The 55,723-nt window shown below is 62.6% G+C and carries 59 protein-coding genes (1 of these 59 cut by a window edge); 25 read left to right on the plus strand and 34 right to left on the minus strand.

Features of this window, described 5'->3' with window-relative positions:
- Window positions 1–181 precede the first annotated feature (181 nt).
- The 6 genes from capA to N5095_RS02530 all read right to left on the minus strand — a co-directional run bounded on the left by capA (window position 182) and on the right by N5095_RS02530 (window position 8,599).
- Window positions 182–2,239 carry a caprolactamase subunit alpha gene (gene capA / locus N5095_RS02505; protein ID WP_267620716.1) on the minus strand — a complete coding sequence of 686 codons (2,058 nt, stop codon included), beginning with the start codon at window positions 2,237–2,239 and terminating at the stop codon, window positions 182–184.
- Window positions 2,239–4,029: a caprolactamase subunit beta gene (gene capB, locus N5095_RS02510; RefSeq protein ID WP_267620718.1), complete on the minus strand. Its 1,791-nt coding sequence runs from the start codon at window positions 4,027–4,029 to the stop codon at window positions 2,239–2,241. Before capB ends, capA begins: the two co-directional genes overlap by 1 nt.
- Before the next feature lie 100 nt (window positions 4,030–4,129).
- Entirely contained in the window at window positions 4,130–4,891 is a 762-nt protein-coding gene (locus N5095_RS02515; RefSeq protein ID WP_267620720.1) for an aspartate/glutamate racemase family protein, read from the minus strand.
- Window positions 4,892–4,989: 98 nt separating this feature from the next.
- Window positions 4,990–5,550, minus strand: coding sequence for a MaoC family dehydratase (locus N5095_RS02520; RefSeq protein WP_267620722.1), 561 nt, complete (start codon window positions 5,548–5,550; stop codon window positions 4,990–4,992).
- A gap of 109 nt (window positions 5,551–5,659) precedes the next feature.
- Window positions 5,660–7,174, minus strand: a complete 1,515-nt coding sequence (locus tag N5095_RS02525; RefSeq protein WP_267620724.1) for an acetyl-CoA hydrolase/transferase C-terminal domain-containing protein — start codon at window positions 7,172–7,174, stop codon at window positions 5,660–5,662.
- A gap of 231 nt (window positions 7,175–7,405) precedes the next feature.
- Window positions 7,406–8,599, minus strand: a complete 1,194-nt coding sequence (locus N5095_RS02530) for an acyl-CoA dehydrogenase family protein (protein ID WP_267620726.1) — start codon at window positions 8,597–8,599, stop codon at window positions 7,406–7,408.
- 355 nt (window positions 8,600–8,954) lie between these two features.
- Between N5095_RS02530 and N5095_RS02535 the strand changes: the two genes are divergently transcribed.
- On the plus strand, window positions 8,955–9,731 hold the full coding sequence (locus N5095_RS02535) for an IclR family transcriptional regulator (RefSeq protein ID WP_267620728.1): 777 nt from the start codon (window positions 8,955–8,957) through the stop codon (window positions 9,729–9,731).
- A 625-nt stretch (window positions 9,732–10,356) separates the two neighbouring features.
- Here the strand turns inward: N5095_RS02535 and N5095_RS02540 are convergent.
- From N5095_RS02540 to N5095_RS22465, 5 genes are all read right to left on the minus strand, one after another.
- On the minus strand, window positions 10,357–11,583 hold the full coding sequence (locus tag N5095_RS02540) for a CaiB/BaiF CoA transferase family protein (protein WP_267620730.1): 1,227 nt from the start codon (window positions 11,581–11,583) through the stop codon (window positions 10,357–10,359).
- Between the two features lie 781 nt (window positions 11,584–12,364).
- On the minus strand, window positions 12,365–13,030 hold the full coding sequence (locus tag N5095_RS02545) for a cytochrome c biogenesis CcdA family protein (RefSeq protein ID WP_267620732.1): 666 nt from the start codon (window positions 13,028–13,030) through the stop codon (window positions 12,365–12,367).
- On the minus strand, window positions 13,027–13,575 hold the full coding sequence (locus N5095_RS02550) for a TlpA family protein disulfide reductase (RefSeq protein ID WP_267620734.1): 549 nt from the start codon (window positions 13,573–13,575) through the stop codon (window positions 13,027–13,029). The genes N5095_RS02545 and N5095_RS02550 overlap by 4 nt, the downstream gene beginning before the upstream one ends.
- Window positions 13,572–14,258 (minus strand): SCO family protein, encoded by a 687-nt coding sequence (locus tag N5095_RS02555; RefSeq protein ID WP_267620736.1) that lies wholly within the window; start codon window positions 14,256–14,258, stop codon window positions 13,572–13,574. The genes N5095_RS02550 and N5095_RS02555 overlap by 4 nt, the downstream gene beginning before the upstream one ends.
- A gap of 348 nt (window positions 14,259–14,606) precedes the next feature.
- Window positions 14,607–15,047 (minus strand): hypothetical protein, encoded by a 441-nt coding sequence (locus N5095_RS22465; protein WP_390202492.1) that lies wholly within the window; start codon window positions 15,045–15,047, stop codon window positions 14,607–14,609.
- A gap of 167 nt (window positions 15,048–15,214) precedes the next feature.
- Between N5095_RS22465 and N5095_RS02560 the strand changes: the two genes are divergently transcribed.
- The 4 genes from N5095_RS02560 to N5095_RS02570 all read left to right on the plus strand — a co-directional run bounded on the left by N5095_RS02560 (window position 15,215) and on the right by N5095_RS02570 (window position 18,275).
- Window positions 15,215–15,574, plus strand: a complete 360-nt coding sequence (locus N5095_RS02560) for an ArsR/SmtB family transcription factor (RefSeq protein ID WP_267620738.1) — start codon at window positions 15,215–15,217, stop codon at window positions 15,572–15,574.
- Window positions 15,571–15,858, plus strand: a complete 288-nt coding sequence (locus tag N5095_RS22470; protein WP_390202494.1) for a DUF7521 family protein — start codon at window positions 15,571–15,573, stop codon at window positions 15,856–15,858. Before N5095_RS02560 ends, N5095_RS22470 begins: the two co-directional genes overlap by 4 nt.
- A 95-nt stretch (window positions 15,859–15,953) precedes the next feature.
- Window positions 15,954–17,636 (plus strand): transposase, encoded by a 1,683-nt coding sequence (locus tag N5095_RS02565; RefSeq protein WP_390202496.1) that lies wholly within the window; start codon window positions 15,954–15,956, stop codon window positions 17,634–17,636.
- 339 nt (window positions 17,637–17,975) lie between these two features.
- Entirely contained in the window at window positions 17,976–18,275 is a 300-nt protein-coding gene (locus N5095_RS02570; RefSeq protein WP_267620740.1) for a hypothetical protein, read from the plus strand.
- A 130-nt stretch (window positions 18,276–18,405) separates the two neighbouring features.
- On the opposite strand, the gene N5095_RS02575 is transcribed toward N5095_RS02570, so the two are convergent.
- Both N5095_RS02575 and N5095_RS22475 read right to left on the minus strand, forming a co-directional pair.
- Window positions 18,406–18,576 (minus strand): hypothetical protein, encoded by a 171-nt coding sequence (locus tag N5095_RS02575; protein WP_267620742.1) that lies wholly within the window; start codon window positions 18,574–18,576, stop codon window positions 18,406–18,408.
- A gap of 90 nt (window positions 18,577–18,666) precedes the next feature.
- Window positions 18,667–19,011, minus strand: a complete 345-nt coding sequence (locus tag N5095_RS22475) for a DUF7718 family protein (protein ID WP_425499007.1) — start codon at window positions 19,009–19,011, stop codon at window positions 18,667–18,669.
- A 203-nt stretch (window positions 19,012–19,214) separates the two neighbouring features.
- Between N5095_RS22475 and N5095_RS02580 the strand changes: the two genes are divergently transcribed.
- Window positions 19,215–19,592, plus strand: coding sequence for an HVO_A0114 family putative DNA-binding protein (locus N5095_RS02580; protein WP_267620744.1), 378 nt, complete (start codon window positions 19,215–19,217; stop codon window positions 19,590–19,592).
- Between the two features lie 128 nt (window positions 19,593–19,720).
- On the opposite strand, the gene N5095_RS02585 is transcribed toward N5095_RS02580, so the two are convergent.
- Window positions 19,721–20,059, minus strand: a complete 339-nt coding sequence (locus N5095_RS02585) for a winged helix-turn-helix domain-containing protein (protein ID WP_267620746.1) — start codon at window positions 20,057–20,059, stop codon at window positions 19,721–19,723.
- 170 nt (window positions 20,060–20,229) lie between these two features.
- Here N5095_RS02585 and N5095_RS02590 point away from each other — a divergent pair, with 170 nt between their 5' ends.
- Together N5095_RS02590 and N5095_RS02595 are read left to right on the plus strand one after the other, a co-directional pair.
- Complete coding sequence (locus N5095_RS02590; RefSeq protein ID WP_267620748.1) at window positions 20,230–20,766, plus strand: hypothetical protein; 537 nt, start codon at window positions 20,230–20,232, stop codon at window positions 20,764–20,766.
- Between the two features lie 78 nt (window positions 20,767–20,844).
- Window positions 20,845–21,582 (plus strand): Cdc6/Cdc18 family protein, encoded by a 738-nt coding sequence (locus N5095_RS02595; RefSeq protein ID WP_267620750.1) that lies wholly within the window; start codon window positions 20,845–20,847, stop codon window positions 21,580–21,582.
- 29 nt (window positions 21,583–21,611) lie between these two features.
- Here N5095_RS02595 and N5095_RS02600 read toward each other — a convergent pair whose 3' ends face one another.
- Window positions 21,612–22,208: a DUF8170 family protein gene (locus tag N5095_RS02600; protein ID WP_267620752.1), complete on the minus strand. Its 597-nt coding sequence runs from the start codon at window positions 22,206–22,208 to the stop codon at window positions 21,612–21,614.
- 126 nt (window positions 22,209–22,334) lie between these two features.
- Between N5095_RS02600 and N5095_RS02605 the strand changes: the two genes are divergently transcribed.
- Window positions 22,335–22,769, plus strand: coding sequence for a helix-turn-helix domain-containing protein (locus N5095_RS02605; RefSeq protein WP_390202545.1), 435 nt, complete (start codon window positions 22,335–22,337; stop codon window positions 22,767–22,769).
- Between the two features lie 291 nt (window positions 22,770–23,060).
- Window positions 23,061–23,636, plus strand: coding sequence for a HEAT repeat domain-containing protein (locus N5095_RS02610; RefSeq protein ID WP_390202500.1), 576 nt, complete (start codon window positions 23,061–23,063; stop codon window positions 23,634–23,636).
- Window positions 23,637–24,644: 1,008 nt separating this feature from the next.
- On the opposite strand, the gene N5095_RS02615 is transcribed toward N5095_RS02610, so the two are convergent.
- A complete protein-coding gene (locus N5095_RS02615; RefSeq protein ID WP_267621073.1) occupies window positions 24,645–25,601 on the minus strand; it encodes a nucleoside recognition protein in 957 nt (318 codons plus the stop codon).
- A gap of 133 nt (window positions 25,602–25,734) precedes the next feature.
- Complete coding sequence (locus N5095_RS02620) at window positions 25,735–26,178, minus strand: acyl-CoA thioesterase (protein ID WP_267620756.1); 444 nt, start codon at window positions 26,176–26,178, stop codon at window positions 25,735–25,737.
- A gap of 626 nt (window positions 26,179–26,804) precedes the next feature.
- On the opposite strand from N5095_RS02620, the gene N5095_RS02625 reads away from it, so the two are divergent.
- Complete coding sequence (locus N5095_RS02625) at window positions 26,805–28,046, plus strand: MFS transporter (RefSeq protein ID WP_267620758.1); 1,242 nt, start codon at window positions 26,805–26,807, stop codon at window positions 28,044–28,046.
- 323 nt (window positions 28,047–28,369) lie between these two features.
- Here N5095_RS02625 and N5095_RS02630 read toward each other — a convergent pair whose 3' ends face one another.
- The 3 genes from N5095_RS02630 to N5095_RS02640 form a co-directional block, all read right to left on the minus strand.
- Window positions 28,370–29,872, minus strand: coding sequence for an FAD-binding protein (locus tag N5095_RS02630; protein WP_417372352.1), 1,503 nt, complete (start codon window positions 29,870–29,872; stop codon window positions 28,370–28,372).
- A 225-nt stretch (window positions 29,873–30,097) separates the two neighbouring features.
- The gene (locus tag N5095_RS02635; protein ID WP_267620762.1) at window positions 30,098–30,646 is read right to left on the minus strand and encodes a hypothetical protein; all 549 of its coding nucleotides are present in this window, start codon (window positions 30,644–30,646) and stop codon (window positions 30,098–30,100) included.
- A gap of 2 nt (window positions 30,647–30,648) precedes the next feature.
- Window positions 30,649–31,449, minus strand: coding sequence for a DsbA family protein (locus N5095_RS02640; RefSeq protein ID WP_267620764.1), 801 nt, complete (start codon window positions 31,447–31,449; stop codon window positions 30,649–30,651).
- Between the two features lie 99 nt (window positions 31,450–31,548).
- Here N5095_RS02640 and N5095_RS02645 point away from each other — a divergent pair, with 99 nt between their 5' ends.
- Entirely contained in the window at window positions 31,549–31,905 is a 357-nt protein-coding gene (locus N5095_RS02645; protein ID WP_267620765.1) for a helix-turn-helix domain-containing protein, read from the plus strand.
- Window positions 31,902–32,165 (plus strand): DUF7521 family protein, encoded by a 264-nt coding sequence (locus tag N5095_RS02650; protein WP_267620767.1) that lies wholly within the window; start codon window positions 31,902–31,904, stop codon window positions 32,163–32,165. The genes N5095_RS02645 and N5095_RS02650 overlap by 4 nt, the downstream gene beginning before the upstream one ends.
- Before the next feature lie 148 nt (window positions 32,166–32,313).
- Here the strand turns inward: N5095_RS02650 and N5095_RS02655 are convergent, their stop codons facing one another.
- The 4 genes from N5095_RS02655 to N5095_RS02670 form a co-directional block, all read right to left on the minus strand.
- Window positions 32,314–32,979, minus strand: coding sequence for a DUF2270 domain-containing protein (locus N5095_RS02655; protein WP_267621076.1), 666 nt, complete (start codon window positions 32,977–32,979; stop codon window positions 32,314–32,316).
- A 184-nt stretch (window positions 32,980–33,163) separates the two neighbouring features.
- The gene (locus N5095_RS02660) at window positions 33,164–33,550 is read right to left on the minus strand and encodes a DUF302 domain-containing protein (RefSeq protein ID WP_267620768.1); all 387 of its coding nucleotides are present in this window, start codon (window positions 33,548–33,550) and stop codon (window positions 33,164–33,166) included.
- 46 nt (window positions 33,551–33,596) lie between these two features.
- Window positions 33,597–34,205 (minus strand): DsrE/DsrF/DrsH-like family protein, encoded by a 609-nt coding sequence (locus N5095_RS02665; RefSeq protein WP_267620770.1) that lies wholly within the window; start codon window positions 34,203–34,205, stop codon window positions 33,597–33,599.
- A 2-nt stretch (window positions 34,206–34,207) separates the two neighbouring features.
- Window positions 34,208–34,453 carry a sulfurtransferase TusA family protein gene (locus tag N5095_RS02670; RefSeq protein WP_267620772.1) on the minus strand — a complete coding sequence of 82 codons (246 nt, stop codon included), beginning with the start codon at window positions 34,451–34,453 and terminating at the stop codon, window positions 34,208–34,210.
- 233 nt (window positions 34,454–34,686) lie between these two features.
- Here N5095_RS02670 and N5095_RS02675 point away from each other — a divergent pair, with 233 nt between their 5' ends.
- From N5095_RS02675 to N5095_RS02705, 7 genes are all read left to right on the plus strand, one after another.
- On the plus strand, window positions 34,687–35,871 hold the full coding sequence (locus N5095_RS02675) for an MBL fold metallo-hydrolase (protein WP_267620774.1): 1,185 nt from the start codon (window positions 34,687–34,689) through the stop codon (window positions 35,869–35,871).
- A 24-nt stretch (window positions 35,872–35,895) separates the two neighbouring features.
- A complete protein-coding gene (locus N5095_RS02680; protein WP_390202505.1) occupies window positions 35,896–36,393 on the plus strand; it encodes a YeeE/YedE family protein in 498 nt (165 codons plus the stop codon).
- Entirely contained in the window at window positions 36,390–36,863 is a 474-nt protein-coding gene (locus N5095_RS02685; protein ID WP_267620776.1) for a YeeE/YedE family protein, read from the plus strand. Before N5095_RS02680 ends, N5095_RS02685 begins: the two co-directional genes overlap by 4 nt.
- Window positions 36,864–36,957: 94 nt before the next feature.
- Window positions 36,958–37,107, plus strand: a complete 150-nt coding sequence (locus tag N5095_RS02690) for a DUF7512 family protein (protein ID WP_425499011.1) — start codon at window positions 36,958–36,960, stop codon at window positions 37,105–37,107.
- A gap of 2 nt (window positions 37,108–37,109) precedes the next feature.
- Window positions 37,110–38,108 carry a sulfite exporter TauE/SafE family protein gene (locus N5095_RS02695; protein WP_267620778.1) on the plus strand — a complete coding sequence of 333 codons (999 nt, stop codon included), beginning with the start codon at window positions 37,110–37,112 and terminating at the stop codon, window positions 38,106–38,108.
- 301 nt (window positions 38,109–38,409) lie between these two features.
- Entirely contained in the window at window positions 38,410–39,531 is a 1,122-nt protein-coding gene (locus N5095_RS02700; RefSeq protein WP_267620780.1) for an MBL fold metallo-hydrolase, read from the plus strand.
- 21 nt (window positions 39,532–39,552) lie between these two features.
- Window positions 39,553–40,836, plus strand: coding sequence for an MFS transporter (locus N5095_RS02705; protein ID WP_267620782.1), 1,284 nt, complete (start codon window positions 39,553–39,555; stop codon window positions 40,834–40,836).
- A 101-nt stretch (window positions 40,837–40,937) separates the two neighbouring features.
- Here the strand turns inward: N5095_RS02705 and N5095_RS02710 are convergent, their stop codons facing one another.
- Window positions 40,938–41,516 carry a GNAT family N-acetyltransferase gene (locus N5095_RS02710; protein ID WP_267620784.1) on the minus strand — a complete coding sequence of 193 codons (579 nt, stop codon included), beginning with the start codon at window positions 41,514–41,516 and terminating at the stop codon, window positions 40,938–40,940.
- Entirely contained in the window at window positions 41,516–42,049 is a 534-nt protein-coding gene (locus N5095_RS02715; protein ID WP_267620786.1) for a GNAT family N-acetyltransferase, read from the minus strand. The genes N5095_RS02710 and N5095_RS02715 overlap by 1 nt, the downstream gene beginning before the upstream one ends.
- 174 nt (window positions 42,050–42,223) lie before the next feature.
- Here N5095_RS02715 and N5095_RS02720 point away from each other — a divergent pair, with 174 nt between their 5' ends.
- Both N5095_RS02720 and N5095_RS02725 read left to right on the plus strand, forming a co-directional pair.
- Complete coding sequence (locus N5095_RS02720) at window positions 42,224–42,397, plus strand: hypothetical protein (protein ID WP_267620788.1); 174 nt, start codon at window positions 42,224–42,226, stop codon at window positions 42,395–42,397.
- Window positions 42,398–42,598: 201 nt separating this feature from the next.
- Complete coding sequence (locus tag N5095_RS02725; RefSeq protein WP_267620790.1) at window positions 42,599–43,252, plus strand: ribonuclease HI family protein; 654 nt, start codon at window positions 42,599–42,601, stop codon at window positions 43,250–43,252.
- A 66-nt stretch (window positions 43,253–43,318) separates the two neighbouring features.
- Here N5095_RS02725 and N5095_RS02730 read toward each other — a convergent pair whose 3' ends face one another.
- Together N5095_RS02730 and N5095_RS02735 are read right to left on the minus strand one after the other, a co-directional pair.
- Window positions 43,319–44,614, minus strand: a complete 1,296-nt coding sequence (locus N5095_RS02730; RefSeq protein WP_267620792.1) for an O-acetylhomoserine aminocarboxypropyltransferase/cysteine synthase family protein — start codon at window positions 44,612–44,614, stop codon at window positions 43,319–43,321.
- Window positions 44,615–44,882: 268 nt separating this feature from the next.
- The gene (locus N5095_RS02735; RefSeq protein WP_267620794.1) at window positions 44,883–45,725 is read right to left on the minus strand and encodes an RNA ligase family protein; all 843 of its coding nucleotides are present in this window, start codon (window positions 45,723–45,725) and stop codon (window positions 44,883–44,885) included.
- A 249-nt stretch (window positions 45,726–45,974) separates the two neighbouring features.
- Here N5095_RS02735 and N5095_RS02740 point away from each other — a divergent pair, with 249 nt between their 5' ends.
- Complete coding sequence (locus N5095_RS02740; protein ID WP_267620796.1) at window positions 45,975–46,127, plus strand: hypothetical protein; 153 nt, start codon at window positions 45,975–45,977, stop codon at window positions 46,125–46,127.
- A 238-nt stretch (window positions 46,128–46,365) separates the two neighbouring features.
- On the plus strand, window positions 46,366–47,217 hold the full coding sequence (locus tag N5095_RS02745) for an eIF2B alpha/beta/delta subunit family protein (RefSeq protein ID WP_267620798.1): 852 nt from the start codon (window positions 46,366–46,368) through the stop codon (window positions 47,215–47,217).
- Window positions 47,218–47,323: 106 nt separating this feature from the next.
- Here N5095_RS02745 and N5095_RS02750 read toward each other — a convergent pair whose 3' ends face one another.
- Both N5095_RS02750 and N5095_RS02755 read right to left on the minus strand, forming a co-directional pair.
- A complete protein-coding gene (locus tag N5095_RS02750) occupies window positions 47,324–47,539 on the minus strand; it encodes a hypothetical protein (protein ID WP_267620800.1) in 216 nt (71 codons plus the stop codon).
- Window positions 47,540–48,721: 1,182 nt separating this feature from the next.
- Complete coding sequence (locus tag N5095_RS02755) at window positions 48,722–49,546, minus strand: class I fructose-bisphosphate aldolase (protein WP_267620802.1); 825 nt, start codon at window positions 49,544–49,546, stop codon at window positions 48,722–48,724.
- An 800-nt stretch (window positions 49,547–50,346) separates the two neighbouring features.
- Here N5095_RS02755 and N5095_RS22325 point away from each other — a divergent pair.
- Window positions 50,347–51,477, plus strand: a complete 1,131-nt coding sequence (locus tag N5095_RS22325; protein WP_464368993.1) for a PfkB family carbohydrate kinase — start codon at window positions 50,347–50,349, stop codon at window positions 51,475–51,477.
- A gap of 409 nt (window positions 51,478–51,886) precedes the next feature.
- Here the strand turns inward: N5095_RS22325 and N5095_RS02765 are convergent, their stop codons facing one another.
- The 4 genes from N5095_RS02765 to N5095_RS02780 form a co-directional block, all read right to left on the minus strand.
- Entirely contained in the window at window positions 51,887–53,035 is a 1,149-nt protein-coding gene (locus tag N5095_RS02765; RefSeq protein ID WP_267620806.1) for an ABC transporter ATP-binding protein, read from the minus strand.
- A 127-nt stretch (window positions 53,036–53,162) separates the two neighbouring features.
- Window positions 53,163–54,038 carry a carbohydrate ABC transporter permease gene (locus N5095_RS02770; RefSeq protein ID WP_267620811.1) on the minus strand — a complete coding sequence of 292 codons (876 nt, stop codon included), beginning with the start codon at window positions 54,036–54,038 and terminating at the stop codon, window positions 53,163–53,165.
- On the minus strand, window positions 54,038–54,970 hold the full coding sequence (locus N5095_RS02775) for a carbohydrate ABC transporter permease (RefSeq protein ID WP_267620813.1): 933 nt from the start codon (window positions 54,968–54,970) through the stop codon (window positions 54,038–54,040). The genes N5095_RS02770 and N5095_RS02775 overlap by 1 nt, the downstream gene beginning before the upstream one ends.
- Before the next feature lie 12 nt (window positions 54,971–54,982).
- Window positions 54,983–55,723 carry the 3' portion of a substrate-binding domain-containing protein gene (locus tag N5095_RS02780; RefSeq protein ID WP_267620815.1) on the minus strand. It continues 696 nt past the right edge of the window, so the window shows 741 of its 1,437 coding nt (coding positions 697–1,437); its start codon lies beyond the right edge, outside the window; its stop codon occupies window positions 54,983–54,985.

The following is a 55,723-nucleotide window of genomic DNA, read 5'->3' on the forward strand; positions in this document are numbered from 1 at the left end:
TGACGGCCGGGTATCGGCTGGCTCGACGTCGGAGATGGCGGAACGGCCACCTTCCGAGCCGTCTCATGTCGCGTGCATCGACTCGGTCAGCTCCGACCGTGACGAGCGCGAGGACCACGACGACGGTGGCAGGAGCCGCTACCGAGCCGATGGTGCCAAAAAACAGCGACCGCGAATCGGACTACCTCGTCAGTTCGTACACGCCCGAGTCGTCGAGGCGGGCGCTCCAGCCGGGATTGACGACGATGGTCGTCGTATCCTCCTCGACGACTGCGGGCCCCTCAACGTCGACGTCGACCGGGATGGCGCTCCCGTCGTACACCGGCGTCTCGACGAAGCCGTCGGTCTCCTCGAAGTAGGCCTCGCGAGTCGCCACCCGCGCCGTCTCGGCGTCGTCGCCGGTCGGCAGCCCACCCGAGATATCCGGCGGGTCCACTCGACCGATGGCGACGCTCTCGACGTTGATCAGGTCGACCCCCGTCTCGGGTTCAGCGTAGGTGTACAGTTCCTCGTGGCGCTCGTCGAACGCCTCGCGGAGTTCGGAGAGCCACTCGTCGGTTATCTCCGTCGCCGGCCGCGTCACCTCACACTCCTTGATCTGGTTGCGGTAGCGCATCTCGAAGACGCGCTGGAGACTGATATCCGCCTCGTCGATGCCCTCGGCGCGGAGCTGCCCGACCCCTTCCGCTTCCAGCTCGGCGAAGCGGGCCTCGAGGTCCGCGGGGTCGATGGCCTCGACCGGCGAGGGGTAGGAGGCCAGGCGGTTGTGCTTGTAGTTCGAGACGACCTCGCCGTACGCACACAACACGCTCGAGGTCTTCGGGACGAGCACGCGGCCGATGCCCAGTTCGTCGGCGAGGCCGGTCGCGTGGGCGGGACCGGCGCCGCCGCCGACCACCATCGCGAAGTCACGGGGGTCGTGGCCCTTCTCGATGCTCACCTGCCGGATACCGTCGACCATGTTCTTGTTGACGATTTCGAGGATGCCGGCGGCGGCCGACTCGACGTCGAGCTGGGAGTCGGCGGCGACGTGTCCCTCGATGGCTCGCCGAGAGGCGTCCGCGTCTATCTTCATGCGTCCGCCCAGTAGCTCCTCCTGGTTGAGGTAGCCGAGGACGACGAGCGCGTCCGTCGTCGTCGGCTTGGTCCCGCCGCGGTCGTAGCAGGCGGGGCCGGGGTCCGCGCCCGCACTCTCGGGGCCGACGGTGAGCACACCCCGGTCGAGCGACGCCACGGAGCCGCCACCGGCGCCGATGGTCTCGACCTGGAGCATGGGGAGCCCCATCCGGTAGCGCATCAGGTCGAAGTCCTTCCGTATCTCGGTGGAGCCGTCCTTCGTGAGGCTCACGTCGAAGCTCGTCCCGCCCATGTCCACCGTGATGACGTCCTCGGAGCCGAACTTCGCGCCGAGGTGGCGACCCGCCGCCGGGCCGCCCGCGGGGCCGGAGTTGATGGCGTACGCCGGGCGCTCCCGGAGCCCCTCGCTGCTCGTGATGCCGCCGTTGGCCTGGATGTAGCGGGTCTGACCCTCGAACCCGTTCTCCTGTAAGTACCCCTCGACGCGCTCGACGTATCGGTCGAGGGTCGGCTTCACGTACGCGTTGACGACCGTCGTGCTCGTCCGGGTGTACTCGCGCACTTGGGGCAGGACGTCGACCGAGAACGACGTGTGGACGCCCGGAAGCTCCTCGGCGAGTATCTCGCGGACGCGCTCCTCGTGACTCGGATTCTCGAAGGACCAGACGAGCGAGACGGCGACGGCGTCGACGTCGGCCTCGCGGAGACGCTCGACGGCGTCGTACACGTCCGCCTCGTCCAGCGGAGCGTGCTCGCTCCCGTCCGAGAGTACGCGCCCGCCGACCGGCACCCGGAGGTGGCGAGGCACGAGCATCTCCGCCATCGGGTAGGTCATGTCGTAGCGGTGGCCGTCCTCCTTGTGGCCCAGCCTGATTTCGAGGGAGTCCTCGTGGCCCTCGGTGCAGAGTAACCCGACCTTCGCGCCGGTGTGTTCGATGAGCGCGTTCGTCGCCACCGTCGTCCCGTGGATGACGATGTCGATGTCGGCGAGCAGTCCCGGTACGTCCGTGTCGAGGTCGTCTGCGACGAGCGCCAGTCCGTCCTTCACGGCCTGCGCCGGGTCGTCCGGCGTCGATGGTGTCTTGTACACCGATACGTCGCCGTCGCCGGCCAGCACGAAGTCGGTGAACGTGCCACCGCTGTCGATGCCGAGGCGGTACATCAGCGCTCACCTCCCGGAACCGGGCCACTCTCCTCCGGGCTCTCGTTCCCCCGGCCCGCTCGCAGTCGTTCGGTCTCCGCCTCGTCGACGCTCCCGTCTTCCCGCACGGCGACCCCGTACTCCTCTCTTGCGCCCTCGTGCGTGACGATGCCCTGTTTCACGTCCTCGGCGACGGCCTCGACGGGCCGGGTCGTTGGGTCACCGACGCCCCCGCCACCGGGGTTGTAGTTCCGCGCGCGCTCGCCGGGGGCGACGGTGAGGATGGCGTTCTCGCGGTACTCCTCGACCTCGCCGTCCTCGCCTTCGTGTTCGACGCGGCCGAGTTTGGGTTCGCGCAGGGTATTGTAGGCGCCGAGTGCGTTCGGCGTCTCCGTCTTCCGGGCCTCACCCCACATGATGACCTGCATCTCGTGGTCGCGCGGTTCGACCTCCCAGATGGTGCCACACCCGCCGCGCTGTCTACCTGCCCCGCCGCTGTCCGGGCGCAGTGAGTAGCGGTGGAGGACGATGGGGTACATGTGCTCCATAATCTCCACGTCCCCGCTGGAGAGGGCACCGAAACAGCAGAGCGGGCCACGGGAGTGCCAGCCGTCCATGTCGTGGGCGGCGCCGGCCCCGCTGATGATGGAGGCGAGGACCATCGTCGTGTAGGGGGTCCCGCGCTCGGGGTTCTCCCCCGCGATGTTCACGCCGCTCGTGTGTCCCCACGAGGCCACGGCGCGTTCGGGAACCGCCTCTTCGAGCGCCGTCCGTACGGCGTCGGTGATGGTCTCGCTGGGCGTCGTCGTACAGTTGACGTGCGGGGCCGGCGTCTCGGCGTTCGTCACGGTTCCCGGCTCACCGACGTCGACGGAGATGGGTCGATAGAGCCCCTCGTTGTACGGCGGGTCGAGTTGGAGAAGCATCATGAACCCGAGGTACACCCCGCTGACGGAGTTGGCCTCGTAGGAGTTGATGTAGTACGGCACCTGTTCGGGCGACTCGAGTTCGACGCTCGCCTCGTCACCGTCGACGGTGACTCGGGCCGTAATCTCGATTTCGCCGAGTCCGTGGCCCGAATCTTCGAGCGGGACCGTCCCCTCGTAGGTGCCGTCGGGGATGGTCTCCAACTCCTCGCGCATCGCCGACTCCGCGCGGTCGAGCAGGCGGTCGAAGCAGGCGTCGACGGTCTCGCCGCCGTAGCGGTCGACCAGTCGCTGGAGGTGGCGCTCGCCGATGTTTACCGCGCCGTACTGGGCGTTGAGGTCGCCCTTCCAGTCCTCTTCAGAGCGCACGTTGGCGAGCAGGAGGTCCCGGACGTCCTCGCGGACCTCCCCGCCCTCCCAGAGTTTGACGGGCGGAATCCTGAGTCCCTCCGCGTATATCTCGGTCGCTTCCGGGTTGTAGCCGCTCGGGACGGGCCCGCCGATGTCGGTGACGTGACCCTTCGAGACGGTCCAGTAGCGCAACTCGCCGTCCACGAAGACGGGTTTGTACATACAGCAGTCGAGGATGTGGCTCCCGCTGTGGGCGGGGTCGTTGTGGTACATCACGTCGCCCTCGGCAACGTCGCCCTCGAAGCGTTCGATGACGGCCTTCGTCGCCGGCATCAGGCTCCCGAGGTGGATGGGGATGTCCTGGCCCTGAATGAGCATCTGGCCCTCGGCGTCGAACAGGGCGTTCGAGTAGTCGCGGGCGATGTTGAGCACGCTCGACCGAGCGGTGTGCATCATCGTCGTCGTCATCTCCCGCTGGGCCGTCTCCAGGGAGCCCTGGACGACCGAGAGGGTGATGGGGTCTATCTCCGGCATCACAGTTACTCACACGCACGGCGTCTTAGCTGTAGCGGAGAGTCGGGCACCTCGGTCGGACCCGTCGGTCGGTTCGCCGGTCCCGCACCTCGTGATACGCCTACTCGGTGAACTCGAACAGCGACGGGTACCCGCTCATCTCCTTCGACTCCGGGCGCTTGTGGGTCATCACTTTGCTCGTCGACTTCCCGAGGCTGACGAGCGACTCCGCGAGGACGGCGCCCGCACCGACGCTGTCGACGACGGGCACCGGTAACTCGGCCTCCAGCGCCTTGTCCAGCCCACCCATCCCGGCACAGCCGAGACAGATGGCTTCGGCGCCGTCCTCCTCGACTGCAAGACGACTCACCTCCAGTAGCCCCTCGACGGTGGCCTCGCGGGCCTCCTCGGTCTCGATGACGGTGAGGTCGGTACACCTGACGGAGGCGCACTTCGATTCGAGGCCGGTCTTCACCACGGCGGCCTCGATGAAGTCCTTCGCCCGCGGGAGGATGGTCGCGACCGAGAAGCGCGCGCCGAGCATGTTGGCGACGTACATCGACGCCTCGGCGATGCCGACGACCGGCTTCTCCGTGACCTCCCGGCACGCCTCGATTCCGGGGTCGCCCCAGCAGGCGACGACGTACGCGTCGAACGCGTCGTCGCCCTCCTTCGCTTCCACCCCCTTCTCCTCTCTCAGAATCTCCTCCAGCAGCCCCGGCACCGCGAGGTAGTCGTCGTAGTACGACTCGATGCTCGCCGGGCCGCGCTCGGGCGACACGGCGACTACTTCGGTGGAGTCGGCGGTGTAGCGGTCCGCGACGCGACCGATGTTGTCGGTCATGGCCTGCGTCGTGTTGGGGTTGATGACTTTGATGCGCATGGGTTCGAACTGGTTACGACCACGCCGCGAATCGTGTGGTCTGCTACCAGTCTACGCCGGGTCGGTAAATGCCTACCGTCGGTTCCGGGGGCCGGCGCTCAGTTCAGGTCCTCGGGCTGGGTGCCGATTCCCTCGGGCCACCCCGTCGGCTTCGCCGGCGAAGGCTGTGCGTGCTCACGTTTGAGCACCATCGGCGTCCGCTCGAGCGAGAGGACGAGGTCGTCGTCCTGGTTGAACGCGCGGAGTTCGGTGGTGACGATGCCGACGTGTTCCCGGGAGGAGCTCTCGCGCTTCGCCAGCACCTCGCTCTCGGCGAACAGCGTGTCGCCGTGGTAGACGGGGCCGTGGTGTCGTATCTCGTCGTAACCGAGGTTCGCCGTCGCGTTCGCGGAGACGTCGATGACGCTCATCCCGACGGCGAGGGCGATGACGAACGTCCCGTCGACGAGGCGCTCGCCGAACTCCGTCTCGGCGGCGTACGCCTCGTTGAAGTGCATCGGGTTGAGGTTCATCGAGACGTTCGTGAACCACACGTTGTCCGTCTCGGTCACCGTTCTGCCGTACGGGTGCTTGTAGATATCACCGACGGTGAAGTCCTCGTAGTACCGGCCCTCCCACCCGCCGACGAGTCGTCGCTCGTGCGTGTCGTCTGTTGTCATGGCTCGATTCGTACCCACGACGTACTGATATCTGAAGGTTTGCCTCCGGGTAGGTTCGCCGGTCGGACCAGCGTTAGCGTTCGTGCTGGCTCGGACAGTAGCCGCAGGGTCATCGTGTGTACCACGCTGCCGCCTCTTCGAGGTCGTGAGGGATGTGCCCGCCGCCCTCGTTCGCCCGGTCGAGATACGCCTCCAGCGGCCCGCGGTAGTCCGGATGGGCACACTGTTCGACGAGTTCCCTCGCCCGCTCGCGCGGGGCCAGTCCCCGGAGGTCGGCGACGCCCTGCTCGGTGACCACCACGTCGAGGTCGTGTTCGGTGTGGTCGACGTGCGGAACCATCGGGACGACCCGCGATATCGCCCCGTCCCTCGCCGTCGACCCGAGCGCGAGAACGCCGAGCGCGCTGTGGCGGCTGAAGTCGCCGCTGCCGCCGATGCCGTTGGCGACGTGGGTCCCCGAGAGGTGCGTCGAGTTCGCGTTGCCGTACACGTCGACCTCGAGCGCGCTGTTCACCGCGAGGACGCCGAAGCGGTCGATGAGCGCCGGGCTGTTGGACACGTCCGCGTTCCGCACCACGACCTGTTCCGCGTACCGTTCGATGTCCCCGAACAGCCGCTCCTGGCCCTCGGCGGAGAGCGCGAGCGACGCCGCGCTGGCACTGTCGAGGACACCGTCGTCGAGCATGTCGAGCAGGCCGTCCTGGATGACCTCGCCGAAGTACGCCACGTCGCGGTCGCCGAACGCCACGTCCGCGAAGGAGGACATCAACGCGTTGCCGAGGCTCCCGACGCCGAACTGCAGGTTCACCGCGTCGGCGAAGACGGGGTTCCGGTCGAGTTCCCCGGCGAGGAAGCCGGCGAGGTTCTCCGCGATGCCGTCGTCCACCGCCGTCGGCGTGCGGAACTCGTAGGGGCTGTCCGGACGGTCGGTTTCGACGACCGCCTCGAGCTTGTCGGGGTCGAACGGGACCCGGGGCGAGCCGATGCGTCCACCCGGGGTCGACAGCGGGATGGTCCCCCTGTTCGGCGGCAACGCCCGGTTGTACACGTCGTGTAGCGCTTCGAGTTCGACGGGCTGTGTCCGGTTCAGCTCGACCACGATTCGGTCGGCGGCCTGGACGTAAGACGGAGTGTGACCGACCGAAGTCGTCGGCACCAACCAGCCCGCACCGACGGCGACGGCTTCGACGACGGCGACGGTCTCGCCCCGCGTTCCGTCACCGTTTCCACTTCCGACCCCGTCCTCCGTGTTCTCCCTGTTTCGACCGCCGAGGTATCCGAGCGCGACTTCGTCGCCCAGCCGGGAGATGTGCCGGTCGTGGAAGGCGACCGACCCGTCGTTGACGGCATCGCGGGCGCTCGCGGTGGCCTGGTACGGGTACCGTCGAGCGACGGCGCCCGCCTCGACCAGCGTGGTGTCTATCTCGTCGCCGACGCTGCCCCCGCTGACGACGGTGAGCGAGAACTCCCGGTCGCTCGCCGCCAACGCGAGCGGCAGGGCCTTCGGGTACCCCGCCCGGCCGAACCCGCTCGTCAGCAGCGTGTCCTCGGTGCCGATACCCGCCGCAGCCGTCTCCGCGTCGACGACGGGGAGGTCGCCTCCGAGCCGTGTCTCGGTCGCCATCTCACCACCCACTCGTCGGGGGAAGTCGTCGCCGACGGCCCGTGTCGACGTGTCGCCGGTGCTCGATGTCCGCCCCGCTGTCTGCCCTCATAGAGTGAGAAACTGACGACCGACCGTGTTAAATGTTCCCGTGACTCGCGTCGTCGACGGGGGAGCGCGGCCGCTCGAGGCACGGTCGACGACACGTCGCAGGGCGTGTCCGTCGAGTTCCGGCGTGCCCGCGTCCGGCGGTCAGTACGACCGCGGCAGGTCGAACACCGTCTCGCCCAGGTAGCTGAGGACCAGTTCCTGGGTGATGGGGACGAGTCGAGTGAGTCGGGCCTCGCGGAAGTACCGCTCCACGTCGTACTCGCGGGCGACGCCGAACCCGCCGTGGGTCTGGACCGCGGCGTCGGCGGCCATGTACGCCGCCTCCGAGGCGAGGTACTTCGCGGTGTTCGCTCGCACCCCGACTTCCTTCTGGGAGAGGTCGGCTGCCACGGCGGCGGCGTCGTACGTGACGCGCTTTGCGGCGTGAACGTGTGCGTAGGCTCGGGCGATGGGGTGCTGTATCGCCTGGTTCTGCCCGACTGCGCGGCCGAACACCTCGCGAGTCCCGGCGTAGTCGGCCGCGCGCTCGAGCGCCACCTCGCCGAGGCCGACGCACTCCGCGGCGATGACGAGGCGCTCCTCGTTCAGCCCGTCGAGGACGTGGTAGAACCCCTCGTCCTCGGTGCCGATGAGGTTCTCGGCGGGGATTCGGAGGTCGTCGTAGGTGACGCGGAACGACGTGACGACGTTGCTCACGGTCTTGTCGATCGCTTCGACCTCGATGCTCCCCTCCTCGCGGCCCCGTTCGATGTCGACGAGGAACAGCGAGACCCCCTGCGTCTTCTTCTCGACTGCTTCGCGCGGCGTGGTGCGGGCGACGAGAACGAGGTAGTCGCTGACGTCCAGTCGGGAGGTCCACACCTTCTCCCCGTTGACCACGTACTCGTCGCCGTCACGAACTGCTTCGGTCGTGATGGCGGTCGACTCCGAGCCTGCGCCCGGTTCGGTGAGGCTGAAACACTGGATCCAGGCGTCGCCCGCGGCGACCGCCGGGAGCAGTTCCGATTTCATCTCCTCGCTCCCGTAGTTCACCAGCGGTGCCGAGTTGTAGATGGCGGCGTGGACGGCCTGTGCGCCGCTGAACCCTGCGCCCGACCGAGCCACCGCCTCCATCATCGCGACGGCTTCCGGCGTGCCCAGCCCCTTTCCCCCGTACTCCTCGGGAAGGAGAACGCCGAGCCATCCCGCCCGGCCGAGTGTGTCGACGAACTCGTGCGGATAGGTCCCCTCCCTGTCCAAATCGCGCCAGTACGCCCGGTCGAACGGCTCACACAGCTCCAGGACCTCGGCCTGGACTGCGGACTGCTCGCTGCTCATACCCGCTTCTGGAGCCATCGGCGGAGAGATGTGACCGTCCGTAATAAGGGTGTGTGTCGTGGTAGCGTTCGAGCGTTCTCCCACAGGGTCGGCATTCGGTTCGGCAGGAGTGGATTCGGAGAGAACGGCGTGTAGAGGGTCCGAGGATGCCATTCAGCTTCGAATCGAGCCGTTCGCTCTCCGAGTGTGCCGAAGGTCTGATAGCCAGTATTCGGCCTCTATGGGACCTGAAGTCCGGGAATAACGCGATTCCAGGTCCTGTTCGGAAATGGTGGAACATGCGTTACCCAACGAAATCCGGTCTCCGAACGTCGAATACGGCCTCAACAGGGCGAATTTATTTATACGCTCAACGGCGATGGGAGGGTAGAACATGGCGCACAGCTCCTCGTCGGACACGACGAACATCAGGTCGGTCGAGACGGCGTTCGCCGTCGTCGAACTCTTACGTGAGGAGGAGATCACCGGCGTCGGCGAGGTCGCCACGGCGCTCGACCTCGCGCGCAGTACCGCTCACAACTATCTCACCACGCTGCGGAACCTCGGCTACGTCGTCCACGAGGACGGGGTCTACCGACTCAGTTGGCGCTTCCTCGAACTCGGCGAACAGATACGAGATACGAGAGCCGACTACCGGCTCCTCGGCGATTACGTCACGAATCTCGCCGACCGGTTCGAGGAGCGAGCACAGTTCATCGTCGAGGAGAACGGGGAGGGCGTCTACCTCTACCGCGAGACGGGGAACCGCGCGGTGTGGACCGACTCCGGCGTCGGAAAGCGCATCTGTCTCCACTCGACCGCGGCAGGGAAGGCTATCCTGGCGTTTCTCCCCGAGTCTCGCGTCGAGGAAATCGTCCGGCGACAGGGGTTGGAGCAGGTGACGGCTCACACCATCTCCGACGAACGTGCTCTCATCGAGGAGCTCCGTCGGATTCGGGAACGCGGCTTCGCGTTCAACCGGGAGGAGAACCTGGAGCGACTCAACGCGGTCGGCGTCCCCGTACGGAGCGCAGACGGCGGCGTCCTCGGTGCACTGAGCGTCTCCGGACCCTCCCACCGCCTGAAGGGCAACCGTCTGGAGAAGGAAGTCCCGGAGTACATGCTGGGATTGGCAAACGAAATCGAACTGAACCTCGCGTACCCGTCCTGACCCGGGTCCGCGTGTCCTCGAACGCAGTTTCCGGAACGTGACTCCTCCCGAAGCATTCGGCAGAGGCGAACCCCCGCGTCGGCAGGCAGTCTTCGATGAACGAGGCACCCTCCGACCCACGGCGCTCATCGACCGTCGATTCGGCTGAGGTCGAACCGAGAGGACGATAGAATAACAGATATAGTGTTGTGATACGAAAGCTCGCGTCGCTCGCGGGATCCGCCACAGGCGGGTGAGGCGGGTGCAAATATTCGATGTTATTAATTGAATACACCGCGACTTGGAGTGGCCGCATAGCTGACTTCAGTGACAGATAAGTTAGTAGTTCTCTGGAGTCTTCGTACCTATACGGCACTTTTAGACCAGTGCCGTGCCGAAGAGCACAATAAGTAACTTCGATACATTAGATTCTGCGCCCTACATATTTATATCTCACAGTAATTTTAGGTTCGTAGTGTATTTGCGCAGTATGCGCTCGCGATTTCATCATATATCGGTGTTTTCTGTCCGGGCTCGATTCAAAACGATGAATCCGAGTGCAATCTCTTATGCGCTAGTGACCGGTAGTGCGTGCGTCGAACTCGTCGTCGACGGTCCGTCCGTTCTACCGCCGACGAGCGCCGAGTCAGATAGCACCCACGTCGCGAAGCCGGCCGAGATCCCGTTCTTCGTACCCGTACGCCCGCAGGACTTCCTCGGTGTGTTCGCCCAGAAGCGGCGGATGGCGGTCGATACCGGCCCGTGACCGCGAGAAGTGCATCGGACTGCCCGGCATCTCGACCTCGCCGGCGGTCGGATGGTCGACGGACTGGTGCATCCCACGAGCGTGCACTTGCGGATGGTCGAACACGTCGGCCATGTCGTTGACCGGACTGACCGGCACGTCGTGCTCGCGGAGCCGTGAGACCGCCTCGTCGGTGGTGCGCTCGGCGAAGAACGGCTCGAGTGCGGCGTCCAGCGCCTCCCGGTGCTCGACGCGGTCTGCGTTGGTAGCGAAGCGCTCGTCATCGGCGAGGTCGGACTTGTCGACGGCGGCACAGAACCGCGGCCAGATGTGCTCGGAGGCACAGGCGACGACCGCGTACCCGTCCCGCGTCTCGAACGCCTGATACGGGGCGATGGTCGGATGGCGCGACCCCATCCGCCCCGGCGTGTCACCCGTCGCGAAGTAGTTGGAGGCCATGTACGAGGTCCACGCTACCTGTCCGTCGAGGAGGCTCACGTCCACCTTCTGGCCCGACCCGTCGCCGAGTTCCCGCTCCAGGAGCGCCGCGAGGATCGCTTGCGTCGCGTACATCCCCGCACCGATGTCGGCGACCGCGACGCCGACCCGGACGGGCGGGCCGTTCTCCTCGCCGGTGATACTCATCAGGCCGCCCTCCGCCTGCATCATCACGTCGTAGGCGGGGCGGTCGCGGTGGGGCCCCCACTCGCCGTATCCCGAGAGCGAGCAGTAGACCAGTCCCGGGTTCGACTCCCGGAGGCCCCCGTAACCGAGACCCCACTCCGCCATCGTCCCGACGCGGAAGTTCTCGACGAGGACGTCGGCCTCGCTCGCGAGGTCGCGAAAGACCTCACGGCCCGCCTCGGTGGCGAGGTTCAGTGTCACCGAGCGTTTGTTGCGGTTGACGCTCAGGTAGTACGCGCTCTCCTCGCTGTCGCCGTACGTCGGCGGGTGCCAGCCGCGCGTCTGGTCGCCGCCGTCCGGCCGTTCGACCTTGATCACGTCCGCCCCGAGGTCGCCGAGTTGCATCGTACAGAACGGGCCGACGAGGACACGCGAGGCGTCGAGCACCGTGAGGCCATCGAGCGGCCCTGTCTCACTCGTCGGGTGTTCCGCTTCGCCAGTCATACGCTGCGTACAGACGGGAGGGGGTTAGTTCTTGTCGCGTCGGTCGACGTCGTGTTTAGTTAAGCGACTCACCGAGCAGAGACGGGCAACAACCGGCCGAACAGCCGGTGTTGGGAGGGACTTCGGAAGGGGCCGTGCTCGCGGCGAAGGCCGGCGTTCACGAGAGCTTCGCTCTCGTGAGCCCACGAGAAGTGCCGTCGGCACTCTCGGGACGACGTAAGCACCGCAGGCGAGCGAACCCAGTGAGCGAGCCGAGGAGCGCAGCGAGATTCCCGTGAGCGTTGCGAACGGGAAGCAGCGAGACGAGTGAAACGAGTCTCGCCAGCCGCCCGAGTCGCGAGTGCGGGGGCTTCCGTGAACTACCGACACAGCACTTCTACCGATTCAACCCCTCTCAACTACACATCGCCTCGGTCGAACCACCCACTTCGGGTCGTGGTCGTTCGGCGGACGGGACCGGAGGTCGTTCGATAACCCGTCGAGCCGGCGTGGTCACGAACCCACCTGAGCCCGGTCTCACAGGCGTCACGGGAGTCGAACCCACGTGAGCCGTCGGAGTTGCAGGGCGGTTCACGGCTTCGACCGAAGAGCAGTAACCGGAACACGTGCGCGAACGAGTGGCTCGTGAGAATCCCTACTGCGGTTCCCTGGAACGACACGCGGACCGGGAAGTTGAGACCGGTTGTCTCAATGCATATAGTATGAGTTATACCCTGAAGAACTATAGTTAAATCAATCGAGTAGAAGGCGTGTCAGCTATTCATTGGTAAATATTTTCAAATCAATACACGATAGCTGATAGATAGAGTTGACCGATCCCAGCGACGATCATCACAACGCCGGCGAGCCGCTTGAGCCATCCGATATGAGCCATTACGCGATTTGCGTTACTGATGATACCGACTCCAGTTGCAACGGTTGTTGCAGCCATTAGCACAGCGACGACACCGGCATAAACTCCTAATACGAGCGTCGCTGCTTCGGTCGAGAGGGTGATAGCCCGGGCTACGACTGCGAGGAAAACGGGGGCGACACATCCGGCACCTGCTAATGCGTATCCCGCGCCAAAAAGACCGAAGCCGAGAACGCTTGATCGGCGCTTTGGAAGTGATAACGATAGTGACGGAGCGCGGTCAAATGCGACAAGAAACCCGAAGACGATGAGCAATCCACCAACCAACGTCTCGAAAATGGTGATATCTGAGAGTGCCTCGTGGCCGATCCACGCTATTGCCCCGCCTAGCAATGCAAACGTCGCAAGTACGCCCGACGCGGCAGCCACGCCTCGAATTCCCGCGCCCGTGATAGAGGCGCTTTCGGTGTCAGTAGAGTTCACGTAGAAGCCAACGTAGCCCGGTAGGAGGGGGTACGCACACGGTGAAAAGAACGTTGCTACACCCGCTGTGAGCGCGAACGAGACATTTGTCACAAGTGTCTCGCTGATCATGCATTGAGAGCGGTTTGGATACCCGCGACGATCTCGTCGGTAGTGTGAATGCCGGACTCAGACCACTGAATCCGGCCAGTCGAATCGAGCGCCACAGCAGTCGGATAGGCCCCCACACTGAGCTTCGCTGCAAGTTCAGCAGTTATATCGGCAGCGACCAACCAATCACCGTCGTTTTTACGCCACCATTCAACGACTGTTTCCTCACTCACCGAGCCACCAACGTCTTCGGTTGTTACCGAGACGAATAGTACCTCATCTCCAATTCGGTCCTCGGCCTCGCTGAGCGCTGGCATCTGCTCAACACAGGGTGCACACCAAGTCCCGAAGAAGTCGACGAATGTAGCTTGATTATCGGGGGGAATCGTTACCTCACCATCACGGCTTCCTGGCGCTTCAATCGTGTCGAGTGTCGTCGGCTCAACTTGCTCCGGTGTCTCACCCCCGTTGCTGAAGGCGTCGGGAATTGTACCGGTTGCAACGAATCCAGCGCTACCAATTGCCCCGACACTAGCGAGTCCAGCAAGGAGGTCCCGACGCTTCATGCTTCGACTACCTTCTTGAAGTCGTTCTCAACTGTCTCGACGTCTACTGTCGCACCGTTCGGATACGCTCGCTCGACGATTCCACGCTCGTTAGCGAGGAGAATCAATCCATAGTGGGGAAACACATACTCGAGATTTTCGACTTTTTCAGCAGGTGCTTTTTCGATAGCGAGTCCAAAATGCTCATCTAATAGTTCCTGCCCCGATTCGTAGCTGTCCGGCCGGAGGAAATGCCAGTTTCCCGCATCTAAATCAACGCCCTGTTGGTCGGCATACTCGCGAAGGACGTCGGCCGTGTCGCGCTCGGGATCGAAGGTGAGCGCAAGGAAGGCAGCGTCGTTACTGTACCCTTCTTGAGCAGCAACCTCCTGTGCTCGCCGTAGTCGGAGGATGAGTGCGGGACAAACGCCGTCCGGACAATTTGTGTAGAACGATGTCCAGAGGATGGTTCGTTCTCCCTCAAAATCAGCCGTTGAGATATCTTCACCTGTAATCGGGTCTGGGACGGTGAACTCGGGCATCTTGTCACCATAGCTCGGATGAGCAGCTGCACTTCGATCCTGTTCCGGCGGGCCAAGTACTGTTCCCTCGGCGCTAGGTTCATTAAGTATGCCAAGACAACCAGCGACACTTGCAGCAGTCCCAGCTGCGGCGACCGACTGCAAATACGTTCGTCGATTCATACTCCGGGCTTGCCACCATCCGAGTAAGTATTGTATGGCGGTTTGCACCGCCAGCAAAGAAGGTATGTCTGTGTTTACCGTTCGCAGGACGAAAAAGAGGGCCACAGGTGGATGGCAACACCGACAATTCCGGCTGCTATTGCTGAGACAAGGATCCGAATTATGCCGCCACCGAATGCCGCTGTGGCCCCTCCAGCAACGGTGGCTCCGGCTGCACCTGTCGCTGCTGGTGCCGCAAAGAGACAGCAGAGACTTACGGCACCGCCAAGCCCAATAAGGGGCCATCTGTTCTTCGAGTTCGTGTCTTCAACTTCACTTTTTGCAGTATTTGTCATTATGTGCGTTTGACTAATGAGTTTGGTTTCCTCGCTCCTCAATACCACAGGTGTCACATGAACTCTGTGAACGGCTGTAGAGAAGTCCTGCAAAGAACACGACGCTTACAATACCTAAGAGGGGTCGTAATGGGTCGAGATACGTCATTAGTGCGGAACTGCTAAACAAGGCGAGCAGAAACGCATTGCAGATTGGACAGCCGAATGCCAGAAAGCCCACCACAGTTCCTGCAGTAGCTGTCTTCTCGTCATTGTGCTCGTTGTTCGTTCGCTGAAGGGTGTATATCCCCAAAAAGGCCGCAGTAGTGATGAGGAAGAGATAATCTAGGGGCGTTCGTGGTACCTGCCGAATGTAGAGGGGATTCGGAATCAAGCCTGTGACAATCCCAAAGAGTACGAAAGCACCGATACTGATGACCACTGCTTTCAGGTAGCGTCTTGATTTCGATCGCATTCCTGTCCAATGTTTTGATCCCCAGTAAATAAAGCAGGCTGGCAGTTTGCTCATTCGTAGAAAAGCTGATTTGATTTCGTGGGGCCCCGTTTTGTTGTTCGTAGCGACGATGCGTTTTATGTGACCAAACCGCCGCTTCTTTGCAGGTGAACTTGTAATATGGGTATATGACGACAAGGGAAAACAGCCAGTCTACGGCTCTCTTTGAGCTTTTCGCAGACGACTACTCTCGAGAGATCTTACTATCTGCTGATGAAGCCCCCAGAACGGCGAAAGAGCTTAGTCAGCAATGTGATGCGTCGTTGGCGACAATTTACCGTCGTATCTCCACCCTACAGGAACACGGTCTCATCAGAGTCCATTCAACGATCGGTTCCGGTGGCGAACACAAACAACTGTTCGAGACGACAATTGAAACGCTCCATGTCGCCATTTCCGACGGTGAGCTCGAATTGTCAGTTGAGACACGGGACGAACTTGCCGACAACTTCACCACGCTCTGGAACAATTTTCGCGAGAATATATGATTAGCATCCCGATTATAGTAGTAAAGCTGATAACGCTTTCGCTGAGTCTCTCTATTGCGTATCTTGCATTCTACGCGTATCGACGGAGTGAAAGCAATCCAATGTTCTACGTTTCGATCGGATTCGTCTTAATCGGAATCGGCGCGATTTGTGAAGGGCTCATTCTCAATACGTTCAACACGTCGCTATTTTCAGCCGCTCTTATTCAAGCGGTACTCGTCTCTGTTGGGATGTTGCTGATTTTGCGATCTATTATGGCTGATTCTGAACAACAGAACATCTAGCAGAACGCCCCCAGTGTCGAGACAATTCTGTGAGAACGGGATGTGCGTTGAGCATTTAGACGAGTACTTGACTGTGTCGTGATCAGCCTCTCGTCGTGGCCCCCACCCGTGAGTCTCGCCGCACTGTCTTCCGCCAGATCGTCCACCGATCCTACGTTGACTGGCCTGCATATGAGTCCACTCCGCTGTTTGATCGCACGTCTCTCCCCGCGCTGGAATCAGATGTTCGCGTCGTCGCGGAAGCGTGGTTCAACCAAGACAAACATGAGGACGTTGAACCATTCGTCCACGCACTACCGCTCGCATACGTCCGATTCGAGGCCCACGACCGTTACGCAGGTTCAACGAGCTATGAAATGGAGACGCTGTTTCGCCTGTTCCTGCTGAAGGAACTCTATGGCTGGGACCACGAAACTGCCCTCGTTGAGTATCTCATCCAACACCTCGATCTCTGCGAACAGACAGGTCTGGAGTCGGTACCGAACCAGTCGACACTCTGGCGTAGCTGGCACCACCGCTTCAGTGCTGATCTCCGAAACACGGTCGAGACAGCAGCGCGAGCGATTCTTATCAAAGCCCAGAACGCTGGCATTACGGTCCCGTGTGAGTCTGAACGACAGAGCCGCAGACACAGTGATGGGAGTGCGGAATCGGACCCTGGCGATCAGACCGTATTAGAGCAAGCTGAGACAGTCACTGAGCAGGTGAGTCGAGTTGCGTTCCCTGCGTTCTCACTGCACCGTGGCGAGGGCTGTGAGATCCACGAGAACGCTTACTGGGATCTCCAGACATATCTGGGTCTCCGTGAAAACCTCGCCGTCAACGAGGGTGCACGGAGCTTCAGTTATGAGTCCAATAGGAACCGGACACCACTCGGCCACGCCCACCGCGAGCATGTCCGTGATCTCTCAATTGAGCAGATTCGAGAGATGCACCGACAGGCTGTGAGTAGACTTCTGGACCGGGCAGCAGACACAGAGGAGTTCTTTCGAGGTGGTATCGTCGCCATCGACATCACCGAGTCCGACCCGTTCACCGGTGATCGCGCCGGGCACAAAGACGAGATTATCGGGACGAAGGAGAAAACCGACGAGTACGCCTACCAGTGGGCGACGGTCCAGCTGGTTGGGAGTGCTGTTCCGATAGTCCTCGATACGCGCCCAGTTCGGAAAGGCGACACGCGGAAGCAAATCGTCGAGGACCTCTTGGACTCGGCAGAGGCGGCTGTTCATGTCGACAATGTGCTGATGGACCGCGAGTTCGACAGCCAGCACATCCTGGAGATGATCAGCCAACGCGGCCTCTCCTACGTCGTCCCGAAGCAGATGCATACCAGTGAGAAAGCGCAGGCGAAACGGCTCCTCAAACAGGGAAAGGACCGCTACGAGACCGATCGGAAGTTACATCTCGGCGATAATGAGTGGCACTCGACGACACTGATCTACCGACGCAAAGAGAACTCCGAACACACCGATCACCGGCAGTACCCGGTCTTCATGATGAACCGAGGCAACGGTCTGCTCACAAAGTACGGGTACCGATGGGAAATTGAGAGCGGGTACAAGTCGATCAAGTACGACTTCTTAGCGAAAACGTCCTCGAAAGACTACCGCGTTCGGCTGTTCTACTTCGTGTTCGCAGTACTGTTGCACAATATCTGGCGGCTCGCCGATTTCCTCCTGAAGGCCGGTGTCGACGCTGAGATGGACTATGCACCGGTTCTGACGGCTGGTGAGTGTGTCGAGTTGGTTTGTTCAGCACTAATCCCATCCGATTAGCTCAGTACGCCAACTCGGCTTGCTCTTGGTGAGTGGAAACGCTCTTTCGAGAGAAAGAATTTCGTGCCGGTTCCCTTCATCTGTAGAATTTCGATGCTTATCGACTCTGTATTCTCATCAAATAAGCTGATTTGAGTCACTATCAGCTCAAAGAGTACCGAAAATTGGCTATCCTCCGAAACTGTGACCATCGGTATCTTCTCCAAAGACTATCGCGAAGACCGTGATTGGTATCATTAGGTTGAGGAAACCCTGATCGATATTGAGCGCACGACATCCGAGATACAGGCTGAAAACAGACACAACCGAGAGGCACTGAGCGGACATTCTCTCCAGCTAATGGATTTGACGGGTGAGACACCACCCTACAAACACCCGACCAGACGCAAACTGAAACCCCTGCAAGAGAAGGTTGAAAGCCTCTCGCGTATTGACAGCCATGGCCCCCCGATTCAGGACTATGATGACGATCAAGAGCCAGACGATCATGGTGATATAAACTGCATGGGGTATATCTCTGAGGAAGCTGCTGAAATAGAAACAATTGCTCAGGAAGTCAATGATGAGCTCTCATACGGGATTCTCTCTATGGTCCCCAGGTTCTTCTACTACAATTTGATCCCCTCTACGCTTCGTTGATGAAGCTCTGGAGGAGGACCACCAGAGGGGGATGGTAATATTAACCAACACCGCAATCGGAGAGTGTTGGTTAATCACAGGGAAGTAAGCGGTCTAGTCTTTCTCAGCAACAAAAGAACACCCGTTTCCGTCAGTCGTCAGCAGGAGCGTCGGCGTCGGAATCGGTCTTTTCAGTACTGCTACGGTCACGGACCCGGTAGTCCTCAGGGCTCCCACCGAAGTCCTCTGCTAGCGCTTCATAGACATCCTCGCGCTGTTCGTCCATCTCCTCACGCAGCGCAGCGAACTCCTCGTCCGTCATCGGTTCTTGATTCCGTTCCATGTCTCGAATCCTTTGGCATGTTGCATTCTACTAAAACAGAGACATTTCACGAGACCGTTCGCAGTCGTATTATGTGACAGCGCTTGTCCCGTGATTACGATCATATAGTTGAGCATATCGCAGCCAGTTCTGCTCGAGGAAATCGTCTGCTTCATAGACGGAGTCTACCTCGATAGTGAAGTCCTTCTTTGTAGGGTCCGATCGATAATACTGATCGAGGTGAATCTCCCCTCTATCGTGTTCACTGTTGTCGATTTTTGCAATTTCTATCCGAATGCCGTCTTTTTGTTCAAAGAACAGTACCACCGCGAACGAGTCAACATCGTTCAAACTTGGATCCGCCCGAACCCCTATCTGGTACGGCCGATGCCGAAACACGCCCACCTCGTAGGTATACGCGAATTCGCTTTGCATAGATAGACTCGGAGTGAATCTGGCAGACAGCGTCTACTGTTGTGATGAGAGCACAACGATAAAAATCTGTGGAGGTAGCTGTCCACAGGCAAGCGTGCTCGGTTTGCGTGCCTTATTCCTACGACTCACGCCGTAGGCAAGCAGTAGTGACGGGTAGTATTCCTGAGAGGAAAGCTTAAGAAGTTGTGCTACCACCACAACTAGTGGAGAGAACTGCCATGCCACGTGCAACGTGGGGGGCACCCAGTGATGAATCCCCCAATGGAGAGAGCCGATCTGAGCGCCGGAAAATGCTCGCCCGTACTCTCGCTCAAGGTGGAGTTACTGGAGTCCACGTCATCAGCTACGAAAGTGCCCAAGAAGTTCTGACTGAGAAGCGGCGCGAACTCGTTGAGACACTCGCAGATGAAGAGGTCGAATCGCTTCAAGGTCTCGCTGATTTCGTTGGCCGAGACAAGTCTCAAGTCAGTCGTGATCTCGGGCTCCTAGCCGAACATGGGATTATCGGGTTCGAAAAGGATGGGAACAAGAAACGTCCATATCTCCAGCACGACCACATCGTTGTTGAACCGATTCTGTAGGATTTTTAGACGTACCTGAGCCGCCAGGTTGACTGCTGGTCAGGATTATGTAATGAACTACCTGTCTTACCCAGCCGCTGTGCAGGTTCCTTGAGGGCGAAATCTTCCCCCGACTCTAGTAATACAAGCTACGCGTCGCTGTCGGACTCGCTCTCTAGATCCTCAAGGCTGACAGCATCCTCTTGAGAGGCAGCATCGGCTTGCTTTTCGGCAGTTGGGGACAGACGTGGTGCAACTAATGACCACCAGCCGACGGCGTTGGCTCCGGCTGACTTGCTCTTAACCAAGCCCTCCTTTTCCATTCGCCTGAGTCGTTTGCTCACGGCCTGCCGAGTGACGCCGAATTCCTCGGCGATTTCTGGGGCGGTGAGAAAGGCGTCATCCGTCTTATCAAACAACTTCAAGAAGTCCTGATCGGAGACCTTCTCACTAAACCGCCCGGAGTCGTCACGTGTTCTGTCGCTCATAGAGTAGTATAGTTTCTGCAGCCATAAACCATTTTCTTCGTGACAACTGGATTAACCCTTAATACCATACACCACGTGGTAACTGGTAGAGACAGACCAGTCCCTCGGGGCGTGTAGAAATGCCCGAGTGCGCCAACACTCGGACTGAGCTGTCTGTGGAGCAAACAGCCATGAGCATTTACGAAGCCGACGCTGTTGAAAGTATTGACCTCGAACCACGCGATGTCCGTGCCCTCACCGAGTGCCAATCAGTTCTCGAGGACATGGGCCGAGTGAAGAACGCGGACGATTTGTACCTCGTTGTCTCTCAGTCCGGGAACGAGTACCTCGTCGACGCCCGTAGCGGGGCGTGTGAGTGTCCAGATTCAATTCACCGGAGTCCCGAGGGTGGCTGCAAGCACTACCGGCGTGTAATGTTCGCCACCGGTGCTCGGTCCGTTCCTGCCTGGGTCGAAACGACCGCGATCGACGCTCATCTCGGTGAACACGTCAGTTCTAGCCCGCGCGTTGCGGTGACGGACGGTGGTGTGTTTGCTGGGTTCGGTAGCAAGGCCGACATGGGGACTCAAACGAGTAGTGACAAGACCATAGAGCGTCCTGACGACTGTGACTGCATTCCGGATGCATCGCTGCCGTGCTTCGCGTGTTGGATGTCTGGGTTTGAAACGGCGAACCCCGACGGAGAGCCCGTCAACGTCGACGATTAAGTTCCTGACCTCCACCAAGAGGAGGGTGCGCGGGGCCGTCACGAGACCAGCTTGACGATGCGGATGTTGTTCAACGTCGTGTACGAGTGGGCGAAGGAGACCGACAAGCGCGTCGTATTCGTCATCGATGAAGCGCATTACTTGATGAACGACGCCGCGTCGTTGGGCTTTCTCGAGACGGCTGTCCGACTCGTCGACAAATCCGTTCTGTACGACCTGCACCAGACACGTGGCATCACGATGATCCTGATAGCGAACCGGGAACAGGACCTGTTCTCGAACATCGACACCCGGATTGCGAGTCGTCTTCGCGCCCGGACGCGGATTCAGTTCGACTACTACCGGGACGACGAACTCATGTCCATTCTCAACGACCGTGCTCGGTGGGGACTCCGCGAAGAAGCAGTTGGTCGGGAGCAGATTAAGCGGATAGCTCGGGCGTCCGGCGGGGACGCACGGGTTGCTATCGGAATCCTTCGGACAGCGGCACAGCGGGCGACTGACCGTGGAGATGTTTCGATTACGGACGCGGTGATTCGTGAGTCGGTTCCGGAAGCAGAAGCGGAAATCCGTCAGAAGAACATTGAGCAGTTGACCGAGGACCAGCGCCTCATCTACGAGATTCTGTCGGAGCACGACGAGCTCGCGTCCGGGGACCTGTACGAACTGTATGAGGCGCGGGCGTCGGACCCGAAGACGAAGCGGATGGTGCGAAACTACCTCCAGAAGATGGCGCACTACAATCTGGTTGTCGCAGACGGGGAAGCGAGAGGGCGAACGTACCGGGTGGTTAGTCCGGCAGCTTCGGCGTCATAATACCGATTTTCATATGTGTATCTCCGGGGCTACGGGAGGGATTTGGCGGCGTTCTGGAGTTCTTCTTCGTCGCGCCATTCCAGGCACCGGCCACCCGTCAGCAACATCTTGGTATGAGAGGCGGCCATTCCGTTGTCGAACCGTTCGCGTTCCACATCCTCATCTCTGTACCGTCGCTTCAGAACCCAGACCTTCTCCCGGTACGACGGTGCGAACAGTAACCCGAGTTCCCACACGTATCCTCCGTCAAAGTCCTCCAGTACGGCGACGATGTCCGTTGCGCGTCCGCACAGGATGTCGAACACCCGGGTCCACAACTTGATGTCCTCGCGTGTCAACCCGAAATCCTCCAGCCGAGTTGCGACTGCATCCTCCCGTTCGCCAAGGAGATTACATACCGTCATTCGCCGTGTTGCAGCTCCGGTTTCACCACCGGCACCGACGATTAGGTAGCGGCGGTCGTGGCCCTTGATGCGACGCATCTCCTCGCCGTTCACCACGTCTTTGACGCGCTGGTGTTCGGTCGGCGTGAGACTGATGTCCGTTATCCCGTCAAGTATCTCGGACTCTGTTGGGATGTCGTCCCTAGCCTCCTCTGTTTCCGATGCCGTTTCGTCTTCGTCCATTAACCAGTCGTACTATCGTTTAACGCATGAACCCTTGATTCGATGCCCAATTAGTTGCGGTAGTAGTTGCGCTTTAACCTCAGTTGAGTGCGAGTGTTTATGGTGATGGGAGCGAAAGAGGAAGGCATGAGACCGCAAGCGGAAGTGGGTAAGGACGGTCGCGGGGCGGATAGTGAGGAGTCTGATTTCGATACGTGGCGTGCGCTCCAACGAGTTGTCGACAAGAAGCGTGCGGACATTCTCGCTGACATCGTGGGGCATCCGAAAGGAGCACCAACCGTTGAGGAACTGGACTACATGAACCCCCCGCTGAGCGAGGATTCAATTCGCCGCCACCTGAAGACGTTGGAAAATGTCGGCGTGGTTCGGGTCCGTGAGTTCGAGACGGGGAATCGTGTCCGAGGGTATCCGTACCAGTTCTTCGAGCTCACTTCGGAGGCGCGGGAGTTGTTCGATCAGAACGGGTTGTTCCCGAAGGAGGCATGGAGGCGTCAGTACGATGCTGTCGAGAAGACCGGTCGGATCGAAGACGTCGAGTCCATGCCTCGACCGGACCACTAAACCCCCCAGGATTCTGCTTGTTCGACCCCGGTGGCTAACTATCGGTATGAGGTTTGACCGGGGCCGTGTTCGGCGAGCGACTGCGTTTTTGTTTCTCGACGTGATCTGTGAGGCTTCGCAGGTCAGCCCGGAATCATCGGATTGAAGCAAGCGGTCATGAAAGCTATTCACACACAGCCACGCCGATGAGTGAACCAGACCAGTCGCCAACGGTAGACCGCCTGACGAATCTCCTTGACGAGGGAGACTCCGAGAAGATCGTGACCCATCTGGACCGGCTCGACGCGGCTGATGCGAAGACTCGCAGGCGTGCGCTACGGGCGGTTCGAGATGTCGCTGCAGAGCCGCCACGCTCCTTCGAAGAACTCGCTGAACCCACTTTCGAAGTTCCTGACCGACGAGGACCGCGCTGTCAGATTGACGACCGCGAAACTGTTCGTTACCTTGGCGAAGTCAGAGCCGAGGGCCGTCCTCCCCGCTGTCGACGCGCTCGCCGAGCGCCTGGCCGACGACGAAGAGTTCTACTACGTCCGGGCGCGGAGTGCCGAAGCACTCGGCTACCTTGCGGTCGAAGCGCCCGAAGCAGTCACCAGCCCGGAAACACTGGCCGACTTCCGCATCGGGCTCAGATTCGACGAACCCGAAGTCAGAGCAAAGCTGGCGAAGGCGTTAGCGTACGTCGCACTCGGGAATCCAAGGAGGCTTCGCCACCAAGTGTCCTCGCTAACCGAACACCTCGACGACGAGAACGAACTCGTCCGGTATCACCTCTGTACAGCGCTGGTGGTCGTCGGGTGTGAGTACCCGGCGAAGCTAGCCGAGGCAGCGGAGCCACTGCAGGAGCGGCTTGCTGATGAAAACCCGTAGGTCCAGGGGTGTGTTTACCGCAGGCGAATGCGTCGAGATTGTCGTCTCTGCATTGATTCCGCCTGACTAAGTGACTTATTCCTCGCTGGGTTCGCCGATTGGGAGTGGCAACGCTCTGTAAGAGCACCAAAAATCCGTGCAATATCCCATACTCACTCGATTATCTCGTTCAGAATAGGCCGGAGTTGAGTACTTCGTTAGGAATTAGAACCCGAACCGGCGGAGACTCGACCCAAAACTGGCCTATCCTCCGAAACTGTGGAACTTCACCAGCGGACCAAGTCAGTATAGCAGTTTGTAGTTTATCAAGCGAAGATTGGCCCGGTATCGGGCCCCTCACCGGTTCTACCCCTAGAACCCCAGCAAAAGTCTGCACACGTGATTAGCACGATAATCACGTGTGCGTGAGGGTCAATCGACGCTGTCGGGCGGTCACGAACGGATGGATTCGACGGGACGCCTCTCCTGGGGCAGAACGGTCTCTTCGAGCGATTCCACCGACCGACGGCGCCGAGTGCTCGGCCTTCGGGTCCGGCCGTGCGACCACGGTACGAAGTTCGTTCCTCGAATCCGACGGGTTGCGCTTCCCCTCCAGGAGTTCCCGTCTTCTCGGTCCGACGCGAGAACGGCCCCACCCCCGGGGCGTCGTCGGTGATGTGCGACGGGCCCGACGGAAACCCCCGATTCGACCGGAAGCCACGCGATGAGTGGGGGTCGCCGCCGAGGCACCCGGTCGCGACCGAGCGGACGCTCGATGGAGTTGCTCGAACACGATACGGAACGGCGTGCTGGTGTCCGCCTCGGGTCTGGATGCGTCACAAATCCCCGGGACTTCGAGCGCCCCGTGTACGGTAACGTCAAGCAGCGGCAGTACGTCCGGAACGGAGTCGACCCCGTTCGCGTCACGCCTCGGGGCCAAGCCCCGAGGCACTCATATCGCGCATCAGTAGACTGCGGTCTGGGAATCTGCCAGTGAATTCGAGGAGACGTCGATTCACCGAGGCGAACTCACAACGGGAGTGGAATCCACAGTACGGTGGCGACCGCCACCCCGATCCACACGACTTTCAGCGCCGTGTTCACCGCGACCACTTTCGAACCGAACTCCGCTCCCCAGATGCCGTACTGGAACGGAATCGAGCGCTTGAACGTCGAGAACGCGAAGGAGACGATACCACCGACGAGCATCGTCGCCACGGCCTGCCGTGGAGTGAACTCCACGCCGACCAGCGGGGAGATGGTCGCCGCTCCCGCCGTGGTGTCGAGCGCGAAGACGGCGACGACGGGGATCGCCGCGCCTGGGAGCCCGACGACGGTCGCAAGTGGGTCCGCCAGTTCGGTGAGGGCTGTGAGGTCCGTCGTTCGGGTGAGGACCACGACGAGAGTGTAGACGACGGCGAGTCGAGGAACGATGCGCCGAAGCTTCGGGAGTGTGCGACCCCACGCCTCGCGGACGACCGCAAGAGGGGTGTCGGCACTCTCATCGGGTGCATCGCCGTCGGCCGTGACCGTCGCCGAACGGTCGTCGTCAGGCGGTGAGAGCAGGAGCGCTCCGGCGACGACACCGGTGAGCGTGATACAGAGCGCGACGAACGCCCGCGCCCCGACGTACAGGAACCCCACGTGAAGGCCGAGAATCGGCAGGAGTACCGGCAGGTAGAACGTGAAGATGTGCTGTACGAAGCCGAAGAACGTGTTGATAGTGACGGCGACGAGCGTCTCCCGGTCGTCGAGTGCGCCCGACTCGCGGAACTCCGCGAGCATCCCGTAGCCGGCGGTCGTGGAGGCAGCGGTCGTCAAAATGGCTGTCCCCACCTCGTCGGGGAGATTCGCTGGACCAGTGAGGAACCGCGAGAGCCCGGCGACCCGCTCAACGAGGCCGAAGCCGACGGCGAGGTTCGCGAAGAACACTCCCACTCCGATGAGGAGGACTATCCGTGCGACTCTGGGAAGCACCTCGGCCATGACCGGGAGGAGTGCACTCGGCTGTACTTGAACCGCGACCACCACGGGACTCACGGGTGTCGCTCAGGCACGAGGAGGAAAGTCTGCATCGGTCCGTAGCGTACTCGGTCGCATCCCAACCGTCCGGAGTTACTCAATCGCTGTTCTCGCCGGAGAGGGCGGCGTTCCGAAGGGTCTCACACTCGTCGGTCTCGACGTCGAGATCCGGGACTGCGACCGGGGTCCCCTCTTCGTCGACGGCGACGAAGACGAAGTACGCGTCCGTCGTCTGCTCTCGTTCGCCAGTCCGTGGATTCTCGTGGAACGCTTGAATCCGAACGCGAATGCTACTCTCCCCGGTCGCGTACGCGTACGCGCTAATCACACAGGTGTCACCCTGTGGAACCGGACGTCTGAAATCGAGGTCGCTGACGTGGGCGGTCACGCACGTATCGCCGGCGTGGCGCATCGCAGACATCGCGCCGATTTCGTCCATCCAGTGCATGATGTTCCCCCCGTGGGCGCTCCCGTAGTTGTTGGTGTCGTTAGGTTGGATGCGCTCTCTGTTCTCCATGTGGGTCTCGCTGATACTCGCCACGATTGGTGTACGGCTCCGTCCGGTGACTCTTTAACCCGTTTGGCTCCTCCGCTCGGAGACGGTGGCGGTCAGGTATCGACGACACGTGCGATACGCCGTCGAAGGGACCCGAGTCCGAGCCGTTCTTCTTCGGAGGAGGCCGCCGACCGACTCACGGATGCCGACGACGACGTCACGCTCCGAGTTCACACAGTCGGCGTGGCGTCGGCCTGGGGTCGATGGTGTCCGGAGACACGCGCCGATGGACATCGAAGCAGCCTACCGCTACGACAGTCAGTCGCCACCCCCACGTGACATCGATAGATAGGCGAAGCTCAAAGTGAAATTATAAAGATACATCGAGCTCGCGGACTAATTGGATGACAGAGGGATAAGCGAGCGTCCCCGCCGCCAGTTCCGCACACACGAGAACGACGTGGACACGCTCTAGGAGTGCCCGTATTTTGGTGAGTAGAGTGCGCATCGATGCCTGTGCTCGCGTCCCGATAATTGCTGTTTCAGCCGCTCTGCTGGACACACGGCACGCGTGTAGCGCAGTATCTCCATCCCAGCAGAGCGCGATAGCAGCCAACACCGCTGTGCCTCTCAATCGATAGAACTTACGTCCATTTCCGTCCAGTGGGAGTATGACCAATGTCGAACCGGCCGGGACACGTCGGCTCGGCACGCTTCTGACGTGGCGAGTCGCGACTATCGCGTCCGGATGGCTGATGCTTCTGTTCGTCGGAGCCTATCTGATCACGCCAGCCAGCATCCTCCCGCTGGTGATGGCAGACCTCGGCACCACCGAGGCCGTGTCCGCCGCGCTCGTCTCGATGCCACAGGTGACCGCGACGGTAGTCGGGATTCCGGTCGGCATGTATCTCGACCGCGTCGAAACTCGAACGGTCGTCCCGGCCGCAGCAGCCGTTCTTTTCCTGGGTAGTGCTGGGGACTGGGTCGCTGCCAGCGGAGGAGACGTCTGGTTGCTGGTTGCCTCGCGGCTGTTCGCGGGCGCTGGGATGTTCGTTCTGTGGGTTGTCAGTATCAACATCGCCTCGAGTGCGTTCCCACCCGACCGGCGGGCAACGGCGACATCGGTGACCATATCGGGTTACCCGGCAGGGTACGCACTCGGCCAGTTCGGGGCCCCACGCATCGCCGAGGTCGTCGGCTGGCCGGGAGTGTTTCCGGTCTTCGGCGGCGCGGTGGTGGTACTGTCGCTCGCGTTTTACGTCGCGGCAGGCAACGTCTCTCGGTTCGATAGATCGCCCGAACCGCCGAGTCTAGCCGATTTCAAGCGGGTGTTCGCAGACCGAAACGTCTGGATGATAGTCGTCGTCACCCTTCTGGGCTACTCGCTGTACATGATGTTCAACTCGTGGATGCCGACGTACATCACCCGCCGGTTCGGCGTCTCTTTGGCAGAGAGTGGCACGTTCGTCGCGCTGTTCCCGCTGGTCGGTGTCTTTGCTCGGCCCGTAGGGGGGTGGCTCTCGGACGCGGTGTTAGGTCAACGACGACGTCCCGTCTTTGCCGTCGCTTTCCTTGGTACGACTGTGCTGGCGGTCGCCATGTTCTACAGCACGACGATCGCGGTGCTGGTCTCGATGCTCGTCCTCGCAGGGGTGTTCGTCCAACTCCAGATCGGACTCATGTACCAGTTCGCACAGGAATCGGTTCATCCCAGTGCTGCCGGGACAGCCGTTTCGCTCGCGAGCGTAGCGGGGTGGTTGGGGTCGTTCGTCGCCCCCGTCGTAGCCGGGAAACTGGTCGCCACCACTGGAACCTACGCCGCAGTGTTCGGATTCGCAATCGGCCTGGGAGCGATGGGGGTGGTCACTGTCTGGCAGATGGCCGAATCCGGTGTGGCGACGGTGCCTGCTTGACTCCGTCGACGGACGTCGCGGGCGAGTCTCAGAGACAGACCGTCGGCTGTTACCACGTCTCGCTCGTAACGTACGACACTGATTGCCGTTCCGAGTCCCGAGCGGTTCGAAGGTGTTCTCCGATTGAGGACATCGCTACCAGCGACTCGAGGCCTTCTCACGGCATCGTGGTCGGCGACGAACTGAGTGTCGCCGAACTCGAATCCGCAGTCGACGTGGAGGTCCGCAGTTTCCACTCCTGACTGGAAGAGAGGGGCTGTATCCCTTCCTGCGCTCCGGTCAACCGCTTACTGAGAAAGGGGCGCTCAGGCTCGCTCTTTCGGCTAATACTTGCGTCGATCGGCGGGAATGCCGAGTTCGTCGTTGAACGCGTCGTCCACAGCGTCCCGAGCGTCACGCCACTCGAAGAAGCCGTCACGAGTTGCCGGATACTCGCCGTAGAGTCGTTCGTACTTCTCGGCGTATCTTCGGGTCCGGACGAAGTCGAGGAGCGTTCGACCCACCGCTCGCTTCGTGGTGTCGAGTTCCTCCAAACGGTCGTCGCTGACCAGCGACAGCGCGTTCTGCACCACGCCACTCGCGAGGCGGATGGCGCTCCGAACGCCGAGTGAGTTACCCTCGGAGGAGACAACGTCCGCGATCGCATCTTCGGGCAGGAGGGCGACCGCCGCACGCACGTTCTCCATCCCGACCTGCGACGCGGCGATATTGTAGGGGTCCTTGACCGCGGTGCGCGTCCCGAGGCCGTGCTCGACATACACGAAGTAGTTGTGAGCCCAGAGGTCCGCTTCCGAGATAAAGCCGTCTTCGTCGTCGCGAACCGCCGCCGCGCCGTGTTTCCCGGCAGAATAGCCGGTGACGGCGGCCCCTCTGATTCCCTTCCCCGTAATCGGGTGCGTGGTGCCGGCATTACAGCCGACCGTGATGTACCCGGGTGCGACCATCGAGTCCAGTGGCCGTCGAAGGGCGAGCGCGGCACCCAGTTTGTTGGCCCCGCCGTTCACGGTGTCGAGGTCCGCGCCGTCGAATTCGGGCCGCCCCTCGAGGTCCGCTCTCAGTCGGTCGACGAGCGTGACCGGGTCCTTGTTCATCTGGAATCCCAGTCCGACGTTGATCTCGGTCGCCGTTCGCGGGAAGTACCAGATGTACCCCATCCGCTCCAGCGGTTTTCCGACGAGCGCGTTGTCGTAGGGAACGGGCGCCTGCGTGTGGAACACTTCTCGATACGCGGACCCGAACTGCTGGTAGTTGGGTTTCTCGAAGCTGGTCTCGGGCTCTGCATCCAAGCTACCGAAGTCGACGTTGGCCATGACGCTCGACAGCGAGCCGCCGGCGTCGACGACGAGGTCGGCGGTGTACGTGACAGCTTCCCCGTCTCTGACGGCTCGTACCCCCTCGACCTGCGCGTCCTGGAGAACGCCGTTGACGACGGTGTCGAAGTGCTGGTCGACCCCACAGGCCGCCGTCTGTTCGAGCAATCGCTGCCCGAACTCGTAACGGTCGACGACGTTACTGTGACCATCGTACGGTAGGACTTTCTTCACGTCGAGCTCCTCGTCCCACCACTCGATCCGGTCGATGTTCCCGTCGATGAGCACGTCCTCGTCCGCCGCGATAGCGCTCATGTCGATCGGCCCGGGATACTTCTTCGAGTCGGTCGGGCTCTTCATCGCGTCGCCGCAGGCGATGTGTCCCGCCTCTTCTGCGGACTTGCGTTCGAGCTGCACGACGTCAGCCCCCCGGTCGGCGGCGGTCGCAGCCGCAAAACAGCCCGCTATGCCACCCCCGATGACGACGATTTCGTAAGCCTCGGAAACAGGCACGATATTCGGATAAAGACCCCATCCTACTTACGTTCACTTCTTCCGTACAGGCGGGCGTGTGAGCGGACAACTCCAGTAGTGAATTACAGTTCTGCGGGTACAAGGAGGCGAGTGCCTCGGGGCGCGTCCCAGAAATGTTTCACAAGCGCTCTACGGCTCGATTCCGCTCTCAACGCCGACTCGTCACTGTATCACACGAGGGGCGCCGGGTGTTCGAGAGCCTGCGGCTCACGCGAGCCGACACTGACGAGGGTCGCCTGCTCGACCGAGGAAGAAGACGAGAAGCAACAGCCCGGCGAGCCGAAGGAGGTTGCCATGGAACGGCATCGCGGCGAGCGCTCCGGCGAATCCGAGGAGACCCAGAACGCCGGCCCCACAGCTCGCACAACCCGAGGCGAGCAGTCCCGGGACGATGCCGAGGAGGTCGGAGAACCCGGAGACCTGGGTCCGCTTCACTTGGCTGGCGACGTTGAGAAGTGCGACTCCGGTCAGAACGGCGTAGGCGACGATGAGCCCGACACCGACCGTCCCGATCGACCGATAGGTCGTCTCCAGAAGCGCGACGAACGCCGTCGCGGCGTACCGAACGATGCCCGCCGAGAGCATCTGGACGGTGTAGCCGGGAAACGTGCTGAACACGAGCCCGACGAACGTCGCCGTCGCGAGCCCCGCCGTTAAGACGAACCGCCGGGGAGTTGTCGCGGGGTACGCCAGCGCCGACCGGAGGTCGGTCAGAAACCACGATGCCCGTCTTCGGATTCTTCGTTTCGTGGGCATCGTCACTCGGTGACCGTTTCGACGGCCTTCGAGAACCGTTCGTAGGGCTGGGCACCGGTGAGTTTCCCGGAACGGTCGGTGTCCCGACCGTACGCGACGAACCCCGGAGTGACCCCGACACCGGACTCACCGGCGCGCTGGCGCTCGGAACGAATCGTGTCGAGTTCGTCCGCGTTGTCACCTGAATAGCAGGATTCGACGGCGTTCGCGTCGGCACCGTCGACCGACTCCGTAATGGAGAGGAGCTTTTCGGCGCTCGCCCACCCCGAGTTGGGCTCGCCCTGCGCATCGAACACCGCTCGGTGCCAGTCGACGAAGGCGGCCGGTCGCGTGTCCCGGACGTCCTTCCAGACACAGCGAGCCATCACTGCCGCGTTCCACGACGCCTGTCCGATGTTCGGGAGCGAGAGCGGGACGATTCTGAGCTCCCCGTCGGCGACTTCGTTTTCGAGGAGTTTCGGGAACGCCCCCTCCTCGAAGCGTTTGCAGAACGGACACTGGTAGTCGCTCCAGTAGTAGAGGTCGGCCGTCGCATCGGGCTGACCGATGATGGCGTTCCCGTCGACCGAGACGTCGTACCCGGTCGTTCCGGAGCCGGCGTTCACCAACGAGGCGGAGCCGGCACCGGACTCACCGCCAGTTGTCGGCCCGTTCCGCGACGTCTGTCCCGAGTCGCCGACGGTGTTCGCGCCGTCAGACTCGTTCGAGCGAGCACTACTACAGCCCGCGAGGCTCCCGATTACGGCGACACCGGTTCCGGCGAGAATCCGCCGCCGTGAAAACCGCGTCTGTTGCCCGGTCATCGTCGGGAGTTCCCGCGAGTACCATATCAAGCGTGGACAGCGTTTTCTGACTCGGAAAACACCCGAGAGCCCTTTACCGGCGGGAATCATCTCCCGAACGTGAGTGAGGGTTTCGACTCGACGGAGGTGCTGCGCCTCTTGGACGACGAGTACGCGCGAACCATCCTCACCGCAACTAGTGACCGGCCGATGTCGGCGAAAGAGCTCAAAGAGGAGGTCGGTGCGTCCCTGCCGACGGTCTATCGACGGGTCGAAGGTCTCCTCGAGCAGGGGCTCGTCGTCGAATCCACCGAGATCGACCCCGATGGCAATCACTACAATCGGTACGAGGCGGCAGTCGACCACATCGACATCGACATTCAGGACGGGATGATGAACATCGACGTATCACGGACGACGGACCCGGCGGACCGGTTCACGAGTGCTTGGGAGCGTATCCGGGGTGACGAGCGGTGAGCACGGTACTCGTCGCTGGCAACCTGCTAGCCATCGCGCTGGGGTACTTCATCGCCTATCAATCGTACCGAGGCTACCGGCGAAACGACAGCTCCACGATGTTGTTCATCTCCATCGGATTCCTCCTCGTCAGTACGTCCCAGGCGATGGACTGCACCGTTCTCTCCTTCCTGAGTGACCCCATTCCAGCCGCCTCGTACGTTCGAACCGGGTTCATACTCGGAGGGATGGCGTCGATATCCTACTCCCTCTACCAGTAGCTGTGGGGTCGTCTACCCCCTCTACCAGTTATTCTGGAGCCGTCTGCCCCACGAGTAGAGCCGTGGCCGTCCGGCTCGAGCCCTCGTGAGTCTCACGAGCGGTCGTACCCGGGGTCGGCCGTACAGGACTGCGTCGCGCTGCGGTCCATCACTCGATGTCGTCCCACGCGCCGACCTCGCTGCGCCGAAGCTCGCCGGTCGCCTGCCAGATGCGCGGGCGGAACGTGATACCGACGAGCACCGCGTAGAACGCGCCGACGACCGCGATGATGGCCGTCCCGGGCAGTACACCGACCGACGCACTCGCGGGCCAGGTGCTCCCGGTGCTGGGGGTGGCGAGGATGCGGAACAACCACGCCGCCAGCAGGACGGTGAACAGCGGCAGATACACCCGGCGGAGCCGGTGGGCAATGGCCTCCTCGTAGGAGACTTTCACACGGGGCTCGCGGTAGTCCCGTGAGAGACGCGGTCGCCAGTCCGGGTCTTCGATACCCTGTGAGGGGTCCAGCGAGTACGCGAACACGTTCCGCTGGAGCATCCGCACCCGAGACCGCCACATGTCGTAGCCGCGGTACCGTCGGGCTTCGATGACGAGGAAGATGCTCACCATCACGACGCCGACGAGGATGACGTAGTGTGGACGGCTGGCACTGGAGAACGCGTAGGTGAGGATGGCCGCGATGAGCGTCACCGCCCAGTTCGAGGTGCGGTCGAGACGCTCGCGCCACAGTTTCATCCGGTGAATCTCACCCCGGTAGAGGTGCGCCATCGACCCGCCCGGCGAGCTGGACTCCTCGAAGAACCCCCGGCCCATGGTTCTGGCCTCCTCGCTCAGCGCGTCGAAGGACTCGTCGCGGTCGTATCCGCCCTCCGCGGGGTCGGACTGCTCTTCTTCGGGTGTGTTCGATACGGAGTCGCTCATGAGGTGGGTCGTGAAGTCGGTGGGTGTCTTTCGGGGGAGCTGTGACAGCAGCGGTCGGTTCCGAGGTCGTCGCAGGTTACAGCGACTCGAGCACGCGCTCGAAGCGCTCCGAAACATCTTCCGCGATACTGTCGAGGTCCGGATTGTCGGTTATCCCGACGAGCTGGGCAGGGTCGACTGCACTCACCACGACCGAGCCGTCCTCCGCCTCGTAGACGACGACGTTGCACGGGAGGAGTGCCCCGAGCTCGATTTCCGCTCCGAGACCCTGGTACGCCAGCTGCGGATTACACGCACCGAGGATTCGGTACTGGCTGAACTCCTCGTCGAGTTTCTTCGCGAACGTCGCCTGCACGTCGATGTCACAGAGGACGCCGAACCCTTCGTCTTCGAGTGCGCTAATCGTCCGTTCGACGACCTCGTCGAACTGTCCGTCTACCTGTTTCCGAGTCGTGTAGTTCATGATGGGGGAGTGGGTGTCTGCGAAGCGCGTGTTCGGTGGGTGGTGCTCAGACCAGCAGCTGGACGTCGGCGTCGGCCATGCGCTGGAGCGCGGTGGCGGCGCCGACACCGGTGGTGACGCCGTCGTAGAAGTCCGCCTCGTCGTAGTTCATCAGCTCGATGGTCATCTGACAGGCCTGCAGGTCGACGCCCTGGTCGAGCGACACGTCGATGAGCTCCTCGATGGTCGCGGTCCCGTTGTCGGCGATCTTCTTGTTCATCATCTTCGTCGCCATCGTGTCCATCCCCGGAAGCGACGCGATGGCGTTCGGCATCGGCATGCTCGGGTTGCCGACCGCCGAGAGCTTGAGGTTCTTCGATTTCTTCTCGTGGAGGATGTCGAGCCCCCAGAACGTGTGGAAGACGGTGACGTCCCAGCCGAACGCCGCGGCCGTCGAGGCGAGGATGAGCGGCGGGTACGCCATGTCCAGGGTCCCCTTCGTCGCGACGATGACCATCGATTTCTGGTCGTCACCGAGGTCGGCCTTGAGGTCCGCGAGCTCCTCGCGGAGCTCCTCGACCTCGGCGGCCAGCTCGGCCGTAGACAGGTCTTCGGGGGCGTCGATCGAGTCGGCGGCGTCCCCCGTATCGGCGGTGTCCGGTGTATCCGTACTCATGGTTACTCCGTCTTGCGCACGTAGTGTTTGAACACGTCGCCGTCCGCTTCCTGGTCGAGGAGTTCCACACCCGGGGTCGTCTCCGCCCACCCCTTCAGGTCGCTCATGCTGCCGGAGTCGGTCGCGAGTACCTCCAGTACGTCCCCCTCGCTCAGGTCGTCGATGGCGCCTTTCGTCTTGACGACCGGCATCGGGCACGATTCGCCTTTCACGTCGAGCGTCTCGGTGACAGTGTATTCCGTACTCATTGTGGGTCTGCCCGTTCCGTATTGGGCTTACCCCACAATATCATGGGACCACTGAAAAGGTTGTCGATTCTTGGGCTAGTAATGCACTACTGATAGTGGAGATGCTGGGCTCAGAGTCCCGTATTGTATCTCATGCGCGTTTTGAGCCGAGCAGTGGCGAGAGATGGTATTGTGACTCTTGTGAAATACCATGCAAACCCTTATGTGGGAGGGCCCAGTAGCGAGAGGTAGAGATGGACGCTCCCGAACCGGACGTGGAAGTGGAATCGATCGCACCCGAGGACGTCAAACGGCGTATCGACGACGGCGAGCCCGTCACGATTCTCGACGTGCGCGCCGAGAGCGAGTTCGAGGAGTGGGGCATCGACGGCGACAGCGTCGAGGTCGTCAACCTTCCCTACTTCGAACTGCTCGACGGCGTGAGCGAGGAGCAACTGGAGCGCATCCCCGACGGCGACCCGACCGTGGTCGTCTGTGCGAAGGGTGGCTCGAGCGAGCTCGTCGCCGATCATCTCCTCGACGCCGGCCGTGACGCAGTCAACCTCGAGGGCGGTATGAAAGGATGGGCGCGAATCTACGAGTACCGAGAACTCGACGCCGACACCGACGCGACGGTCGCGCAGTATCAGCGGCCCTCCAGCGGCTGCATGGCGTACATGGTCGTCAGTGACGGCGAAGCCGCCGTGGTGGACCCGCTTCGGGCGTTCGTCGACGACTACGTGCAGGACGCGCGGGCGATGGGTGCAGAAATCAAGTACGCAATCGACACGCACGTCCACGCCGACCACGTCAGCGGCGTCCGCGAACTCGCCGCCGAGACGGGCGCACGGGTCGTCCTCCCCGAAGCGGCGGTCGAGCGGGGCGTCGACTACGACGTCGACTACGAGACGGTCGCCGACGGCGATTCGCTCTCGGTCGGCGCCGTCGGGGTCGACGTGCTCCACACGCCCGGTCACACCTCCGGGATGACGAGTTACCTCGTCAACGACGCGGTGCTCCTCACCGGCGATGGCCTGTTCACGGAGAGTGTCGCTCGACCCGACCTCGAAGGCGCCGACGACGAGGAGGCTCGCGCGGCCGCAGCCGAACTGTACGAAACGCTCCAGTCGAAGGTGCTCTCGCTCGACGACGACGTGTTGGTCGCACCCGCACACTTCAGCGACGCCGCCACGCCCCGAACGGACGGCACGTACGCCGCGCGGCTCGGCGACCTCGAGGCGAGGATGGACGCACTGTCGATGGGGCGCGAGGAGTTCGTCGAGTTCGTCCTCTCGGACATGCCCCCGCGCCCCTCGAACTACGAGGAGATCATCGCGACGAACCTCGGTCGGCAGGACACCGACGACGAGGAGGCGTTCGAACTGGAGCTGGGGCCGAACAACTGCGCCGCCAGCAGCGACGCGATGACGAGTGACTGATGACGGAGCGTTCGAACTAAGCCAATGGACATGACCACACTCCCGCTGGTCGCGCTCGCGGACCTGTTCCCGAGAGGCGTCGCCCAGTACGCCGTCGGTGGGTTGCTCATCGGCCTCGGCGTCGCCGTCATCTACCTGGGGACGGGCATCATCGCGGGCGCGAGTACGTTTCTCGAGTCGACGCTGTCGTACGTCTCGAGCGTTCCCCGGTTCAACCGGGCGAAGTACCTGGCCTCCCGGGACTGGCGCGTGGTGTTCACGCTGGGCATCGTCGGCGGGGCCGCCGTCTACGCGTTCGCGTTCGGCGAGTTCGGTTGGACGACCGACGTCCAGTGGTGGCGCCTGCTCGGTGGCGGCTTCCTCGTCGGCGTCGGTACCCGCGTCGGGAAGGGCTGTACCTCCGGCCACGGCGTCTGTGGGGTCGGCTCGCTCTCGGAAACCTCGCTGGTGAACGTCGCGACGTTCATGGCCGTCGCCATCGGCACGGCCCAGATCGTCGCCGCCCTGGGGGTGTCGCCATGAGAGGCGACGACGAGCGCGGAGTCGCGTTCACCCTCGTAATCCTGCTCGGGGGTCTCGTGTTCGGGTTCGGTCTCGGCCTCAGCGGGATGGCGAAACCCGAGATCGTCCTGGACTTCCTCCAGTTCGAGGACTTCGGCCTGCTGTTCGTGATGGGTGGGGCCGCCGTCGTCTCCGGCGTGACCATCTTCGGCGCCACGAACTTCCTCGACCGTGCGCCGCTGACCGGTCGCGGGTACACCCGTCGCCTGAAAACCATGGACAGGAACGTCCCCATCGGTGGCGTCATATTCGGCGTCGGCTGGGGGGTCTCGGGCATCTGTCCCGGGGCCGCCTACGCGAGCGTCGGCCTCGGCAACGTCACCATCCTGTGGGCCATCCTCGGGATGTTCCTCGGCGCGTACGCACAGGGGTTCGTTCGGTCCTCCCGGGCCGACGACGCCGGCGCGACGGCCGCCACGACCACCGACTGAGTCCCATGTTTCGAAACTGGTGGGTCGATGGGTCGCGGCGAGCAGTATTGGTTAATAGTCGAAATGGCACACACAGTCGTGAGAGAGAACTGAGATGCTAGGGATCGAAAGTATGAGCGGGTCGGCGGAAGCGATAGCGACGATAGGGCTCGTCCTCGCGGAGGCTATCGCACTGTACGTAGGGTACGGCGCTCTCAGCAGCGTCGTCGGAGAGACGATTCTCGACGCAGTCGGGGGTGACTGAGGATGGACATCCTCGGACTGACCCCGATGATGGTGGGGATATTCGTCGGCTTCGGGCTGCTCATCGGAATCCTGTTCGGGTTCTTCGGGATGGGCGGGTCGTTCCTCGTCACCCCGGCTCTGTTGGTGATGGGCTACCCGTCGACGGTTGCGGTCGGGAGCGGGCTCGCCTTCGTCTTCGGGACGAGCGTCATCGGCGCGCTCCGGCACCGTGACCACGGACAGGTCGACTACAAACTCGCGCTCATCATGACCCTCGCCATGACCGTCGGCATCGAGGGCGGGAAGCGCGTCGTGTTCTTCCTGGATTCGACCGGGATGGCGGACCTCATCATCAGTGTCGCGTACGTGGGCCTGCTCGCGGTCGTCGGCCTGTTCACGCTACGCGACGCGTGGGGCTCGGAGGAGACGGACTCGACGGGGCGTGACCTCGCCGACCGCGTGCAGTCGCTCCACATCCCGCCGATGGTGACGCTGCGCGGTGACGTCCGCGTGTCCGGCACCATCGTCTTCGCGGTCGGTCTCGTCATCGGCGTGCTGTCCGGGTTCCTCGGGGTCGGCGGCGGATTCTTACTGATGCCCGCGATGATGTACGGCCTCGGCGTCCCCGCCGCCGTCGCCGTCGGGACGGACATCCTCCAAATCACCATCTCCGGAGCGTTCGGCGCGTTCCGCTACGCCCAGTCCGGGTCGGTCGCGTTGCCGGTCGTCGGCGCACTGCTCGCCGGGAGCGCACTCGGCGCCCGCATCGGTGCGGGTGCGACACAACTCGTCGAGGAGGACGCCATCAAGGGGTACTTCGCGGCGATGCTGCTCGCCGGGAGTGTCGCCGTCGCCGCGAAGGAGCTCGGAACCGCGTACGGAATCGGACTCCTGAACACGGTCAGTATCGTGCTCATCTTCGGTGCGGCGGTCCTCGTCAGCGGGGCGGTCGTCCTCGCCGCCATCTGCCGTCTCCGAAACGACGGCACGGGGACGTGGTGTCGACTCACCACCACGTGACGAGTTCGCCTCACCGACGCCGAGTCGACTTCCGAACGGACGTTCGACCGGCGGCCTAACGCTCCCATTCCGAGGGTCGTGTCGTCTCCGCGACGGCCCCCTACACGATTGTAACAGTGCCACAACAGAGGGATGAGCCGACGGTGTGGACGACGACCTCGGACAATCTTCCACAGAGAGAAGAGCGCCACCGCAAACCCCTCTGGGACGGACTCAGCGGGTGTTTGCCGATTTCGACAGTCGAAGGTGGAGTTCCGAAGCCGACGAGCTTAAGTGTTTTCCGTGCTGAGTTGTGGGCGTAATGAGCAAGACTGGATACACGGCGGCGGAGGTCGCACGGCGAGTCCAAGACGAGGAGTCGGACCCGTTCATCCTCGACGTCCGACGCGAGGAGGACTTCGAGGAGTGGCAGATTCCCGGCAGCACGAACCTGCCTATCTACGACGAACTGCTCGAGAACGACTACTCCACGCTGGAAGACAATCTCGACGAGCTTCCGGAAGACGAGGAGATCGTCGTCGTCTGCATCGCCGGCGTCACGTCGGGTCGCGCCGCGTCGTTCCTCCGCGAACACGGGTACGACGCCGAGTCTATCGACGACGGCATGAACGGCTGGGGTCGCGTCCACCGCCAGTACGACGTCGAGGGCGTAGAAGGCGTCGTACAGGTCGTGCGCCCCGGGACGGGCTGTGTCTCCTATCTCGTCCACGACGGCGACGAGGCCGTCGTCGTCGACCCGACGCAGTACGTCGACGAGTACCTGAACGCCGCCGACGAGCGGGGCGTCGAGGTCGTCGGCGTCGTCGACACCCACGCCCACGCGGACCACGTCTCCGGGGCGCGTCGGCTCGCAGGCGAACTCGACGTTCCGTACTACCTCCACGGGGAGGACTCGGGTGAACTCGACCGCGTGACCGAGCTCGCGGACGGCGACACCATCGAGGTCGGCGACCGCGGTCTCGAGGTGCGCCACACGTCCGGTCACACGCCCGGGAGCGTCTCCATCGTGTACGGCGACGCGCTCCTCTCCGGGGACACACTGTTCCTCCGGAGCGTCGGCCGCCCCGACCTCGAAGACAGCGACGAGGACGCCGTCCGCGAGGCCGCGAGCCTGCTGTTCGACAGTCTCGGCGGACTGCTCGACCTCGACGACGGGACGGTCGTGCTCCCCGGCCACTTCAGCGACGAAGCCGTCCGACCGCTCGCGACCCAGCTCGGCGAGCTCCGCGAGGAGACGACCAACGAACTACTGAGCTACGTCGAAGAGGGCGACGAGGAGGCGTTCGTCGGGACTATCGTCGAAAGTCTGGCGGACGAGCCCGCGAACTACAACGAGATCAAGCAGATCAACTGGGGCAAGCAACAGCCCGGCGACGACGTCGAGGAACTCGAACTCGGCCCCAACAACTGCGCGGCCAACTGAGCACCGAGGCGAACTTTTTCGATGTCGTACACGCAGGGCATCCGACGAAACTGGTCACAGTTCGCGTTGCAGTTGCTCACCGTCTTCGCGGTCGGGCTGACCATCGGCGCCGAGCGAAACGTCGTCCCCGTGCTCGGCCGTGACGTGCTGGGCGTCGAGTCGGTGCTCGTCATCGGCTCGTTCGTGGTGAGCTTCGGCTTCGTCAAGGCCCTGCTCAACCTCTACGGCGGGAAGTGGTCCGAAACCTACGGTCGGAAACCCATCCTCGTCGCCGGCTGGCTCGTCGCGCTGCCGATTCCCGTCGTCCTCGTCTACGCGCCGAACTGGTGGTGGATAACGCTCGGGAACGTACTGCTGGGAGTCAACCAGGGACTCGCGTGGAGCATGAGTGTCAACGCGAAGATCGACCTCGCCGGGAGCGACGCGCGGGGGTTCGCCGTCGGCCTCGACGAGGCGTTCGGATACGGTGGCGTCGCCGTCGGGTCGTGGGTGACGGGCGTGGTCGCCGCACAGTACAGCCTTCGCCCCGAGCCGTTCTACGTTCTCGCGGGCGTCGTCCTCGTCGGGCTCGTCGTCTCGGTCCTGTTCGTCGAGGAGACGCTCCCCTACGCACGAGCCGAGGCCGAAGCCGAATCTGAAGACGGCGACGGGACGGATGCCGACCTCCCCTTCCGCTCCGTCCTGAAGCGTGCGACGTGGGGAGACCGGACGCTGTTTGCGGCGGCACAGGCCGGGAGCGTCGAGAAGTTCGTCGACGCGCTCGTCTGGATCGCCTACCCGCTGTACTTGACGAGTGCCGGACTGTCGGTCGCACAGGTCGGCGTCGTCGTCGGCGTGTACGGCGGTGTCTGGGGTGTGCTCCAGCTCTACACCGGAAAACTCGCGGACGACATCGGGCGACGGCCGCCCATCGTCGCGGGGATGTTCCTCGCCGGCGGAGGGGTACTCGCGACGGTCCTGGTCGAGGGGTACTGGCCGTGGGTCGCGACTGCCGGCGTCACCGGTGCTGGGATGGCGCTGCTCTACCCGAACCTAATAACGGTCGTCGGCGACGCCGCCCACCCCTCGTGGCGCGCGACCGGACTCGGCGTCTACCGGATGTGGCGCGACGCCGGGTACGGCTTCGGGGCGGTCCTCATCGGCGTGACGGCGGACCTGGTCTCGACGGAGGCCGCGTTCTACGCCGTCGCCGCCGCGATGTTCGCCTCCGGAGCCGTCACGGTCGTCTGGATGCGAGAGACCCACCCGGAACGAACCGACCGTTCGGAGCCGACGCAGCTGTCGCAGTCCGTCGACGAGGGCTGAATCGGCGGAGCCCGCAGAGCCCGCGAGCGACACGACCACGAGTCGAAGACCGCTGCCACACCGTCCGCCACGATATCCGGGGCTACTGGACCGCCGGGAGCTCAGGCGTCCGCCAGCCACTCCTCGGCGAGCAGGCCGTATCGGCGACAGTCGACGTACTCGCCCTCGTACCAGTTCTCCTTCCGGTAGGTGCCCTCCTGCTGGAAGCCGAGACCTTCGAGAACGGCCTGTGACGGCCTGTTCGGCTCGACGACCATCGCCCAGACCTTGTTGAGGCGGCGTTCGCCGAACGCGTGGTCCAAGAGCAGCGTCGTCGCCGCGGGGACGTACCCGTTCCCCTGCTGGTCCGGGGTCGCCCAGTACATGAGCATCCCGGAGCCGGACGGCTGGTTGACCCAGGGGATGGCGACCTCCCCGACCCGTGTCAGTTCGTCGGCGTCGCCGGTCCGCGCGGCCGACTCCTCGCCCGTGCAGACGAGAAAGACCATCCCGTCGTCGTCGTCTCCGTACACCCGTTTCTCGAAGAACTCCTCGACCTGCTTCCGGTTTCGCGGCGAGACGTCGGTGAGCGGACGGCGGACGACCTCCCGGTTGCGATTCCTCTGGAAGAACTCGTGGTCCTCTTCGTCCCACGCGTGGAGGCTAACCGACTCCCCTCGGAGGAAGGCGGGACCGGGCATCAGTTCGCCCTCCACTCGTCGACGAGGAGTCCGTAGCGCAGGACGTCCTCGTAGACCCCGTCCTGAAACGTAGCGTCGCGGAACCGACCCTCCCGAGTGAACCCCAGCGATTCGAGGAGCCGCCGGGACGCGTCACTCGTCGCGAAGCAGTCCGCACGGACGCGGTGAAGACGGAGTTCGTCGAACCCGTACGCGAGGAGGAGCGACACCGCCTCGCTCCCGTACCCCTCCCCCTGGTGTTCGGGGAGAATCCAGCAAGAGAGGTCGCCCCTCCCGGACGAAGGGTCGACGCTGGGGAACGTTACAGCGCCGACGGTCTCCTCGGCGGCAGCGACGACGAACCAGTAGCCGTCGTCGCTCGAGACGGTCTCCTCGAAGAACTCCTTGAGGGTGTCGCGATTCCCCGGCGAATCGACGCCGAGAGGAACGCGGACGTCGGGGTCGCTTCTGGCGCGTGCGAACGCGTCGAGGTCTTCCTCCTCGACCGTGTGGAGGCTCACGCGGTCGCCAGCCGAAAAGACGGGGCCAGGCATACCACTCGATGTCGGAGGCGTGTTCAAAGCGTTTGTGAAAGAACGACGAGGGTTTTCGTCGTCGAAGCGGGCAACGAGGCGCGTAGCCCTTCTGCAATCCGACCACCCTCGTACCGTAGCCCGGCACCGACGGGAGGAGCGCAGAGCAGAGAAATCGAAGCGGAGATAGGGGCGATGGCAGTATGGGTTCACGTGGCGATTATCGTCGTCTGTGACGACTGCGGCCGCGGCTACGACTGGATGGACTTCCGCGGGGAGAGAGACCCGCACGGCTCCCGGCCTATCCAGTGTCCGAACTGCTATGCCTATCTCGGCCGGACGGAACAGGGGACGAGTTCGAGGCCGTAACACGACCCAGCCGGCCGCCCGAGAGAGACCGTGGACGTCTATCCGGAGACGGATTGACGGACCACTTCGATTCGAGGTCACCTGAAGCGGTTATCCCGCTCGCCCACGGAGGACCACTATGCAGCGGTGTGACCTGTCGACGGGACGGACTCGGAGCGAGGGGACGGGACTTCCAGGCCGAGGGGGGAGGGGGTCGACAGCGTGAACGAGGAGCCGCTCCCCGCCGAGTACCTCTCGCCGCTCGCCGCGCTCGTCGACGACGTCCTCGCAGGCGTCGGATACGAGGTCGCGACGGCCATCGAGACCATCGACGACGCCGTCCCGGGCTACGGTGGCCTGTTCGACCCTGCGACTACCAGCGATGAGCTACGAGCGGCACTCGAACGTGTGCGGTCCTCGGAGCTCACCCGACCGCCCATTCCCGAACCAGCGGACGACGCGTTCGTCCTCTACGTCGACGGGAGTTCACGGGGCAATCCCGGCCCCGCAGGTGCGGGTGCAGTCATCCTCGACGAAGTGGAGGACGAACTCGCCCGCCTCGGCCGTCCCGTCGGCTCCCGAACGGGGAACAACACCGCTGAGTACGCGGCGCTTCAGCTCGGACTCTCCGAACTACTCGCCCGGTACGAGCCACGCAGGTTGGAGGTTCGTATCGACTCGATGACCGTCATCCGGGACGTCTGGGATGGTGACGACCCGACGGAGCCGGGCGTCGAGACCTACAGCACAGCCGTCGCGACGGCGCTCTCGACGGTCCCCGAGCATCGGTACACGCACCTGGCCGACAGCGACCCGAACCCCGCCGACGCGCTGGCGACGGTCGGCGCCGACATCGCATCGCTCGGGCCGGGGTAGGCGTAGCCGCCGTTCGAGCGTGGGAAAACGGAACGCGGGTGGCCGAGTCGGACGTTCCCGAACTCGCTACTGTGTCGCTTCGATAGCCTGCTCCAGGTCCGCGACGATGTGTGCGGGGTCCTCGATGCCGACCGAGAGGCGTATCAGGTCGTCGGTGACGCCGGAGGCCTCCTTCTCGGCGTCGGTCAGTTGCTGGTGGGTAGTGCTGGCGGGGTGGATGATGAGCGTCTTCGCGTCGCCGACGTTGGCGAGCATGCTCGCGAGCTCGGTCGATTCGACGGTCTTCCGAGCCGCCTCGTAGCCGCCTTCCAGTCCGAAGGTGAGCATCCCGCCGTAGCCACCGTCGAGATACTCGCTGGCGGCCTCGTGTGTCGGATGCGACTCGAGTCCGGGGTACGTGACCCAGGAGACGGCCTCGTGGTCCTGGAGATACTCGGCGACGGTCATCGCGTTCTCACAGTGGCGCTCCATCCGGAGCGGGAGGGTCTCCAACCCCTGGAGCGTCTGCCAGGCGTCGAAGGGCGCTTGCTGATTTCCGAGGTCGCGCAGCCCGCGCGCGATGGCAGTGTAGGTGAACGCCGCCTCCCCGAACGTCTCCGCGAAGTTCACACCGTGATACGCGGGGTTGTCCTGTGCGATTTCGGGGTACTTCTCGGCGTGGTCGGCCCAAGGGAACGACCCGCCGTCGACGACGACGCCACCGACGGTCGTCCCGGAGCCGTGGAGCCACTTCGTCGTGGAGTCCCAGACGAGGTCGGCCCCGTGTTCGAGGGGACGGCAGAGATACGGCGTCGCGAAGGTGTTGTCGACGAACAGCGGCACGCCGTTCTCGTGGGCGATGTCGGCCACCCGCTGAATGTCGGGGGTGTCGAGCGCCGGATTGCCGATGGTCTCGAGGTGGACGTACGCCGTGTCGTCGTCGATGGCCTCCTCGTAGGCGTCGTACTCCAGGGTCTCGACGAACCGGGTGGAGACGCCTCGGCGTTCGACGGAGTGCGTGAGGTACGTGTAGGTCCCACCGTAGAGCGAGGACGCGGAGACGATGTTGTCGCCCGCCTCGGCGAGGACGAACGTCGTGAGGTCCAGTGCGGCCATCCCGGACCCGGTGGCGACGGCACCGACGCCGCCCTCGAGCGCGGCCATCCGCTCCTGGAGCGTCTCCACCGTCGGGTTCATCAGCCGGGAGTAGATGTAGCCCGGTTTCTCGAGTGCGAACTGGGAAGCGGCGTCCTCCGCGTCCTCGAAGACGTAGGAAGTCGTCTGGTACAGCGGCGGTGCACGCGCTCCAGTGGCCGGGTCCGGGTCCTGTCCGGCGTGGAGTGAGTCCGTCGAGATCGAGCGGTCTGTTGGATGGTCGCCCATACCGGGGTATCGTGAGTATCGCGTATTACCGTGGGGCTCGTGACGGAATGTTGCCTGCAGTGTGTCTCGTAGAGAGCGCGGGTGATTACGCGGCGACGTCACCACAGCCGTCGGAGAGGGAGAAGGGAGGCGAGGAACGGAGAACGGGTCCGGGCGACTCCGGTCGGGCGTCTCCGTCGGCTCAAACCGTGGAGTACCGGGAGGATGAACGGACCGGGAGGATGAACAGACCAGGGGGTGACGGTTCGCCGCCGAGACCATGTACGCATCACTGGGACGAAGCGTCGACGAACGCGTGGAGACGAGTCGCGACGGCGGAACGGAACGCCCGCATATCGACCGGGTCGGTGTCGTGGTACAGTCGCGGATGCGCTTCACGAACGATGTCGTCCAGAACACGGTCGTAGAGCGCGTCGAACGTCACCGCTCGGTTCTCGGCTTCGAGGTCGGCTGCGAGCCGGTCGAATCGTCGTTCCGTCGCGTATCTGGCGGCCAGTTCGTCCGGTGATGCCTCGAGCGGAGTGGGGTCGCTCGCCTCTCGGAACTCCGGGTGGAGCAGCTGCGCTCTGTGACCGCGTTTGTCCCGAACGACCACCCCTTCGGCGGGGCCGTCGTACCACGCGGACTGCGGGACGGTGTAGCGACTCGGGTCGAAGTCCCGCGTGTGCCGCTCCCGTTCGACGGCGTTCACGGGGGTCAGGCCGAGGCGCTCGAAGATTCCTTCGACCGCGTCGGGTGCGCGAAACGTCTCGGCGTCGGCCGACCACACGTCGAAGCCGAGAAACGACGGAGTGCGCTCCCAGTCGTAGTCGATCGTGTGTCGGTGCATCGCTTCGCCGAAGAAGACGACGTCCTCGACGTCGTCGACGGCGCGCCGGAGTGCCGCACGCTCGAGGTTCTCCTGAACGTGACGGACGGCGTGTCGATACGGTTCCGGTACGTCGGCGGGGGTCTCGAACACCCGCGTCCGGTCGCCGAATCGAATCGCACCCGAACGCTGGAGCTGGAAGCGGAGGTGCGCCCCGTCGACCTTCTCGAGTATCCAGAGATGCCCTCGCTCGTGGACGGTCGAGCCGTCCTCGAGGTGGGGAATCGAGGGGTATCGCTTCATCACACTCCCAGTTGTCGCTCGCCCCAATAAGAATCAGCCCCTGCGGTGTGAGTGGTCGACTACGGTGGCCTCGACAGTCGACGGCGTTCTACGAGGGAGACGATGAACGGCGGCGAGCGGTCGTCGGAGCGTCTGTGAGCGTTTCACGGGGGTCCTCACGGGACGGAAGTTATCAAAACTCGTGAAAACCGGGGGCACTCACCGACTGGTTGCCGGACGCTTATCACCCTGAAGTCGATTCTCGTGAGTATGACTGACTATCGGACGGTCGGGGACGACATCGCGGACGCACAGGCTGCACTCGACCACGCGGTCGGCGCCGACGCCTACGAGCAACTCTCGGCGGAGGAGCAAGCGTATCTCCAGGAGGCAGCCCACTTTCTGACGCTCGTCGGGAACTGACCCCGGGAGCGGCGGGAGTAGAGGGCTGGCGGGCGAACCGTCTCGTCGGAGACGGCAGGGGCAGGCCGACGGGCACCGTTGCGCCGGACGAAACCCCGGTCGCCCTCGGAATCACGTCTCGGACGCGTCGACCACACGCCGGTCTCGTCTCCCTGCCGCTGAGAACTGGCGCCTGCGACGGACTCGACGCCGGCCGCGAAGCAGGAACAGCCATACCAGTCGGGGGTCAGGTACAACCATGATAGACGAGACGGTGCGGCAGATTCAGGGCGACGAGATTCAGAGCCCGTCTATCGGAGCAGTGAAAGCCGCCGAAGCGCTCCGGGAGCTGTCTACTCGGGAGTACCACACCGTCGAGGAGTTCATGCGGTCGTTGGTCAGCAACAGCCGGGCACTCAGGCAGGCGAATCAGACGCACGCGATACTGTACACGACCCAGCAGCGGATTATCGCCGAAGTCAACGAACTGGACCCCACCACGGTGGACGAGGCCAAAGCACGACTGAACTCGGTCATCGAGGACACCGTCACGAGAGTCGAGCAGAGCAAGCGACGGGCGGCCGAGAGAGCGGCCGAACTCGTCGACGACGGTGACACACTGCTCGTCCACGAGCACTCTTCGACGGTGATGGCGACACTCGACCGCGTACTGGAGTCGGGAAAACGACTCACACTGTACGTGGCCGAAGCGCGACCGCGATATCTCGGGCGGAAGACGGCCCGCCGGTTCGCCGGCAGGGACGGCGTCGACACGACGCTCGTCGTCGACGGGGCTGTCGGGTACTACCTGTCCGAAGCTGACCGTGTCCTGGTCGGAATGAACTGCCTCGTCGAGGACACGGTCTACAACACCGTCGGGACGTACCCGATCGCCGCCACGGCCGCGTCCGAAGCGGTCCCGGTGACCGTCGTCGGCTCTGCCGCGAAGTTCATCGGGAGCGGGTTCGACTTCGACAACGAGTTCGGTCCCTCCCCCGAAGTGTTGCTCGAGCCGGCCGAGGGGTTCAACGTCGGCAACCCCGAGTACGACGGAACGCCGACGCGGCTACTCGAGACGGTCGTTACGGAGGACAGCGTAATCGAGTTCTGAGCGCTCCGATGGTCGTCCCGACCCGTCGTAGCGAGTCGTCTACCGAGGCACCCGTCGACTGACGTGTAGCGGTGAACGGCCGGTACCGGGCTTCCGGTGGCCGTGCTCACGTGACGTGGAGTTCGTCGTCGACGAGGTAGACGTACCCCTTCGAGAGCAACCGGTCGAGGAGCGAGTCGGCCTCCGACTCGGGATAGCCGGCTTCGGCGAGCGCCGACAGCACGTCCGACCGCCGCTTCGACTCCGTCCCGCCGACGACCGCACCGACCCGCTCGAGCGTCGCCTCCTCTCGGGGGGTGAGTGGCGTCTGCGAGTTCGCCATGATATGCGCTCTCACATCCACCGATAAGTATCTTTCTCCGGAACGGCCCGTTGTCGAACGGACGGCTATCGAGGACTCCGGAATCAGGGCGTCGGAGGAGACGGCGGAATCGGTGCCGACCCACCTCAGCCCACGAGCCACGACGGAAAACAACAGCACCCTGATAACGGAGCGACACCATCGCGGTACGACACGTTCGGCTCTGTTCGTCACGTGAGCGCGGAGACGGGTTCCACGTTCGAAGTATCTACGTAAATATTAGATTCGATCCCGACAGTGCTCGTTCCTTATATCGTCTGAATCGGCTTCTTCTCTGCAATACTCCGTAGATAACTTCACGGATCGAGTTTGCTTCTCAAAATTCTTTTTGAGCCATTTTAGAGTTAATTTATTCTATATAATTACTTTTGGATGTAGCAAGCAGGATTATTATGCTTTTTGTCGTTATAAGTAGCTGTACGGCCAGTCTTGGCTATTACGAATACTTATGTTGAACACGTGTTATCGGAAAGTAGTTATCGGAGGCATCGCCGATCCGGACGACGTCACTACCGACCCGCTCGCAGGACCGTCCCTCGCACGAGCGAGGTGGCAGTTTACCGGTCGGGTTTGGGGGGGCGCGTCGCCGGTCCCGACACGGGACACCTCATCTCCCAGGGCAGAGCCGCTAACTTAGTACCCCTCGGCTGCGAGACCGTGTAGCCGTTCTCAGTCGGCTTCGTCGGCGGTTCGAGACAGGGCGCTTGACCAATGTCGTCGGCTGTCGTCCGACCGTAGCACCGCTTCGTGCTCTCGTCGGTATCGGTCACGACGACGTTAGGTCAGTCGGGAACGCGACCATGACAGCCGTAGACCCAGAAGTGTCGGAGAGCGAAAATCGGTGACGTACCCGCAGACAGCAGTCACCGTCGTCGTGGGAGAGCAGAACAGCACGACGCTGGAGTGCCGGTTCAGAACACGAAGCGGGTCGACGATGACCGAGCGTCCCGGGCCTCCGTCCCATCCGTCGGGGCGACCTTCGTCCGCTCTTCACTCACCTACTCGACCTCTCGCCGCTCGGGCCAACTCATCGTTCTGCGTCCGCCGACTCACAAGCGCCTCGCGGATATCCGGGGCGAGTACAGGGGCCGTATCGAACGGCTCTGTGGTTGTGTCGGTGTGGGAAAACCACGCGTATCGCCATCAGTCGGAGGTAGTAGCATGACTCTCGGCCGACGACATCACTCCGAGCGCCTCGTCGGCCGTCTCGTCCTCGAAGATGACCTGTTCGAGTGCATCGAGCAGTTCTGTCGGGTTCTCCCGCTGGAATACGTTGCGGCCGACCGCGAGGCCCGAGGCACCCGCGCTCATCGCCGTCTCGACGGTTTCGAGGAACTCCCGGTCGCTCGTCTTCGACCCGCCGGACATAACGACCTTCGTGTCGCCGGCGACGTCACACGCCCACTGCATCGCGTCGGCGGAGCCCGGATATTTGACTTTCGTGATGTCGGCACCGAGTTCGAAGCCTAGACGGGAGGCGTAGGCGATAGTGCTCCCGCCGGTGTCGTCCTTCAGACCCTGCCCGCGTGGGTAGGACCACATGACGACGCCCATGTCCCGGTCGCGAGCCGCTTCCTGTGCGTCGCGGAACTCTTCGGCCATCTCGACTTCGTTGTTCGAACCGCCGTAAAACGTGAAGCCGATAGCCTCCGCACCGAGGTCGGCAGCGCTCTCGACCGACCAGTTGACCGCGGAGTCCGGTTCACCCATCCACATGTTGGAGGTGCCGTTCACCTTTGCGAGGAGCGTGACGTCGTTCTCGTAGGACGGGTAGTACGCTTCTGCAAGGCCCTTCTGGACGCCGAAGCCGGTAACGGCGTCGTGGGTCGCGACGTCGAACACCGTCTCCGGGTCCGCCGACGCCGGGACGTCTTCGAAGTCGACCGGACCGTGTTCGAGTCCGTGGTCGTACGCGAGGATCAGTGCCTTGCCACTGTGTGTGACCGCAGAGTCTGCTCCGGGTCTCATCAGCTACCTCCATTCACACCGTACACTTAGGCTTGGGTTATCGGGAGAAGATATCATCATTCAGCACAGATATACCTCGGTATTCTTGCACCCACGAGAACCAACGGAGGAGACGGTCTGGCTACTTCTCGGACTCGAGTCCGAGAGATAGCAGGCCGGGTTTTACCGGTGCAAAGCGGGTGACCACGTCCTCCGGAACGAGCAACCGTGGTCGGTACCGATATCGAACACCGGTGTCCGACGAGAGTTCGAGTCGGTCGTGTAGGCAGCCGTGTCGAGTGTCCGGTTCGAGAAGCCGCACTCGTCGCCGTACCAAGCTAGTGTGCGTTGCGCCTCGTCTGGTCGTACCTATCCGGTACCCTCGTGAGAACTCACCGAAAGGGACTGCAAAAACCCTCTATGACTGGTGTGTTCCTGCACAGCCCTTCCGGACGAGTTATAGTTAGTCGAGCACCTCACCGAGGGGAGAAGTAACGGCAGCCGTTCGACACGCAGCGTCGAGTGGGGCTTCCGTATCTGTTGGTCCAGCCTTCACACCAACCCCAGACTGTACCCTAATTTTTTAACAGCCACTACCGTACCTCCTCTCATGCGTCTGCTAGCAGGACCGCTGGCACCGATGGTTATCGAGCCGGTCGGGTCCAACCCACCGTACAGTGCACCGCGGTGTTCGACCGAAGCCGGGAGGCTCGGCCGCTCTCCGAGTCACCAATCTACTACACTGGTGAAACAGTGCACTGGAGACACGACCCACGGAGTGTGCTGGGGACGAGCGCTAGCAGTCGACAGAATTGAGACCGATGGCGCCTGCTAACTATCCGGATTCCAAGACGCGTGACGCGGTAGTTTCGTGCCGAGAACACCTCCCGTCCGAACCGAGTGGTGGAAGGGTGGTGTTCGGCTTCGATGGCTATGTCGACAACGTTCGAGAAGCCGGGACGAACGCAGGTGCGTCGGATAGCGAGCGTATCGAGACACTGAGTGAGTTCGGTAAGGAGATTGTCACATCGGCCGCCGCAGGGAGCTCCCTGTCTATCTCGTGGAAGCGTTCCGGACAGCGAACTGGTGGGCACGTGAGCCACTTATCGCGTGCGTACCAGAATCTGGGGTTCGACCCGACACTCGTTGGGATGTGTGGAGACCCGGTTCTCGATATCTTCGAGCAGGAGTTCGAGTCGTGTACGATCCACTCGCTGGGAGACCCGGGAGTCACCGACGCCATCGAGTTCGACGACGGGAAGTTCATGCTGATGGACAGTGGCGGTGCTGCGACGTTGGACTGGGAGACGCTCCGATCGACGGTCGGAATCGACACGTTGATCGACGAACTCGGAGGGGCGAAACTGCTTGGAGTTGGCTACTGGGCGATGATCCCCGAACTCGGGACCATCTTGGATCAGCTCCGAGAGAACGTATTCCCAGAGTTAACAGACCCACCGCAGCACGTTCTGCTCGACCCGGCGAACATCCGAGAGATCGACCGTGAAGTGCTGGAGTCGATCGTCGCGGCGACGGGCCGACTCAGGAACGTCGTCGAGGTGACCGTCTCGGCGAACCGCTACGAAACCAAAGAACTCGCGACTGTACTGGGCGACCACACCGGCGACGACCTCGAATCGGACGCTCGCGCCGTGTTCGATGCGTTGGATGTCGACCGGTTCGTCGGACACAGCGCGACCGAGTCCGTGGTCGTGAGCGATGAGGACACGACGAGTGTTGGCATCGCTCCGGTCGAGTCCCCGGAGTTGACCACCAGCGCAGGGGACCACTTCAATGCGGGACTCTCTCTCGGTCTCGTCGAAGGGTTACCCGAAGATGCCGCTGTTGTCCTGGGCAATGCCCTCGCTCGTGTGTTCGTCGAGATGGGCGAGACGCCGTCGTACGACGACGTCGTAGAGGCAGTCACTACGTACCATAGGCAGTTCGAGTAGACTCTGGACTGGTTCTATCTGAGTGGAGCTGACGTACTCTACCCCGTCGCACGGTGTCGTCAAACGGTCACTGACCGCGCTGCTCCCATCTCGCCGATGCTATCCAGATTGTACCAGTCGACTCGTGTCTATGCCCCCGTACGAATAGTGTGCTGTGTGAGTTCGAAACCTCGACCTTGGAGGATGACGTTCACCGAGCGGACCCGACTTCGAGACTATCGGCGAATGCGACGGGGACCAACGGACGAATCCCGCGGACACACGGTTGCGATCAGTAGGGGTCACAACTCGTCCCCGGTTGCACAGTCTCCAGCCGCTCGTGCACACGAACGAGCGTCGGGTCAACCCGTAGACTGCGACGCTGAGCAGTTAAAAGAGGACTATCGCCACTCTTTAGAAACCAGATAGGTTACGTCTGTTCACTCACCGTGACTTCCGCCTCTGAATCGAGGGTCCGCTGGTGAATCGTCTCCCCCGAGATCGCATCGAACAGATGAACGTCTTCTTCGGGGATTTTAACGTTTATATGCTCTCCTTCGGTGATCGGTTGTTTCCCATCCGCCTCTACGACGAACGTCTGGTCGCCTTCCTGCCTCCTCGGTCGGAGATACACGTACGAGATGCTCCCCATCGGTTCGACGACGTCGACGACCGCCTCGAACTCGTAGTCGACGTTTGCACGCTCGTGGAGCGTGATGTCCTCCGGGCGGATACCGAGTACGACCTCATCGCACTCCTCGGACGACGACTGCATCCGCTCGGTGAGGTCAAAATCGAATCCATCGGCTCGAAGGGTCCCATCTTCGACAGGACCCTCGAAGAAGTTCATCGACGGCGAGCCGATGAACCCCGCGACGAACCGGTTGGCCGGGCGGTAGAAACACTCGAGGGGCGTGCCGACCTGCTGGAGCTCGCCGTGGTCGAGGACGACGAGGCGGTCGCCCATCGTCATCGCCTCCGTCTGGTCGTGCGTGACGTACAACGTCGTCACGTCGAGGTCGTTCTGGAGACGGTTGATTTCGGTACGCATCGTCGTCCGGAGCTTGGCGTCCAGGTTCGACAGCGGCTCGTCCATCAGGAACACGTTCGGGTCACGGACGATGGCGCGACCCAGCGCGACGCGCTGTTGTTGCCCGCCGGAGAGTTCTCCAGGTTTGTTGTCCAGCAGGTCGCCAATTCCCATCATCTCGGCGGCGGACGTGACCTGCTCTTCGATCTCCGCCTTCGAGAGCTCCGTCGACATCTTCAGTCCGAACGACATGTTCTCCTCGACGGTCATGTTCGGGTACAGCGCGTAGTTCTGGAACACCATCGCGATGTCCCGTGCGCGCGGGCCGAGTTGGTTGACGACCGTGTCGCCGATGTAGACGTCGCCCTCGCTCTGCGTCTCGAGTCCGGCGACCATCCGCATCAGCGTCGACTTCCCGCTCCCGGACGGCCCGACGAACACGACGAACTCCCCGTCGCCGATGTCGAGTGAGACGTCGTCGACGGCGACGACCGCGTTGCCTCCCTCTCCGAAGCGCTTCGTGACGTCGTCTAACGTGATGTCGGCCATCAGTTTGCCCCCCTACTGCGGCTGTTCAAGCCCGCCGCGTGGGCGTAGTTCGTGCACGGTGCATCTCGTTCGTTCGCCGTTCGTTCCGACTCAGTACTCGGGTTCGTGTTCGTATTCAGGTTCGTTCTCATTCTTTGATCACCACGCCGAAGCTGAGACCGGCCGCGAGGTACTTGTTCACCGCAATCAGGAAGACGACCACCGGGACGATCATCGCCGTCGAGGCGGCCGCGAGCATCGACCACTCGATGGAGCGCGAGCCGATGAACGAGTAGACGAACAGCGTCACCGGCACGGCGTTGAAGCTCGTGAGCACGAGCCCGAACAGCAGTTCGATCCAAGCGAAGATGAACGAGATGATGGCGACCGAGAAGATGCCGGGCTTGGCCGCCGGGAGGACGACCTTCATGAAGCCTTGGAACTGCGTCGCGCCGTCGACACGGGCGGCCTCCTCCAGCGTCTCGGGAATCCCGTCGAAGAACGCCTTCATCACCCACACGACCAGCGAGAGGTTGATGCTGACGTACATCAGCACCATCCCGATGCGCGTGTCGAACAGGTTCAGCTGCTGGAAGATGACGAAAAACGGGATGACGACCGCGATGGGCGGGAGCATGCGCGAGGAGAGAATCCACACGAGTACGTCCCGCTCCATCGGGATGTCGTACCGCGAGAGGACGTACGCGGCCGGCACGCCAATCAGCAGGACGAGCACTACCGAGGCCCCGACCATGACGACGCTGTTGGCGAACGCCGCGACGAACTCCCCGTTCTGGGCGAGCTGGATGTAGTTGTACACCGTCGGTAGGAACACCCAGTCCGGCGGAAGCGAGTTCGCCTGCCCCGGCGGCTTCAGCGACATCGACGCGAGCCAGTAGAGGGGGAACAACACGACGACAGACCACCCCAGCAGGACCGCATGCCGGGCGACCGTGACGAGCGTCTCCTGAGTGTCCTTGTCCAGGCGCTGGGACGACCCCGGTTCGACGTCGGACGTCGCCATCAGTCCCACACCCCCTCGAAGCCGACCTTCGCGATGACGATGTTCGCGATGGCGATGACGAAGACGAGGTAGACGACTGCGATGGCAGTCGCGACCCCCGGCGAGTTGTTGATGAACATCTGCTCGTAGATGTTGATACTCACGAGTTGGGTGGCCGTTCCCGGTCCACCGTTCGTCAGGCCGTACACGACGCCGAACGTCCGGAAGAGGTCGATCATCCGGATGAGGGTGGCGACGAACACCACCGGCTTCATGTACGGGATGATGACGTGGACGTACCGACGCCACAGCGGCGCCCCGTCGACCCGCGACGCCTCGACGAGCGTGTCGGGCACCGACGAGAGCCCGGCGTAGAAGATGATGAACATGAACGGCGTCCAGTTCCACGTGTCGAGCAGAATCACGGTCAGCAGTGGAATCTCAGAGAGGAACGCCGGCGCCGCAAAGGGCGTCGCCGTGTTGATGAGGTACGGGACGACCCCGATCTCGGTGTTCAGCATGATGCGGCCGATGGTCGCGAGCGAAACGGGGGCGACCGCCATCGGGATGATGAACAGCACCCGGTAGAACGACTTTAGCCGCGAGGACTCCACGCCAGTGACGAGCGCGGCGAGAGAGAACCCGAGGACGCTCTCGAGGGCGAGTGCGCTGACGACGACCGTGACCGTGATGACGAACGAGTGTAGTGCGCCGCCGCGTGTGAATGCCGTCTGGTAGTTACTCAGACCGACGAACTCGGCCTCGAAGACGTTCAGCGTCGGCTCCGCGATGACGCTGAGGTAGAGATCGTAGGCGCCGGGGAAGAAGGTGATCATCACCATCACCAGCACCATCGGCGCCACGAACCAGTACGGGAGATAGTCGTTGAAGACGTCCCGGACCCTGGCGGTGCCTGTCCGCTGTTTTCTATCTGTCTGTGTTGGTGTACTCATAGGTGAGCCGGATTAGTCGGAGCCGTAGATGTCTTCGGCGACCTTCGCTGCCTGCTTCATCGCCTTCTCGGCGGGTTTCTGGCCGGCGATAGCGCGCTGTAGCTCCTCGGAGTACCGCTGGCCCCACTCGGGGTACTTGCGGTCGAACGGGTCCGGCGCTGCCTGCTTCAGCGACTCGAGCGAGACCTGTGCGTAGTCTTCGCCGACCTTCGATCGGTAGTCGTCGTTTTCCCACACCGACTGCCGCACGGAGAACACGCCGCTGCTCTCAAGGTGCATCCACATATCGGTCGGCTGGGACGTCGCCCACACCATGAACAGGAATGCCTGCTCGGAGTTCTTGGCGTTTTTCGACGTCGAAATCTGCCAATTGAACGCGTTCGGGTTGAGTTCACCGCCTTCCGGCTTGGGGACCTTCGCGATTCGGACGGTATCGGCAACGCTGGACTCGTCATTAGTGAGCCCGCCCCAGAACATGTTGGCGTCGGCGACGATGTGGCCCGTGCGACCTTCCTGCATCGTCGCTTGTACGTCGGACCAGGTCTGGGTGGACGCTCCTTCCGGACCAAAGTCCTGAAGCAGCGTACTGTACCAGTCTGCCGCTTCAATTACGCCCTGAGTGTCCAGTCCGGAGTCGTTGGGGAAATCGCTCCAAAGCTTGGTCCCCTTCTGTCGGAGAAGCGTATTCAGGATATAGATATTCATCCCGTAACCCTTCTGACCACGACCGGCCGTGCCGACGATGTCGGACTC

Source organism: Halobium salinum, assembly GCF_026586625.1.
Lineage (GTDB): Archaea > Halobacteriota > Halobacteria > Halobacteriales > Haloferacaceae > Halobium > Halobium salinum.

Bases quoted from the DNA above. Each gene is read 5' to 3' on its own strand.
- capA (WP_267620716.1), bottom strand. From the start codon at position 2,239: ATGTACCGCCTCGGCATCGACAGCGGTGGCACGTTCACCGACTTCGTG.
- capB (WP_267620718.1), bottom strand. From the start codon at position 4,029: ATGCCGGAGATAGACCCCATCACCCTCTCGGTCGTCCAGGGCTCCCTG.
- N5095_RS02515 (WP_267620720.1), bottom strand. From the start codon at position 4,891: ATGCGCATCAAAGTCATCAACCCCAACACGACGCAGGCCATGACCGAC.
- N5095_RS02520 (WP_267620722.1), bottom strand. From the start codon at position 5,550: ATGACAACAGACGACACGCACGAGCGACGACTCGTCGGCGGGTGGGAG.
- N5095_RS02525 (WP_267620724.1), bottom strand. From the start codon at position 7,174: ATGGCGACCGAGACACGGCTCGGAGGCGACCTCCCCGTCGTCGACGCG.
- N5095_RS02530 (WP_267620726.1), bottom strand. From the start codon at position 8,599: ATGGCTCCAGAAGCGGGTATGAGCAGCGAGCAGTCCGCAGTCCAGGCC.
- N5095_RS02535 (WP_267620728.1), top strand. From the start codon at position 8,955: ATGGCGCACAGCTCCTCGTCGGACACGACGAACATCAGGTCGGTCGAG.
- N5095_RS02540 (WP_267620730.1), bottom strand. From the start codon at position 11,583: ATGACTGGCGAAGCGGAACACCCGACGAGTGAGACAGGGCCGCTCGAT.
- N5095_RS02545 (WP_267620732.1), bottom strand. From the start codon at position 13,030: ATGATCAGCGAGACACTTGTGACAAATGTCTCGTTCGCGCTCACAGCG.
- N5095_RS02550 (WP_267620734.1), bottom strand. From the start codon at position 13,575: ATGAAGCGTCGGGACCTCCTTGCTGGACTCGCTAGTGTCGGGGCAATT.
- N5095_RS02555 (WP_267620736.1), bottom strand. From the start codon at position 14,258: ATGAATCGACGAACGTATTTGCAGTCGGTCGCCGCAGCTGGGACTGCT.
- N5095_RS22465 (WP_390202492.1), bottom strand. From the start codon at position 15,047: ATGCGATCGAAATCAAGACGCTACCTGAAAGCAGTGGTCATCAGTATC.
- N5095_RS02560 (WP_267620738.1), top strand. From the start codon at position 15,215: ATGACGACAAGGGAAAACAGCCAGTCTACGGCTCTCTTTGAGCTTTTC.
- N5095_RS22470 (WP_390202494.1), top strand. From the start codon at position 15,571: ATGATTAGCATCCCGATTATAGTAGTAAAGCTGATAACGCTTTCGCTG.
- N5095_RS02570 (WP_267620740.1), top strand. From the start codon at position 17,976: ATGGATTTGACGGGTGAGACACCACCCTACAAACACCCGACCAGACGC.
- N5095_RS02575 (WP_267620742.1), bottom strand. From the start codon at position 18,576: ATGACGGACGAGGAGTTCGCTGCGCTGCGTGAGGAGATGGACGAACAG.
- N5095_RS22475 (WP_425499007.1), bottom strand. From the start codon at position 19,011: ATGCAAAGCGAATTCGCGTATACCTACGAGGTGGGCGTGTTTCGGCAT.
- N5095_RS02585 (WP_267620746.1), bottom strand. From the start codon at position 20,059: ATGAGCGACAGAACACGTGACGACTCCGGGCGGTTTAGTGAGAAGGTC.
- N5095_RS02590 (WP_267620748.1), top strand. From the start codon at position 20,230: ATGAGCATTTACGAAGCCGACGCTGTTGAAAGTATTGACCTCGAACCA.
- N5095_RS02600 (WP_267620752.1), bottom strand. From the start codon at position 22,208: ATGGACGAAGACGAAACGGCATCGGAAACAGAGGAGGCTAGGGACGAC.
- N5095_RS02605 (WP_390202545.1), top strand. From the start codon at position 22,335: ATGAGACCGCAAGCGGAAGTGGGTAAGGACGGTCGCGGGGCGGATAGT.
- N5095_RS02610 (WP_390202500.1), top strand. From the start codon at position 23,061: ATGCGAAGACTCGCAGGCGTGCGCTACGGGCGGTTCGAGATGTCGCTG.
- N5095_RS02615 (WP_267621073.1), bottom strand. From the start codon at position 25,601: ATGGCCGAGGTGCTTCCCAGAGTCGCACGGATAGTCCTCCTCATCGGA.
- N5095_RS02625 (WP_267620758.1), top strand. From the start codon at position 26,805: ATGACCAATGTCGAACCGGCCGGGACACGTCGGCTCGGCACGCTTCTG.
- N5095_RS02635 (WP_267620762.1), bottom strand. From the start codon at position 30,646: ATGCCCACGAAACGAAGAATCCGAAGACGGGCATCGTGGTTTCTGACC.
- N5095_RS02640 (WP_267620764.1), bottom strand. From the start codon at position 31,449: ATGACCGGGCAACAGACGCGGTTTTCACGGCGGCGGATTCTCGCCGGA.
- N5095_RS02655 (WP_267621076.1), bottom strand. From the start codon at position 32,979: ATGGGCCGGGGGTTCTTCGAGGAGTCCAGCTCGCCGGGCGGGTCGATG.
- N5095_RS02660 (WP_267620768.1), bottom strand. From the start codon at position 33,550: ATGAACTACACGACTCGGAAACAGGTAGACGGACAGTTCGACGAGGTC.
- N5095_RS02665 (WP_267620770.1), bottom strand. From the start codon at position 34,205: ATGAGTACGGATACACCGGACACCGCCGATACGGGGGACGCCGCCGAC.
- N5095_RS02670 (WP_267620772.1), bottom strand. From the start codon at position 34,453: ATGAGTACGGAATACACTGTCACCGAGACGCTCGACGTGAAAGGCGAA.
- N5095_RS02675 (WP_267620774.1), top strand. From the start codon at position 34,687: ATGGACGCTCCCGAACCGGACGTGGAAGTGGAATCGATCGCACCCGAG.
- N5095_RS02680 (WP_390202505.1), top strand. From the start codon at position 35,896: ATGGACATGACCACACTCCCGCTGGTCGCGCTCGCGGACCTGTTCCCG.
- N5095_RS02685 (WP_267620776.1), top strand. From the start codon at position 36,390: ATGAGAGGCGACGACGAGCGCGGAGTCGCGTTCACCCTCGTAATCCTG.
- N5095_RS02690 (WP_425499011.1), top strand. From the start codon at position 36,958: ATGCTAGGGATCGAAAGTATGAGCGGGTCGGCGGAAGCGATAGCGACG.
- N5095_RS02695 (WP_267620778.1), top strand. From the start codon at position 37,110: ATGGACATCCTCGGACTGACCCCGATGATGGTGGGGATATTCGTCGGC.
- N5095_RS02700 (WP_267620780.1), top strand. From the start codon at position 38,410: ATGAGCAAGACTGGATACACGGCGGCGGAGGTCGCACGGCGAGTCCAA.
- N5095_RS02705 (WP_267620782.1), top strand. From the start codon at position 39,553: ATGTCGTACACGCAGGGCATCCGACGAAACTGGTCACAGTTCGCGTTG.
- N5095_RS02710 (WP_267620784.1), bottom strand. From the start codon at position 41,516: ATGCCCGGTCCCGCCTTCCTCCGAGGGGAGTCGGTTAGCCTCCACGCG.
- N5095_RS02715 (WP_267620786.1), bottom strand. From the start codon at position 42,049: ATGCCTGGCCCCGTCTTTTCGGCTGGCGACCGCGTGAGCCTCCACACG.
- N5095_RS02720 (WP_267620788.1), top strand. From the start codon at position 42,224: ATGGCAGTATGGGTTCACGTGGCGATTATCGTCGTCTGTGACGACTGC.
- N5095_RS02730 (WP_267620792.1), bottom strand. From the start codon at position 44,614: ATGGGCGACCATCCAACAGACCGCTCGATCTCGACGGACTCACTCCAC.
- N5095_RS02735 (WP_267620794.1), bottom strand. From the start codon at position 45,725: ATGAAGCGATACCCCTCGATTCCCCACCTCGAGGACGGCTCGACCGTC.
- N5095_RS02740 (WP_267620796.1), top strand. From the start codon at position 45,975: ATGACTGACTATCGGACGGTCGGGGACGACATCGCGGACGCACAGGCT.
- N5095_RS02745 (WP_267620798.1), top strand. From the start codon at position 46,366: ATGATAGACGAGACGGTGCGGCAGATTCAGGGCGACGAGATTCAGAGC.
- N5095_RS02750 (WP_267620800.1), bottom strand. From the start codon at position 47,539: ATGGCGAACTCGCAGACGCCACTCACCCCCCGAGAGGAGGCGACGCTC.
- N5095_RS02755 (WP_267620802.1), bottom strand. From the start codon at position 49,546: ATGAGACCCGGAGCAGACTCTGCGGTCACACACAGTGGCAAGGCACTG.
- N5095_RS22325 (WP_464368993.1), top strand. From the start codon at position 50,347: ATGGCGCCTGCTAACTATCCGGATTCCAAGACGCGTGACGCGGTAGTT.
- N5095_RS02765 (WP_267620806.1), bottom strand. From the start codon at position 53,035: ATGGCCGACATCACGTTAGACGACGTCACGAAGCGCTTCGGAGAGGGA.
- N5095_RS02770 (WP_267620811.1), bottom strand. From the start codon at position 54,038: ATGGCGACGTCCGACGTCGAACCGGGGTCGTCCCAGCGCCTGGACAAG.
- N5095_RS02775 (WP_267620813.1), bottom strand. From the start codon at position 54,970: ATGAGTACACCAACACAGACAGATAGAAAACAGCGGACAGGCACCGCC.